Annotated in this window: 59 protein-coding genes (1 of these 59 only partly in view); 26 read left to right on the top strand and 33 right to left on the bottom strand. The window is 72.1% G+C overall.

Annotation, left to right across the window (positions count from 1 at the left end):
* From C4T42_RS21075 to C4T42_RS21125, 11 genes are all read right to left on the bottom strand, one after another.
* The coding region (locus C4T42_RS21075; protein ID WP_280177398.1) for a 1-deoxy-D-xylulose-5-phosphate synthase N-terminal domain-containing protein at positions 1 to 293 on the bottom strand (293 nt) is incomplete at its 3' end.
* 43 nt (positions 294 to 336) lie between these two features.
* Entirely contained in the window at positions 337 to 597 is a 261-nt protein-coding gene (locus tag C4T42_RS21080) for an exodeoxyribonuclease VII small subunit (protein WP_012320922.1), read from the bottom strand.
* 139 nt (positions 598 to 736) lie between these two features.
* Positions 737 to 1,249 (bottom strand): protein-tyrosine phosphatase family protein, encoded by a 513-nt coding sequence (locus C4T42_RS21085; RefSeq protein ID WP_020093937.1) that lies wholly within the window; start codon positions 1,247 to 1,249, stop codon positions 737 to 739.
* 50 nt (positions 1,250 to 1,299) lie between these two features.
* Positions 1,300 to 1,860 (bottom strand): hydrolase, encoded by a 561-nt coding sequence (locus C4T42_RS21090; RefSeq protein WP_020093936.1) that lies wholly within the window; start codon positions 1,858 to 1,860, stop codon positions 1,300 to 1,302.
* A gap of 26 nt (positions 1,861 to 1,886) precedes the next feature.
* Positions 1,887 to 2,501, bottom strand: a complete 615-nt coding sequence (locus tag C4T42_RS21095; protein WP_020093935.1) for a DNA-3-methyladenine glycosylase I — start codon at positions 2,499 to 2,501, stop codon at positions 1,887 to 1,889.
* A 142-nt stretch (positions 2,502 to 2,643) separates the two neighbouring features.
* On the bottom strand, positions 2,644 to 3,495 hold the full coding sequence (locus tag C4T42_RS21100; RefSeq protein WP_103985833.1) for a folate-binding protein YgfZ: 852 nt from the start codon (positions 3,493 to 3,495) through the stop codon (positions 2,644 to 2,646).
* A 101-nt stretch (positions 3,496 to 3,596) separates the two neighbouring features.
* A complete protein-coding gene (locus tag C4T42_RS21105) occupies positions 3,597 to 3,851 on the bottom strand; it encodes a hypothetical protein (RefSeq protein ID WP_012320917.1) in 255 nt (84 codons plus the stop codon).
* A gap of 159 nt (positions 3,852 to 4,010) precedes the next feature.
* Positions 4,011 to 4,469: a TIGR02301 family protein gene (locus C4T42_RS21110; protein ID WP_020093933.1), complete on the bottom strand. Its 459-nt coding sequence runs from the start codon at positions 4,467 to 4,469 to the stop codon at positions 4,011 to 4,013.
* Positions 4,466 to 5,002, bottom strand: a complete 537-nt coding sequence (locus tag C4T42_RS21115) for an NUDIX hydrolase (RefSeq protein WP_020093932.1) — start codon at positions 5,000 to 5,002, stop codon at positions 4,466 to 4,468. Before C4T42_RS21115 ends, C4T42_RS21110 begins: the two co-directional genes overlap by 4 nt.
* On the bottom strand, positions 4,999 to 6,198 hold the full coding sequence (locus tag C4T42_RS21120) for a hypothetical protein (RefSeq protein WP_020093931.1): 1,200 nt from the start codon (positions 6,196 to 6,198) through the stop codon (positions 4,999 to 5,001). The genes C4T42_RS21115 and C4T42_RS21120 overlap by 4 nt, the downstream gene beginning before the upstream one ends.
* On the bottom strand, positions 6,195 to 6,917 hold the full coding sequence (locus tag C4T42_RS21125; protein ID WP_041372745.1) for an SDR family oxidoreductase: 723 nt from the start codon (positions 6,915 to 6,917) through the stop codon (positions 6,195 to 6,197). The genes C4T42_RS21120 and C4T42_RS21125 overlap by 4 nt, the downstream gene beginning before the upstream one ends.
* A gap of 174 nt (positions 6,918 to 7,091) precedes the next feature.
* Here C4T42_RS21125 and C4T42_RS21130 point away from each other — a divergent pair, with 174 nt between their 5' ends.
* From C4T42_RS21130 to thiL, 4 genes are all read left to right on the top strand, one after another.
* Positions 7,092 to 7,679, top strand: coding sequence for a hypothetical protein (locus C4T42_RS21130; RefSeq protein ID WP_020093930.1), 588 nt, complete (start codon positions 7,092 to 7,094; stop codon positions 7,677 to 7,679).
* A 143-nt stretch (positions 7,680 to 7,822) separates the two neighbouring features.
* On the top strand, positions 7,823 to 8,317 hold the full coding sequence (gene ribH / locus C4T42_RS21135; RefSeq protein WP_020093929.1) for a 6,7-dimethyl-8-ribityllumazine synthase: 495 nt from the start codon (positions 7,823 to 7,825) through the stop codon (positions 8,315 to 8,317).
* Between the two features lie 11 nt (positions 8,318 to 8,328).
* Positions 8,329 to 8,934, top strand: coding sequence for a transcription antitermination factor NusB (gene nusB, locus C4T42_RS21140; protein ID WP_170863012.1), 606 nt, complete (start codon positions 8,329 to 8,331; stop codon positions 8,932 to 8,934).
* 3 nt (positions 8,935 to 8,937) lie between these two features.
* Complete coding sequence (gene thiL, locus C4T42_RS21145) at positions 8,938 to 9,933, top strand: thiamine-phosphate kinase (RefSeq protein WP_020093927.1); 996 nt, start codon at positions 8,938 to 8,940, stop codon at positions 9,931 to 9,933.
* Here the strand turns inward: thiL and C4T42_RS21150 are convergent.
* Complete coding sequence (locus tag C4T42_RS21150; RefSeq protein WP_103985864.1) at positions 9,853 to 10,224, bottom strand: hypothetical protein; 372 nt, start codon at positions 10,222 to 10,224, stop codon at positions 9,853 to 9,855. The genes thiL and C4T42_RS21150 overlap by 81 nt on opposite strands.
* A 448-nt stretch (positions 10,225 to 10,672) precedes the next feature.
* Between C4T42_RS21150 and C4T42_RS21155 the strand changes: the two genes are divergently transcribed.
* The 4 genes from C4T42_RS21155 to C4T42_RS21170 all read left to right on the top strand — a co-directional run bounded on the left by C4T42_RS21155 (position 10,673) and on the right by C4T42_RS21170 (position 16,853).
* The gene (locus C4T42_RS21155; RefSeq protein ID WP_020093925.1) at positions 10,673 to 12,817 is read left to right on the top strand and encodes a sodium-translocating pyrophosphatase; all 2,145 of its coding nucleotides are present in this window, start codon (positions 10,673 to 10,675) and stop codon (positions 12,815 to 12,817) included.
* A gap of 194 nt (positions 12,818 to 13,011) precedes the next feature.
* The gene (locus tag C4T42_RS21160; RefSeq protein WP_020093884.1) at positions 13,012 to 14,103 is read left to right on the top strand and encodes an alkene reductase; all 1,092 of its coding nucleotides are present in this window, start codon (positions 13,012 to 13,014) and stop codon (positions 14,101 to 14,103) included.
* A gap of 103 nt (positions 14,104 to 14,206) precedes the next feature.
* On the top strand, positions 14,207 to 16,120 hold the full coding sequence (locus C4T42_RS21165) for a PAS domain S-box protein (protein ID WP_020093883.1): 1,914 nt from the start codon (positions 14,207 to 14,209) through the stop codon (positions 16,118 to 16,120).
* Positions 16,121 to 16,142: 22 nt separating this feature from the next.
* Positions 16,143 to 16,853 (top strand): HAD hydrolase-like protein, encoded by a 711-nt coding sequence (locus tag C4T42_RS21170; protein ID WP_181049199.1) that lies wholly within the window; start codon positions 16,143 to 16,145, stop codon positions 16,851 to 16,853.
* On the opposite strand, the gene bamE is transcribed toward C4T42_RS21170, so the two are convergent.
* On the bottom strand, positions 16,790 to 17,287 hold the full coding sequence (gene bamE, locus C4T42_RS21175) for an outer membrane protein assembly factor BamE (RefSeq protein ID WP_020093881.1): 498 nt from the start codon (positions 17,285 to 17,287) through the stop codon (positions 16,790 to 16,792). The two genes, C4T42_RS21170 and bamE, sit on opposite strands and share 64 nt — an antisense overlap.
* Before the next feature lie 155 nt (positions 17,288 to 17,442).
* Here bamE and C4T42_RS21180 point away from each other — a divergent pair, with 155 nt between their 5' ends.
* The 12 genes from C4T42_RS21180 (at position 17,443) to C4T42_RS21235 (ending at position 28,968) form a co-directional block, all read left to right on the top strand.
* Positions 17,443 to 18,012, top strand: coding sequence for a ubiquinol-cytochrome C chaperone family protein (locus C4T42_RS21180; RefSeq protein ID WP_020093880.1), 570 nt, complete (start codon positions 17,443 to 17,445; stop codon positions 18,010 to 18,012).
* On the top strand, positions 18,009 to 18,539 hold the full coding sequence (locus C4T42_RS21185; protein ID WP_103985834.1) for a DUF177 domain-containing protein: 531 nt from the start codon (positions 18,009 to 18,011) through the stop codon (positions 18,537 to 18,539). The genes C4T42_RS21180 and C4T42_RS21185 overlap by 4 nt, the downstream gene beginning before the upstream one ends.
* Before the next feature lie 144 nt (positions 18,540 to 18,683).
* Positions 18,684 to 19,718: a phosphate acyltransferase PlsX gene (gene plsX / locus C4T42_RS21190; RefSeq protein ID WP_026605038.1), complete on the top strand. Its 1,035-nt coding sequence runs from the start codon at positions 18,684 to 18,686 to the stop codon at positions 19,716 to 19,718.
* Positions 19,719 to 19,817: 99 nt separating this feature from the next.
* Complete coding sequence (locus tag C4T42_RS21195; RefSeq protein ID WP_051123757.1) at positions 19,818 to 20,825, top strand: beta-ketoacyl-ACP synthase III; 1,008 nt, start codon at positions 19,818 to 19,820, stop codon at positions 20,823 to 20,825.
* A 167-nt stretch (positions 20,826 to 20,992) separates the two neighbouring features.
* Complete coding sequence (locus C4T42_RS21200; RefSeq protein ID WP_020093876.1) at positions 20,993 to 21,313, top strand: integration host factor subunit alpha; 321 nt, start codon at positions 20,993 to 20,995, stop codon at positions 21,311 to 21,313.
* Positions 21,314 to 21,427: 114 nt separating this feature from the next.
* Complete coding sequence (locus C4T42_RS21205; RefSeq protein WP_091681863.1) at positions 21,428 to 21,928, top strand: MerR family transcriptional regulator; 501 nt, start codon at positions 21,428 to 21,430, stop codon at positions 21,926 to 21,928.
* Positions 21,929 to 22,017: 89 nt separating this feature from the next.
* The gene (locus C4T42_RS21210; RefSeq protein ID WP_026605037.1) at positions 22,018 to 22,437 is read left to right on the top strand and encodes a hypothetical protein; all 420 of its coding nucleotides are present in this window, start codon (positions 22,018 to 22,020) and stop codon (positions 22,435 to 22,437) included.
* 120 nt (positions 22,438 to 22,557) lie between these two features.
* Entirely contained in the window at positions 22,558 to 23,001 is a 444-nt protein-coding gene (locus C4T42_RS21215; RefSeq protein ID WP_026605036.1) for a hypothetical protein, read from the top strand.
* 218 nt (positions 23,002 to 23,219) lie between these two features.
* Complete coding sequence (locus C4T42_RS21220) at positions 23,220 to 25,172, top strand: PrkA family serine protein kinase (RefSeq protein ID WP_020093872.1); 1,953 nt, start codon at positions 23,220 to 23,222, stop codon at positions 25,170 to 25,172.
* Positions 25,173 to 25,365: 193 nt separating this feature from the next.
* Entirely contained in the window at positions 25,366 to 26,667 is a 1,302-nt protein-coding gene (locus tag C4T42_RS21225) for a YeaH/YhbH family protein (protein WP_020093871.1), read from the top strand.
* Positions 26,668 to 26,701: 34 nt separating this feature from the next.
* Entirely contained in the window at positions 26,702 to 28,273 is a 1,572-nt protein-coding gene (locus tag C4T42_RS21230; RefSeq protein ID WP_103985835.1) for a SpoVR family protein, read from the top strand.
* A gap of 266 nt (positions 28,274 to 28,539) precedes the next feature.
* Complete coding sequence (locus C4T42_RS21235; RefSeq protein ID WP_103985836.1) at positions 28,540 to 28,968, top strand: PaaI family thioesterase; 429 nt, start codon at positions 28,540 to 28,542, stop codon at positions 28,966 to 28,968.
* Positions 28,969 to 29,075: 107 nt separating this feature from the next.
* Here the strand turns inward: C4T42_RS21235 and C4T42_RS21240 are convergent, their stop codons facing one another.
* From C4T42_RS21240 to glyA, 4 genes are all read right to left on the bottom strand, one after another.
* A complete protein-coding gene (locus tag C4T42_RS21240) occupies positions 29,076 to 29,699 on the bottom strand; it encodes a riboflavin synthase (protein ID WP_103985837.1) in 624 nt (207 codons plus the stop codon).
* Positions 29,700 to 29,702: 3 nt separating this feature from the next.
* Positions 29,703 to 30,812 (bottom strand): bifunctional diaminohydroxyphosphoribosylaminopyrimidine deaminase/5-amino-6-(5-phosphoribosylamino)uracil reductase RibD, encoded by a 1,110-nt coding sequence (gene ribD / locus C4T42_RS21245; RefSeq protein WP_103985838.1) that lies wholly within the window; start codon positions 30,810 to 30,812, stop codon positions 29,703 to 29,705.
* Positions 30,809 to 31,342 carry a transcriptional regulator NrdR gene (gene nrdR / locus C4T42_RS21250; protein WP_056523583.1) on the bottom strand — a complete coding sequence of 178 codons (534 nt, stop codon included), beginning with the start codon at positions 31,340 to 31,342 and terminating at the stop codon, positions 30,809 to 30,811. The genes ribD and nrdR overlap by 4 nt, the downstream gene beginning before the upstream one ends.
* Positions 31,343 to 31,457: 115 nt before the next feature.
* Positions 31,458 to 32,762, bottom strand: coding sequence for a serine hydroxymethyltransferase (gene glyA, locus C4T42_RS21255; protein ID WP_103985839.1), 1,305 nt, complete (start codon positions 32,760 to 32,762; stop codon positions 31,458 to 31,460).
* A gap of 586 nt (positions 32,763 to 33,348) precedes the next feature.
* Here glyA and C4T42_RS21260 point away from each other — a divergent pair.
* Positions 33,349 to 33,753: a hypothetical protein gene (locus tag C4T42_RS21260; RefSeq protein WP_244603254.1), complete on the top strand. Its 405-nt coding sequence runs from the start codon at positions 33,349 to 33,351 to the stop codon at positions 33,751 to 33,753.
* Between the two features lie 22 nt (positions 33,754 to 33,775).
* Here C4T42_RS21260 and C4T42_RS21265 read toward each other — a convergent pair whose 3' ends face one another.
* The 5 genes from C4T42_RS21265 to C4T42_RS21285 form a co-directional block, all read right to left on the bottom strand.
* Entirely contained in the window at positions 33,776 to 34,093 is a 318-nt protein-coding gene (locus tag C4T42_RS21265) for a cupin domain-containing protein (RefSeq protein ID WP_103985840.1), read from the bottom strand.
* Between the two features lie 73 nt (positions 34,094 to 34,166).
* On the bottom strand, positions 34,167 to 34,958 hold the full coding sequence (locus tag C4T42_RS21270; RefSeq protein ID WP_020093863.1) for a DUF937 domain-containing protein: 792 nt from the start codon (positions 34,956 to 34,958) through the stop codon (positions 34,167 to 34,169).
* A gap of 110 nt (positions 34,959 to 35,068) precedes the next feature.
* Positions 35,069 to 36,505 (bottom strand): MATE family efflux transporter, encoded by a 1,437-nt coding sequence (locus tag C4T42_RS21275; protein ID WP_103985841.1) that lies wholly within the window; start codon positions 36,503 to 36,505, stop codon positions 35,069 to 35,071.
* Between the two features lie 17 nt (positions 36,506 to 36,522).
* The gene (locus C4T42_RS21280) at positions 36,523 to 38,496 is read right to left on the bottom strand and encodes a monovalent cation:proton antiporter-2 (CPA2) family protein (RefSeq protein ID WP_020093861.1); all 1,974 of its coding nucleotides are present in this window, start codon (positions 38,494 to 38,496) and stop codon (positions 36,523 to 36,525) included.
* A gap of 185 nt (positions 38,497 to 38,681) precedes the next feature.
* A complete protein-coding gene (locus C4T42_RS21285) occupies positions 38,682 to 40,298 on the bottom strand; it encodes a hypothetical protein (protein WP_020093860.1) in 1,617 nt (538 codons plus the stop codon).
* Between the two features lie 343 nt (positions 40,299 to 40,641).
* Between C4T42_RS21285 and C4T42_RS21290 the strand changes: the two genes are divergently transcribed.
* Positions 40,642 to 40,941 (top strand): hypothetical protein, encoded by a 300-nt coding sequence (locus C4T42_RS21290; RefSeq protein ID WP_020093859.1) that lies wholly within the window; start codon positions 40,642 to 40,644, stop codon positions 40,939 to 40,941.
* A 38-nt stretch (positions 40,942 to 40,979) separates the two neighbouring features.
* On the opposite strand, the gene C4T42_RS21295 is transcribed toward C4T42_RS21290, so the two are convergent.
* On the bottom strand, positions 40,980 to 41,480 hold the full coding sequence (locus C4T42_RS21295; protein ID WP_026605034.1) for an RT0821/Lpp0805 family surface protein: 501 nt from the start codon (positions 41,478 to 41,480) through the stop codon (positions 40,980 to 40,982).
* A gap of 92 nt (positions 41,481 to 41,572) precedes the next feature.
* Between C4T42_RS21295 and pdxH the strand changes: the two genes are divergently transcribed.
* On the top strand, positions 41,573 to 42,196 hold the full coding sequence (pdxH, locus tag C4T42_RS21300; protein WP_020093857.1) for a pyridoxamine 5'-phosphate oxidase: 624 nt from the start codon (positions 41,573 to 41,575) through the stop codon (positions 42,194 to 42,196).
* 71 nt (positions 42,197 to 42,267) lie between these two features.
* Here pdxH and C4T42_RS21305 read toward each other — a convergent pair whose 3' ends face one another.
* The 8 genes from C4T42_RS21305 to C4T42_RS21340 all read right to left on the bottom strand — a co-directional run bounded on the left by C4T42_RS21305 (position 42,268) and on the right by C4T42_RS21340 (position 50,753).
* Positions 42,268 to 42,951, bottom strand: a complete 684-nt coding sequence (locus tag C4T42_RS21305) for a 50S ribosomal protein L25/general stress protein Ctc (RefSeq protein ID WP_020093856.1) — start codon at positions 42,949 to 42,951, stop codon at positions 42,268 to 42,270.
* 189 nt (positions 42,952 to 43,140) lie between these two features.
* Entirely contained in the window at positions 43,141 to 44,028 is an 888-nt protein-coding gene (locus C4T42_RS21310) for an ABC transporter permease (protein WP_020093855.1), read from the bottom strand.
* Between the two features lie 2 nt (positions 44,029 to 44,030).
* Positions 44,031 to 44,963, bottom strand: coding sequence for an ABC transporter permease (locus tag C4T42_RS21315; RefSeq protein ID WP_020093854.1), 933 nt, complete (start codon positions 44,961 to 44,963; stop codon positions 44,031 to 44,033).
* Positions 44,964 to 45,150: 187 nt separating this feature from the next.
* Complete coding sequence (locus C4T42_RS21320) at positions 45,151 to 46,413, bottom strand: extracellular solute-binding protein (RefSeq protein WP_103985842.1); 1,263 nt, start codon at positions 46,411 to 46,413, stop codon at positions 45,151 to 45,153.
* Between the two features lie 11 nt (positions 46,414 to 46,424).
* Positions 46,425 to 47,420, bottom strand: coding sequence for an ABC transporter ATP-binding protein (locus C4T42_RS21325; RefSeq protein WP_020093852.1), 996 nt, complete (start codon positions 47,418 to 47,420; stop codon positions 46,425 to 46,427).
* 48 nt (positions 47,421 to 47,468) lie between these two features.
* Positions 47,469 to 48,896: a dihydropyrimidinase gene (hydA, locus tag C4T42_RS21330; RefSeq protein WP_020093851.1), complete on the bottom strand. Its 1,428-nt coding sequence runs from the start codon at positions 48,894 to 48,896 to the stop codon at positions 47,469 to 47,471.
* 229 nt (positions 48,897 to 49,125) lie between these two features.
* Positions 49,126 to 50,196, bottom strand: a complete 1,071-nt coding sequence (locus C4T42_RS21335; RefSeq protein WP_020093850.1) for a helix-turn-helix domain-containing protein — start codon at positions 50,194 to 50,196, stop codon at positions 49,126 to 49,128.
* Positions 50,193 to 50,753, bottom strand: coding sequence for an isochorismatase family protein (locus C4T42_RS21340; RefSeq protein ID WP_020093849.1), 561 nt, complete (start codon positions 50,751 to 50,753; stop codon positions 50,193 to 50,195). The genes C4T42_RS21335 and C4T42_RS21340 overlap by 4 nt, the downstream gene beginning before the upstream one ends.
* 120 nt (positions 50,754 to 50,873) lie before the next feature.
* Between C4T42_RS21340 and C4T42_RS21345 the strand changes: the two genes are divergently transcribed.
* The 3 genes from C4T42_RS21345 to C4T42_RS21355 all read left to right on the top strand — a co-directional run bounded on the left by C4T42_RS21345 (position 50,874) and on the right by C4T42_RS21355 (position 53,202).
* A complete protein-coding gene (locus C4T42_RS21345; RefSeq protein WP_020093848.1) occupies positions 50,874 to 51,587 on the top strand; it encodes an NAD-dependent deacylase in 714 nt (237 codons plus the stop codon).
* 282 nt (positions 51,588 to 51,869) lie between these two features.
* A complete protein-coding gene (locus C4T42_RS21350) occupies positions 51,870 to 52,094 on the top strand; it encodes a hypothetical protein (RefSeq protein ID WP_012320868.1) in 225 nt (74 codons plus the stop codon).
* Positions 52,095 to 52,407: 313 nt separating this feature from the next.
* Positions 52,408 to 53,202 (top strand): DUF1194 domain-containing protein, encoded by a 795-nt coding sequence (locus C4T42_RS21355; RefSeq protein ID WP_042672366.1) that lies wholly within the window; start codon positions 52,408 to 52,410, stop codon positions 53,200 to 53,202.
* A gap of 238 nt (positions 53,203 to 53,440) precedes the next feature.
* On the opposite strand, the gene C4T42_RS21360 is transcribed toward C4T42_RS21355, so the two are convergent.
* Both C4T42_RS21360 and C4T42_RS21365 read right to left on the bottom strand, forming a co-directional pair.
* On the bottom strand, positions 53,441 to 53,824 hold the full coding sequence (locus C4T42_RS21360) for a hypothetical protein (protein ID WP_020093846.1): 384 nt from the start codon (positions 53,822 to 53,824) through the stop codon (positions 53,441 to 53,443).
* Positions 53,825 to 53,898: 74 nt separating this feature from the next.
* Positions 53,899 to 54,444, bottom strand: the end of a protein-coding gene (locus C4T42_RS21365) for a xanthine dehydrogenase family protein molybdopterin-binding subunit (RefSeq protein WP_103985843.1). The gene runs 1,785 nt beyond the window's last position; the window shows 546 of its 2,331 coding nt (coding positions 1,786-2,331); the start codon falls outside the window, past its right edge; the stop codon is at positions 53,899 to 53,901.

Here is a 54,444-nt window from a genome sequence, read left to right on the forward strand (position 1 = left end):
AGCGTCCGGATGCGGTCGCGGCGCTCGGTGAGGATCTTGTGGGGGTAGCACTGGTGTCCGACGTCCCAGACGATGCGGTCGTCGGGGGTGTCGAACACGTGGTGCAGCGCCACGGTCAGCTCGACCACGCCGAGCCCCGAGCCAAGATGGCCGCCGGTGATCGAGACCGCGTCGATCATCTCGGCGCGCACCGCGTCCGCCACCGCCGGAAGCTCCGACTCCGGAAGACGCCGCAGCGCCGAAGGAGACGGAACGCGGTCGAGAAGTGCACTCTGCTCGGGGGTAATCGCCACGGCATCAACCTCTAACGGATGGGATCGGTTCGACCGCCGAGCCTCAGGACATGTCGAGCGGGGCGACGCCCTCGGGCCGCCCGTCGGAGCCCAGCGTGATCCGCTGGATCCGCGCCTCGGCCCGCTTCAGCAGCGCCTCGCAATGCTTCTTCAGCACCTCGCCGCGCTCGTAGATCGCCACCGACTCGTCGAGCGGCACGTCGCCGCGCTCGAGCCGGCGGACGATTTCCTCGAGCTGTTCCAGCGCCTTCTCGAAGGGCAGGTCGCCGGCGGCGGGGGCCACCTCGGGTCTGCTCGCACTCATCCCAGATACTTCCTTTGGGGGTGTTTGTACGGCGCGATCCCCGGTCGCCACAACCCTGGGGGCCAGTCCGCCGGCCGGGTCCGCACCGTTTTGGACGGCCGCGGCGGCGTTTGCGCCACACTTCGCACCGGCGTTCGGTTCACGCCAGCGCGAGGGTGAACGGCGTGCCCTCGAAGGCGTCGGCGCCGCGCCCGATGCGGGCGATCGCCGCGACCATGCGGCCGTCGCGGTCGAGCATCCGGTCGGCGATCGCCACGAACAGGGCGTTGGGCGTCGCCGAGGGCGAGGCGGACCGCAGGGCGTCGGCGATCGCCGCCTCGTCGCGCTCGGGCGCCAGCGCGCAGGCCGCGATGTAGGCGGCGGCCGTCGAGCGGCTGATCCCGGCGTAGCAGTGGATCACCAGCGGCTTCTCCCGCGGCCAGGTCCGGACGAAGTCGAGAAGCCGGGCCACGTGTTCTTCAGCCGGCAAAACGTGCCCGTCCCGGGCCGCCGCGATGTCGCTGACCCAGATGATGGCGTGGTTCGCGGCGTCGATCACGGCCGGCCGCTCCAGCGGCGTGCCGACATTGATCAGCGTGAGCACGTGGCTCGCGCCCGTGGCGGCGACGGTCTCGGGCAGGCGTGAGAGCGGACAGACGTGGAGGGTCGGCATGGTGGGGCGCCAGTGACCTGCGATCGTGACGGATCGAGGGCGAAGATCCGTCAGGGCCGGGACAGGGCGGTGAAGCGCGCGAGGAATCGCGCCTCGGCCTCGGCGGTCGGCCACGGCCCGGCCAGGGCCGACACCGACTCGGGCAGGTCGACCGAGGGGCCGAAATAGCGCTCGGCCTCCTCCGGCGCGAAGCCGGCCAGGCGCACCGCCTCGGCGTGGGCGGCGATCCGGTCGGCCCGCTTCACGAGCTGGGCGAGGGCGGGCGAGGGGGCGGCCAGCTCGAAGCGGCGGCGCACCGCCGCGAGCAGGCGCAGCTCGACGCCGCGATAGGCGTCGCCGATGGCGGCCTTGAGCGGCGAGATGATGTCCCCGACCACGTATTCCGGCGCGTCGTGCAGGAGCAGCTCGAGCCCGTCCCGGTCAGTGCAGCCGGGGGCGAGGTGGCGGCCCACCGCCTCGACCAGCAGGCTGTGCTGGGCCACCGAGAAGACGTGCGGCCCGCGGGTCTGGCCGTTCCAGCGCGCGACCCGGGCGAGGCCGTGGGCGATGTCGGCGATCTCGATGTCCCCGGGCGCCGGGTCGAGGAGGTCGAGGCGGCGGCCAGAGAGCATGCGCTGCCACGCGCGCGGCGGCGTGCTCACCGGGACCCGCCGAGCGCAGCGCAGGGCCCGTGCCGGTGGCAGCCGACGAGGTGATCGTTGACCATGCCCACCGCCTGCATGAACGCGTGCACGATGGTCGGCCCGCAGAAGGAGAAGCCCTCGGCCTTCAGGGCCTTCCCGATCGCCCGGGAGACCGGCGTCTCGGTGGCGATCTCCGCGCGGGTCCGCGCCGTGCCCTGGACCGGCCGGCCGTCGACGAAGTCCCACAGGAAGTGCGCGAAGCCGGGGCCGCGCTCCTCGATCCGCAGCCACGCCCGGGCGCCCGCGACGGTGCCCTGGATCTTGGCGCGGTTGCGGATGATGCGGGTGTCGGCCATCAGCCGCGCGACGTCCGCCTCGGTGAAGCGGGCGATCCGCTCGGGATCGAAATCCGCGAAGGCGTCGCGGAACCCGTCCCGGCGGCGCAGGATGGTGATCCACGACAGCCCGGCCTGGAAGCCGTCGAGGATCAGCTTCTCGTAGAGAGCGCGGCCGTCATGCTCGGGCACGCCCCACTCGGTGTCGTGATAGGCGACGTAGAGCGGGTCGAGCCCAGCCCACCAGCAGCGTGGGCAGCCGTCGGGATGGTCGATGAGGCCGGTCTCGGACATACGGCGATGGTAACGAGAACAGGAGCGGAACGCCACCGCCGCGGCGGGGACCGCACGGCCACCTCGACGGCCGCCCCGACGGTCCCTTCCGCCGGTGCAAGACGAGCCGCGGTCACGCGGCCCGATCCCGCGCGTCGCGATCCTACCCGGCCGCGCTCGCCGCCGCGTCCGGCATGGCGAAGGTCGCGCAGGCGGGGCGCGCCAGCGTCACGGGCTGGTCGCCCGCGCGCGGGGTCTCGCCGGAGGCGAGCGCGTCGCCCAGTCGGTCGAGGCGGACCGTGGCGAGGCCGCGATTCCCCGCGGCGCTGCCCGTGGTGCCGAGCACCTTGCCGCCCGCGGTGATCTCGGTGCCGGGCGGGGGCGCGGCGTCCGCGTAGGCGGCCGCCAGGATGCGGGTCCGGGCCGTGCCGCGGTGCTGCATCCGCGAGACCACCTCCTGGCCGACGTAGCAGCCCTTGCGGAAGTCGACGCCGCCGAGCTGATCCATCAGCGCCTCGTGCGGGAATGCGTCGCCGAAGGCGAAGTCGCGTCCGCCCTCGGGCACGCCGAGGGCGATCCGGTGCGCGTGGTACTCGGCCTCGGCGGCGTCCGCCGAGAAGGCGCCCGCTTCGGCGTAGAGACGGGCGCCGAGATCGGCCGCGCGGGAATCGGCCAGCGCCTCCGCGGCGGGCGGGGCCGCGCCGGCCCAGGCCGCCGCGACCGCGACGGTCGGGTCGGCCGCGATGGTCGCCTGCGCGCGCAGGCGATAGAGCGTCAGGCGCTTGACGAGGTCCGCGGCCCTTTCGACCAGCACGTCGAACCGGAAGCCGTCGGGGATCCGCGAGACCAGGAAATCGAAGAGGATCTTGCCCTGCGGCGTGAGCAGGGCGCCGAGGCGCGCCTCGCCGGGCTGGAGCGTCTCGACGTTGCAGGTCAGGACGCCCTGGAGCAGCGTCGTGGCGTCCGGTCCGGTGACGGTGACCAGGGCGCGGTCCGGCAGCAGGGCGACGGGCATGGGCGGCGATTCCTCGGGGCGCGAACGGTCCGGCTGGCCGGACCGCGGACCCGGGACGTAGTCGCTGACCGCCCGCGCCTCAACCGTCCGCGCTCACCTGCTCAATGCTGGAGCGTCGTGGTGAACGCGCCCCCGCGGATGCGCTCCGGGAATCCCTCCGCGTAACGGGCCGTGGCTTCTTCGCCGTACGTCGTCACGAGTTCCTGAAAAGCCGCGAACAGGGCGGCCTGGGCCATGCAGTCACCGTCGAGACCATCGAGGCAGCCTTCCGCGAACGCTTCCGAGACGTAACTCAGCGCGACGCGTTTCTCCTCGACATCGACCTCGATGGGGGCGGTGTGAGAGCTGTGCTGCATGGCCGGATACTTCCATTGCGCCGGACACGGGGCCCGGCGGACGCAATGGATGATAAGCAGGTCCCGGCGGCTCGGCCAGCCGAGAATTTCGGATCGGTTAACGCGAGCGCTCAAATCCGATGTTTCGCCGGCATCGCCGGTATGTGTGCTGTACCTGCATCACCCCCCGAAACGCCCGGCCAGTGCGTGCGACAGCCGGTCGCCCTCCGCGACGTACCGGGCGGCCGCCTCGTGGGCCGCGGGCGTGCAGACCCGGTAGGTCAGCGCGTAGCCGCGATAGCCGCGGTTGTAGGCGCCGGCCAGCCGGTCGCGGCGGGCCGGGGTCACGCCCTCGGAGTCGATCAGCGCCTTCATGCGGGCCGGCCAGTCGGCCGCGTCCGGGGCCGCGCAGAGGTTCCGCAGGAACGCCAGGGCCCCGATGATCTCGGACATGCGCAGCAGGTCGCGGTCGTAGGGCGCGGGCACGTCCGCGGGGGCGGGCGCCTCCTTGGACGGCTCCTTCGCGGCTTCCTTGGCGGGCGCGCCGCTCCGGCCGGAGCGCTGCTGCGCCAGCGCCGGCGCGGAGACCGGGCCTGCCAGGAGCGCTAGCAGGCACAGGAGGGTCGCGGGGCGCCTCACGCCGTCGGCTCCCCGCCCGGCATTCCCGCGCGGTTCGCGTGCCGATCCGCGCTCCCGTCCGTGGTTCCATCCATGCCCTGGGCCGCCACCCGCGCGAAGGCCTCGCGCAGGGTGTCGACCAGGCCGGGGGTGGTCGGAAGGGTCGCGACCTCCGCGAGCGTCGCCCAGCGGGTGCCCAGGGCTTCGGGCCCGGCCACGGGCTCGCCGCCGCACCACAGGGCGGCGTGCGGGTGGACGACGTAGTGGTGGCGGGCCCGGCCGGCCTCGTCCCGGACGATGATCTCCGTGGGCGAGAGCACGCCGACCACCTCGGCGGGCAGGCCGACCTCCTCGGACAGTTCGCGCAGGGCCGCCTCGGCCAGGGACTCGCCCGCCTCCACGAGGCCGCCCGGCAGGGTCCAGACGCCGCGCATCGGCTCGTTGGCCCGCGCCGCCAGCAGGACCCGCTCGCCGCGGATCACCGCGATCGACGCGCCCACGAAGGGCCGGGCCGGGAACAGTCGGCTGTCGGAATCCGGTGCGCCCGCGGTCACGGCTTGCCCTCGTCCGGTGCCACGACGGCCACCCGGCCGTCGGCGAGGCCGACGAGCAGCCGCGCCGCCGCGCCCTCGCCGAGGACGACGATGCCGGTCTCCGCGGGGGCCGGCAGCGGCATGCGCGCCCGCTCGCGCAGGCCGCCCTTGGCCGCCACGAAGGCGATCTCCGGCCGGCCCGCCACCGGCAGGACGAGCTCGGGGCTGCCGCCGGCCGGAACGGTCACGGCGAGATCCGAATCGCCGTCGCCGGCCGCGTAGCCCGCGGCCTCGCCGGCGGGCTCGATCGCGTCGGGACGCAGCGTCCAGAGCTGGAGCCGGCCCTTGGCGCTGACCGTCGCGGCCTGGGTGGCGCCCGATCCGGAGAAATCCGCGATGCCGGCGATCTTGAGGGGTGGGCCCGGCTGGGCGGGCGTGCGGGCGGCGACGGCCCAGGCCGCGCCCGGATCGCCGGCGGGCCGGTCGATCAGCACGAGGCCACCGGCATCCGCGCCGGACAGCGTCGCCGCCAGCAGCGCCGGGCGGTCCCCGAGGCGCAGCAGGCGCGGCCGCAGCGGCGCGAACACGGCCTCGCCCCCCGCCGGCACTGTCACGGTGGCCACGGGGACGGGCTTCGGATCGGTGCTCACCGCCATCGGCTGGCGCTCGCGGATCGTCAGCACCGCGGCGGCCGCGCCGCCGTCGGGGGCGCGGGTGCGCCCGGTGAGATAGGCGCTCAGGGGGCCCGAGAGGGCCCGGCGCGAGCCCGGCAGAGCCCCGCGCGGCGTCTCGGCGGCGGTCAGCCCCTCGACCGCGTCCCGACCGATCGGCCGCACGGTGACGCCGCCCTCCGCGAGGGCGAGCACGGCGCCGCCGTCGTCGCCCCAGACCACGGCGATCGGCGCGCTCTCCTCGTCGCCGGTCTGCTGGCCACCGCCCTGCGCGCCGGCTTTTGCCCCTGCCATGCCGCCGGTGATCGGCAGGAGCCCGGAGGTCGCCACCGAGACCGCGGCCTCGCTGCGCGAGCCGCGCAGCGCCCGCACCTTGAAGGGCAGGTCGAGGATCCGGATTCCGGGCTCGGCCCGCGCCCCCGCGACGGGCGCGAAGCACGCGAGGAGGCCCAGGACGAGCGAGACCCGCCCGCGGCGCGCCGCCGGGTGCCGGCGCGGTAACGCCGCGCGCGCGGAAGCGCCCCAGGAAGCGACCGATCTGGTCAAACGTGCTGGCCGCCGTTGATGTGGAGCTCGGCGCCGTTCACGTAGGAGGAGGCCTCGGTGCACAGGAAGTAGATCGCCTTGGCGACCTCGTCCGGCGTGCCGAGCCGGCGCTGCGGGATCTGCTCGACGAGCTTCTCGGTGCCGGGCGACAGGATCGACGTGTCGATCTCGCCCGGCGAGATCGCGTTCACCCGCACGCCGAGCGGCCCGAAATCGGCGGCCATCTCGCGGGTCAGGCCCGCCAGCGCCGCCTTGGAGGTGCCGTACGCCGCCCCCGCGAAGGGGTGGACGCGCGAGCCGGCGATCGACGTCACGTTGACGACCGAGCCCTTGGCCCGGGCCAGTTCCTCGCGCAGGCCCCGGGCCAGCAGGATCGTGGCGAAGAGGTTGACCTGGAAGACCCGCTGCCACGTGTCGAACTCGGTGGCCAGCGCGCCGAGGCGCTCGCCCTCCGGCCCCTTCGGCGAGATCCCGGCATTGTTGACCAGCGCGTGCAGCACCCCGCCCTCTGCGGCGAGCCGGCCCCGCACCTCCTCGACGGCGCGGACCGTGTCCTGCGCGTCGGCGAGGTCGACCTGCAGGTGGTCCTCGGGGCCCATCTCCCAGGGGCAGTTCTCCGGGAAGGCGTGGCGCGAGCAGGTGATCACGCGCCAGCCCGCGGCCGAGAAGCGCTTGACGGTGGCGTGGCCGATGCCCCGGCTCGCGCCCGTGAGCAGCATGATGCGCCGGCGTTCGTTGACGGGGAGGGCCAAAGCCGTAAGCCTCGCTGGCGTTCAGGGATCGCCGCCCGGTCGGGCGCGGTGCGTGCCGGTGAGCCCCAATGGTCTAGGCGCACGGGCACCGGAAATCCAGAGCGGGCCGCGCGTCGGCGCCGAAGCACGGAGGGGAAACGCATGGCCAGCGGGCAGACCAGCGCGGAGCGCATGCCGGAGATCCCGGCCGGCGGCCTGTCCCCGGCGCAGGAAGAGGCGGCGGCCGCGTTCCGGGCCGAGCGCGGCGTCCCGGTCTTCGGGCCGTTCGTGCCGCTCCTGCGCAGCCCCGAGCTGATGCTGTGCGCGAGCCGGATGGGCCAGTACCTGCGCTACGGCAGCGTCCTGCCGCTGCGGATCAGCGAGTTCGCGATCCTGGTGGTCGCGCGGGAATGGAGCCAGCCGGTCGAGTGGGCGATCCACCACCCGATCGCCCTCGAGGCCGGGGTCGCCCCCGAGACCGCGCGGGCGCTGGCCGCGGGGCGCCGCCCCGACACGATGAGCGCCGACGAGGCCCTCGCCTACGCGTTCTCGACCGAGCTGATGCGCAACCGCGCGGTGAGCGACGCGACCTACGCGGCCCTGGTCGCGCGCTTCGGCGAGCAGGGGGCGATCGATCTGACCGGCATCAACGGCTACTACGCGCTGCTCGCCATGACGATGAACGTCGCCCGCACGGCCCTGCCGGAGGGCGGCCCCGCGGCCCCGCCGCTGCCGCCGCTGGTCGGGTAGGGCGCGCCGCCGCGGCCGCGGCGCGGGCCGGGGTCGATCCCGCGCGGCTTGTGGCGCCGGCCGCTTCGGTCTAACCGTCCTCCCCCGTGCGGGTGCCCGACGTGCCGCCCGCCCGTTCCCGAAAACCCGGCCGGACGAGAGCCATGGTCGCCCATACCCGCGCCGATTCGGCGCCCAAGCCCACCGACCCGGCGCTCGCCGGCGCCCGGATCCTCGTGGTCGAGGCGCGCTACTACGACGCGATCGCCGACGAACTCCTGGCCGGCGCCCTGGCGGCGATCGCGGCCGCCGACGCGCAGGCCACCGTGGTCACCGTGCCGGGGGCCCTGGAGATCCCCGCCGCCGTGGCGATCCTGCTCGACACGGGCGCCTACGACGCCGTGGTGGCGCTCGGCTGCGTGATCCGCGGCGAGACCGGCCACTACGACATCGTCGCCGGCGAGAGCGCCCGGGCGCTCATGGACCTGTCGGTGCAGCGCCGCGTGCCGCTGGGCAACGGCATCCTCACGGTCGAGACCGAGGCGCAGGCGCTCGCCCGCGCCCGGGTCGCCGAGATGAACAAGGGCGGCGGCGCCGCCGAGGCGGCGCTCGGCGTGCTCGCCCTGAAGCGTGCGGCCGAAGGCGCGCGCCCGCGATGACGGATACACCCATGACCGGGACCCCCGAGACCCAGCCGGAGACCGGCGCGGAGAATGGCACCGGCACCGCCGGCGCCCCCGCCAAGATCAGCCTGCGCAGCGGCGCCCGCCTCGCGGTGGTGCAGGCGCTCTACGAGATGGACGTCTCCGGCAAGGGCGTGCTCGACGCCCTCGCCGAGTTCGAGGCCTTCTGGATCGGCCAGGAGGTCGACGGGATCGCCCATCCCCCGGCCGAGACCGCGTTCTTCCGCGACCTGCTGCGCGGCACGGTCGAGGAGCAGCGCGCCATCGACCCCAAGCTCGACCAGGCCCTCGCGCAGGGCTGGCCGCTGCGGCGCATCGAGATCGTGCTCCGGGCGATCCTGCGGGCGGGCGCCTACGAGCTGATGTTCCGCCGCGACGTGCCGGCGGCCGCGGCGATCTCGGAATACGTCGACGTCGCCCACAGCTTCTACACGGCCGACGAGCCGGGCCTCGTCAACGCCGTCCTCGACCGGGTCGCCCGGGAGGTCCGGCCGGGCGAGGTCGGGGCCCCGAAGGCCTCCGGCAAGCCGGGCTCGTCCAAGCCGCTCCCCGGCAAAGCTGCGGCTGGGAAACCGTCGGCCGGGAAGGCCTGAGTCTTGGTCGGGCCGGCCCGCGCCTCCGAGGAGGGGCTGATCGCCCGCTACTTCGCCCCGCTCGCGGGGCCGGGCGCCGACGGGCTCCGGGACGACGCCGCCGCGCTGACACCGGCGCCGGGCCACGACCTCGTCCTCACCGCCGACGCCGTGGTGGCGGGCGTCCACTACTTCGCGGAGGATCCGCCGGCCTCGATCGCCCGCAAGGCGCTCGGCGTGAACCTCTCCGACATCGCCGCCAAGGGCGCGGTCCCGCGCGGCTTCCTGCTGACCCTGGCGCTGCCCGACGATTGGACGGAGACCTGGCTCGCCGGATTCGCGCAGGGGCTCGGCGCGGCGGCCGAGGCGGCCGGCTGCCCGCTGCTGGGCGGCGACACGGTGCGCTCCGGCGGCCCCGCGCTGATCTCGGTGAGCGTGTTCGGCGAGCTGCCGACCGGCGCCATCGTGCGGCGCGCCACCGCGCGGGTCGGCGACCGGATCTGCGTCACCGGCACGATCGGCGACGCCGCCCTCGGCCTGCGGATGCGCCTGGAGGGCGACGCCCCCTGGGCGGCCGGCCTCGATCCGGCGCTGCGGGCCGAACTCGCCGACCGCTACCTGCACCCGCGCCCGCGGCTCGCCGCCGCGCCGGCCATCCGCCGCCACGCCTCGGCGGCCATGGACGTGTCCGACGGCCTCGCGGGCGATCTCGCCAAGATGCTGGGCGCGGGCCGCACCGCCCGGGTGGCGACGGCGGACGTGCCGCTCTCGGAGGCGGCCCGGTGCGCCTGCGCGGCGGACCCCGCCCTGATCGAGGCGGTCCTGACCGGCGGCGACGATTACGAGATCCTCTGCACCGTCGCGCCGGAGCGCCTGGCGGATTTCCGGGCTGAGGCCGCGGCGGCCGGGATCGCCGTCGCCGCCATCGGCACCGTCACCTCAGGCGACGGCCCGCCGCGCTTCGAAATGCGCGATGGCGCCGAGCGCGTGTTCGCGGCCGGAGCCTTCAGCCACTTCTGACGCCCAGATCGCGTCCGGTCCCGAGATCATCGGGCCGGCGGAATCCCCGGCCGGGTGGCCGATCTGGCGCCGGACCTCGCCGATCATCGCGGCGGCGACCACCGGGATCCAGCGGCCGGCCGGGTCCCCGCCCGCGCCCGGCGCCCGGGACAGGGCGCGCTGCAGCACGCAGAGCAGGTCGTCCTGGACCGTGACCGGCTGCGCCGCGACCCGCTCTGCGATCAGGAAGCCGACCGCGCCGCTCAACACCTCGATGGTCGCCGCCAACCTGGCGGCCTGGTCGCTGCTCATGGCGAGTCCCTCGTCCGAATACAACCAAAAATAGAATATCGGTTGGTCAAGGCGACGTTAACGGCCGCTCGAGCCGCTCGCGTTCGTGATGTTCCGGTTCGGGGGACGGGCATCTCCGCTCGCGGGAGCCGCGCTCGGCCCCCTATCCCGCACGGAAGAGGGGGCTCGCGCCCATGGAACCGTGTGCAGCGGCCGGCGGGAAACCAGATCTGCAACATAATGCAGCATTGCGGGTTCGAGGGCTTTTTAGCCCCCGGGTCGTGAGGCCCGATTACCGGCGTCGCCCGCCGACGCGGCGTTTGCGCTCCCCGGCGAAGTTTGGCAATCAAGGCATTGTTCTGGGAAGGAAAGCCCCGAATCCGAGCGCCGCGTCCCATGGCCGTCGTCCGGCGGCCAAGCTCGACAATCACAAGCCAACGCCAGGCACGATAATAACAAGGACGGTCGAATGATTCCCTTGATCCTGATCATCGCGGGCGGGCTCTGCGCCGTCGCCTACGGCATCGTCACGATCCTCGACGTGATGCGGCGCGACGCCGGCACGCAGCGCATGCAGGAGATCGCCGCCGCCATCGCCGAGGGCGCGCAGGCCTATCTCCGGCGGCAATACACGACGATCGGCCTCGTCGGCGTCGTCCTGTTCGTCCTTCTCGCCGTCTTCCTCGGGATCAAGGTCGCGGTCGGCTTCCTGATCGGCGCCGTTCTGTCGGGCGCGGCCGGCTTCATCGGCATGAACGTCTCGGTCCGGGCCAACGTCCGCACGGCCCAGGCCGCCTCGACCTCGCTGGGCGGCGGCCTCGACGTCGCCTTCAAGTCGGGGGCGGTGACCGGCATGCTGGTGGCGGGCCTCGCGCTGCTGGGCGTGGCCCTCTACTACCTGTTCCTCACCCGCGCCGCCCATCTCGAGCCGTCGAGCCGCGAGGTGATCGACGCCCTCGTGGCGCTCGGCTTCGGCGCCTCGCTGATCTCGATCTTCGCCCGCCTCGGCGGCGGCATCTTCACCAAGGGCGCCGATGTCGGCGGCGACCTCGTCGGCAAGGTCGAGGCCGGCATCCCGGAGGACGATCCGCGCAACCCCGCCACCATCGCCGACAATGTCGGCGACAATGTCGGCGACTGCGCCGGCATGGCGGCCGACCTGTTCGAGACCTACGCGGTCACGGTCGTCGCCACGATGGTGCTGGCCGCGATCTTCTTCTCCGGCGCGGGCGGGAGCAACCGCGACGTCCTCGAGCCGATGATGCTGTACCCGCTCGCCATCGGGTCGGCCTGCATCCTCACCTCCATCGCCGGCACCTACGCGGTGCGGCTCGGCGCGAACCAGTCGATCATGGGGGCGCTCTACAAGGGGCTGATCGCCGCCGGCGTGCTCTCCATCGCGGCGATCGCGGCGGTCAACATGACCCTGCTAGGCGGCTTCTCGACGAGCTTCACCACCTCGACCGGCCTGACCTTCACGTCGGCCGCGCTGTTCGGCTGCGCGGTGATCGGGCTCGCCATCACGGCGCTGATCGTCGTGATCACCGAGTACTACACGGGCACCAACTTCCGCCCGGTGAAGTCGATCGCCGACGCGTCGGTGACCGGCCACGGCACCAACGTGATCCAGGGGCTGGCGATCTCGCTCGAATCGACCGCGCTGCCGGCCATCGTGATCGTGGCAGGCATCATCAGCACCTACGCGCTCGCCGGCCTGTTCGGCATCGCCATCGCGGTCACCGCCATGCTGGCGCTCGCGGGCTTCATCGTGGCGCTGGACGCCTTCGGGCCGGTCACCGACAATGCCGGCGGCATCGCCGAGATGGCGGGCCTGCCCTCGGAGGTGCGCAAGTCGACCGACGCCCTCGACGCGGTCGGCAACACCACCAAGGCGGTGACGAAGGGCTACGCGATCGGCTCGGCGGGTCTCGGCGCGCTGGTGCTGTTTGCCGCCTACACGTCGGACCTGAACTACTTCATCGCCCATGCGAGCCCGACGCAGTACCGCTTCTTCCAGGGCGTCAGCGTCGATTTCTCGCTCTCCAACCCCTACGTCGTGGTCGGGCTGCTGCTCGGCGGCCTGATCCCGTTCCTGTTCGCCGGCATCGCCATGACGGCGGTCGGGCGCGCGGCGGGCGCGGTGGTCGAGGAGGTCCGGCGCCAGTTCCGGGCCAAGCCCGGCATCATGCAGGGCACGGACCGGCCGGATTACGGGCGGGCGGTGGACATGCTCACCCGCGCGGCGATCAAGGAGATGATCATCCCGTCGCTGCTGCCGGTCCTGTCGCCGATAGTGCTGTTCTTCGTGATCCAGTTCATCGCCGGGAAGAGCCAGGCCTTCGCCACCGTGGGCGCGAGCCTGCTCGGCGTGATCCTCACCGGCCTCTACGTGGCGATCTCGATGACCTCGGGCGGCGGTGCCTGGGACAACGCCAAGAAGTACATCGAGGACGGCCACCACGGCGGCAAGGGCTCCGACGCCCACAAGGCGGCGGTGACCGGTGACACGGTCGGCGACCCCTACAAGGACACCGCCGGTCCGGCGGTGAACCCGGCGATCAAGATCACCAACATCATCGCCCTGCTGCTGCTCGCCGTGCTGGCGCACAGCTGAGTTCCGCGAAGACCGGATCGGCCGACGGGGCCGGGCTCTCCGCGAGCCCGGCCCTTCCCGTTTCGCCGTGTGCGCCCCCGCACGCGACGGCCAGTCCCGCGGCGCAGCACCTTGGCATCGCGGCGCCGCAGCGCCACCTCGGCGCCGGATTAAAACCCGGACGCGGCCCCCGCCGCACCAGCACGAGGTAACCCATGCCGTCCCTGCTCGACCCGATCCGCATCGGCGCCATCGAGGCGAAGAACCGGATCTTCATGGCGCCGCTGACCCGCGGCCGCGGCACCCGCGAGCACGTTCCGACCCCGATCATGGCCGAGTACTACGCCCAGCGCGCCGGCGCCGGCCTGATCCTCACCGAAGCCACCGGTATCAGCCAGGAGGGGCTCGGCTGGCCCTACGCGCCCGGCATCTGGTCCGACGCCCAGGTCGACGCGTGGCGGCCGATCGTGAAGGCCGTGCACGACAAGGGCGGCAAGATCGTCTGTCAGATCTGGCACATGGGCCGGATGGTCCATTCGGACTTCCTCGGCGGCGCCAAGCCGGTCTCGTCCTCGGCCACGACGGCGCCCGACCAGGCCCACACCTATTCCGGCAAGAAGCCCTACAGCGAGGCCCGCGCCCTGGAGGTGTCCGAGATCCCGCGCCTGCTCGGCGATTACGAGCGGGCCACCGCCAACGCCCTGGCTGCCGGGTTCGACGGGGTGCAGATCCACGCCGCGAACGGCTACCTGATCGACGAGTTCCTCCGCGACGGCACCAACCACCGCACCGACCAGTACGGCGGGTCCGTCGAGAACCGCGTGCGGCTCCTGCGCGAGGTGACCGAGGCGGTGGCGAAGGTCGCCGGGCCGGAGCGCACCGGCGTGCGCCTCTCGCCGAACGGCGCGATCCAGGGCTGCAACGACTCGAACCCGGAGCCGCTGTTCGTCGCCGCCGCCCAGGCGCTCGCCGATGCCGGGATCGCCTTCCTGGAGATGCGCGAGCCGGGGCCGAACGGCACCTTCGGCAAAGCCGACCACCCGCCGATCGCCCCGGCGATGCGGCGCGTGTTCCGCAACCCGATGATCCTGAACGCCGACTACGACGGGGTCAGCGGCCAGAAGGCGCTGGATGCCGGCGAGGCCGACGCCATCGCGTTCGGCCGGACCTTCATCGCCAACCCGGACCTCGCCGAGCGGATCGCCAGGAAGGCGCCGCTCGCCAAGGACGACGCCGCGACGTGGTACAGCCAGGGCCCCGAGGGCTACGTCGACTACCCGACCCTGACCGAGTCCCGCGCCGCCTGACGCGCCGCCGTCGCGCGCCCTGCCGCGACCCGGAGGGCTGCGGCAGGAAACCGCGGCAATTCCTTGGCAGCGGGCCGTCGCGCGCCTATGTGAGGGCAGGACCATGGATGTGCCTGCACCTCACGCGCTCGCGGAAGCCGGACCGACCGACGGGCGCTGGCGCGCCGCCGACCGGATCGCCGAACTGCGCGACCTCGCGATCCTCGATTCCGAGCCCGAGCCGCTCTACGACGACCTCGTGCGGGTCGCCGCTTACGTCTGCCGGGCGCCGGTCGCGCTCGTCAGCCTCGTCGATGCCGAGCGGCAGTGGTTCAAGTCGGAGGTGGGCCTCGGCAAGCGCGAGCTGCCGATCAATTGCTCGGTCTGTGCCCACACGATTGAGGCCGGCGACCTTCTCGTCATCCCGGACCTGACCACGGACCCCCGGACCACCGAGAATCCCCTCGTGACCGGCGCACCGGCCTTCCGGTTCTACGCGGGTGCGGTGATCCGCGGCAGCCATGGCATCCCGCTCGGCGCGCTGTGCGTGCTGGACCGCGTCCCGCGGCCGGAGGGGCTCGATTCGGAGCAGACCGCGACCCTGCTGGCGCTGGCGCGCCAGATCTCCAGCCTGCTGGAGCACCGCAGGACGCTGGCGCAGGTCGCCGCCCGCGAGGCGGAGATCGCCGCGAGCGAGCGCCGCTTCCGCGTGATGACCTCGGCGATGCCCCAGATGGTCTGGACCACGCGGCCGGACGGGTTCCACGACTACTACAACGACCGCTGGTACGAGTTCACCGGCGTCCCCTACGGCTCCACCGACGGCGAGGGCTGGAACGGTGTGTTCCATGCCGAGGACCAGGACAGGGCCTGGGCGCGGTGGCGCCACTGCCTCGCGACCGGCGAGCCCTACGAGATCGAGTATCGCCTGCGCCACCACAGCGGCGACTACCGCTGGACCCTGGGGCGGGCCATGCCGATCCGGGACGCCGAGGGGCGGATCGAGCGGTGGTTCGGGACCTGCACCGACATCGACGACCTGAAGCGCGCCGAGGCCGAGGCCCGCAAGCTCGCGGCGATTGTCGAGACGTCCAAGGACTTCATCGGACTCAGCACCCTTGAGGGCGCGATCACCCATCTCAACGAGGCGGCGCTGGCCCTGGTCGGCCTGCCCGACCTCGCGGCCGCCCGCGCCAAGAAAGTGCCCGATTTCTTCACCGACGAGAGTCGCCGGATCCTGGCCCAGACGGTGATGCCGGCGGTGCGCCGCGACGGGTTCTGGGAGGGTGAACTCGCCTTCCGGCACTTCGTCACCGGCGAGCCCCTGGCGGTGCTCTACAACATCTTCCCCGTGCGCGACCCGACCGGGGCCGAGATCGGCTACGCCACGGTCACCCGCGACCTGCGCGAGGCGAAGCGCGCCGAGGAGGCCCGCGATCTGCTGATCCGCGAGCTGTCGCACCGGATCAAGAACATCTTCGCGGTGGTGGGCGGCCTCGCCGCCCTGACCGCGCGGACCGACCCCGCGGCCAAGCCCTTCGTGGCCGCGTTCCGCGAGCGGCTCGGCGCCCTGGCCCGGGCCCATGAATACGTCCGCCCGCACTCCCCCGACAGCGCCCCGCCGGTCGCTGGCCAGACGGTGCTCGGGCTGATGCGCCTGATCATGGCCGCCTACGAGGAGAACGGACGCGCCCGCGTGGTGATCTCGGGGGACGATGCCGAGATCGGCGAGCGCACCGCCACGGCCCTCGCGCTGATCATGCACGAGCAGGCGACGAACGCGGTCAAGTACGGCGGCCTGTCGACGCGGGAGGGCGGCGTCTCGCTGAGCGGGACCCGCGAGGCGGGCCGCTACACCCTGACCTGGCGCGAGGAGGGCGGCCCGCAGATCGCCGGCGCGCCGTCCCGGAAGGGATTCGGCACGGTGCTGGCCGAGCGCAGCGTCGCCGGCCAGCTCGACGGCGCGCTGGAGCACGACTGGGCGCCGGGCGGTCTCCTGATGCGGCTCAGCGTCCCGCTCGAGAACCTGCGGACCTGACGTGGCTCGGATGCCGGCCCGGATGCCGGCCGCGCCCGGGCCGGGTCTCGTCGTCCTCGACTTCGACGGCACGCTGGCCGACAGTTTCGGGTGGTTCTGCTCGGTGCTGAACGGCGTCGCCGACCGCTACCGCTTCCGCCGGGTCGAGGCCCACGAGGTGGAGGAGCTCCGGCTCCAGGGCGCCCGGGCGATCGTCGCCCATCTCGGCATCCCGCGCTGGAAGCTGCCGCTCATCGCCCGCCACATGCACGCGCTGGCCGCCCGCGACGCCGCGCAGATTGCCCTGTTTCCCGGCGTCCCGGCGATGCTGGCCGCGATTGCGGCGGCGGGCGTGCCGCTGGCGATCCTGTCGTCGAATCGCGCCGACACGGTGCGGCGGGTGCTCGGACCGGACAATGCCGCCCGCATCGGCAGATACGCCTGCGGGGCGTCGATCTTCGGGAAGGCGCGCCGGCTGCGGGCGTTGCTCGCGCGGACCGGGGTGCCGCCGCACCGGGCCCTCTGTGTCGGCGACGAGATCCGGGACCTCGAGGCGGCGCGGGCGCTGGGCTGCCCGTTCGGCGCCGTGGCCTGGGGCTACACCGACCCGCGGGCCCTCGCGTCCCATGGCCCCGAGCACCTCTTCCCGGAGCCCGGGGCGATCGCCCGCCTCGTGGCGGGCGAGGCCGGTCACATGCCGCGATTCGCGCCCGGCACGACGCTGGTGCCGCTGCCGCTGCCGAACGGCTCGTAGCGGGTCAGGCCGCGGAACAGCTGGCTGAGGAAGGCGCGGTCGGCGCCGCTCGTCGGCGTGGTGCGCTCGATGAAGTCGAAGATCCGGCCGTCCTGCAGGCCGTAGAGCGCCACGCGCTCGACCTTGAAGGCGGGGGTGAAGTACACGGCCGTGACCTTCTGGTCCTCGACCTGCTCGCCCAGGAACATGATTGTCCGGCGGGTGTTCTGCGAGATGTAGTACCAGGACTTGTTGCCGACCGTGGACACGGTCGAGGGCGTGCCCAGGATCTGCAGCACCTGCTCGGGGCCCATGCCGGGCTTGATCGTGGCGAGCGCCGCCTGATCGACCTGGTAGCCGTGGCGCAGCTCCTCGCCGATGCAGCCCGACAGACCGGTTGCCGCGAGGCCGAGCAGGGCGAGGCGCGCGAAGGACTGGACGAAACGGCGCCGCATCGGGCCCCCAGAGAGCGTGTTGACGGACGGGGCGCGACCGTCGCCGCCGGCACGGGGCTCCGACGGCGCTTGCGCCCTGGGCGTGGGTTGCCGTACCGCGGGGTTATGGCTTTGACAAGGCAAGCTTGGCCACAGAGGGCCGGGGTTCGACACCGATGATCGCCGGGCTGTTCCGCCGCGCGGGCGCGCGCCGCCGCGCCGTCGAGGGGCTGCACGTCGCCCTGAGCGAGGCCGCGCGCCGGCCAGGCCTCTACACGGATCTCGGCGTGCCCGACACCGTGGAGGGCCGGTTCGAATCCCTGTGCCTGCACGCGATCCTGGTCCTGCGCCGGCTGAACCGGCTGCCGCCGCCGGCCGCCGAGGTGGCGCAGGATCTGGTGAATTCCGTCTTCACCCAGCTCGACGCCTCCCTGCGCGAACTCGGCGTCGGCGACATGGGCGTGTCCAAGCGGATGAAGAAGCTCGGCGCCGCCTTCTACGGCCGGGCCGAGGGCTACGACGCGGCCCTGGAGGCCGGCGACGCCGCGGCCCTGGCGGCCGCCCTCGTCCGCAACGTGCTTGGCGGCGAGGGGGACGGGCGCGGTCTCGCCGCCTACGTGCGGGCGGCCGACGCCGCCCTCGCCGGGGCCGATCTCGACGGGCTGCTCGCGGCCGGGCCGCCCTTCCCGGAGCCCGACGGCTTCGCGCCGGTACCGGCCGGCCCTGACCATGGAGGACGCGCATGAGCCGCGATGCCAGCAGCCGCGATGCCGGCCAGGACGCTTTCCCGCTCGCGCGCTGGGTCAATGTCGAACGCCTGCCCCAGGGGCGCGGCGCCGTCACCGTGGAGGCGAGCCCGGCCGAGTGCGCGGCGCTGGCCGCCGATTTCGGCATCCCGGGGATCCGCGACCTCGTCGGGCGCTTCGCCATCGAGGGGGCGACCAGCCGCCTCACCGTGACCGGCACCGTGGAGGCCCTGGTGACCCAGGTCTGCACCGTCAGCCTCGAACCCTTCGAGGCGCCGGTCCGGGAGCCGGTCGAGGTGGTGTTCACCGACACCGACCGGCTCGTCGGCACCGATGCCGAGGACGCCGACATCCCCGACCCCCTGGTCGGCGGCCGCATCGATTTCGGCGCGCTCACCGCCGAGTTCCTGGCGCTGGGCCTCGACCCGTACCCGCGCAAGCCCGGCATCGCCTTCGAGCCGGTCGTGGCGGGCGACGAGGCCGGACCCCTCGACGGTCTGCGCAAGCTCCGCGACCGCGACGGCTGAGGCCGCCGCGTCCGGCCGGAACCGCCGGCCGCCCGATTTCATTTGCCCGCCGGGCCGGTATCGCTATGGTCCGCCGCGCCCGGCGGGCCCCGTCCCGCCGCCGTCCGACCCCTTTCCCGCCGAGACCCGCGACCCGCTACCGACATGTCCCAACGCGTGTGCATCTCGCTCGACGCCATGGGTGGCGACCACGGGCCCACCACGGTCGTGCCCGGCGCGGCGCTGGCCCGGGAGCGCCATCCCGGCACCACCTTCCTGATGTTCGGCGACGAGGCGGTGATCGCGCCGCTGGTCGCCAAGGAGCCCCGGCTCAAGGACTGCGTGGAGATCCGCCACACCAGCGTGGCCGTGGCCATGGACGACAAGCCGAGCCAGGCGGTGCGCCAGGGCCGGGGCAAGTCGTCCATGTGGCAGGCGATCCAGGCGGTCCGCGACGGGCAGGCCGATGCCTGCGTGTCGGCCGGCAACACCGGCGCGCTGATGGCGATGTCGAAGATCTGCCTGAAGACCATGTCGGGCATCGAGCGCCCGGCCATCGCCTGCCTGTGGCCGACCGTGCGCGGCGAGAGCGTCGTGCTCGACGTCGGCGCCACGATCGGCACGGATGCCGAGCACCTCGTCGAGATGGCCGTGATGGGCTCGGCCATGGCGCGCATCGTGTTCGACCTCGAGCGCCCCACCGTCGGCCTGCTCAACGTCGGCACCGAGGAGATGAAGGGCAACGAGGCGGTCAAGGAGGCTGCCCGGATCCTGCGCGAGATGGAGAGCCCCGGCCTGACCTATCACGGCTTCGTCGAGGGCACGGATCTCGGGCGCGGCACGGTCGACGTGGTGGTGACCGAGGGGTTCACCGGCAACATCGCCCTCAAGACCGCCGAGGGCACCGCCAAGCAGATCGGCACCTATCTCCGCTCCGCCATGACCCGGACGCTGGCCGCCAAGATCGGCGCCCTGTTCGCGCGGCAGGCCTTCAAGGCCCTCAAGGACAAGATGAACCCGAGCCGGGCCAACGGCGGGGTGTTCCTCGGCCTCGAGGGCATCGTCATCAAGAGCCACGGCTCGGAGAACGCGCAGGGCTTCGCCGCGGCGATCGATCTGGCGCACGACATGGCGCGCCACGACATGATCCGCACGATCCGCGAGATGCTCGACCAGACGGCGGCGCTGGCGCCGGCCTGACGCCGGCACCGGGCCTCCGTCGACGGACGGGATGGAAATCGGACGCCCGCGGCTTCACAACCGGCGATTGTGAAGCTGGATCGTCCGGGAAGGACAATGATGGCAACCCTCCGCACTGACCCCGAGCAGCACCGGCGCGTCCCCCCTCTGCGCTCGGTGGTGGTCGGGACCGGCTCGAGCCTGCCCGCGCGGGTGGTGACGAACGCCGACCTCGCCGAGCGGGTGGACACGTCCGACGAGTGGATCGTCCAGCGGACCGGGATCCGCCAGCGCCACCTCGCGGGACCCGACGAGACCACCTCGGTCCTCGGTACGCGCGCCGCCAGGGCGGCCCTCGACGATGCCGGGCTGAGCGCGGACGACATCGACCTCGTCATCTGCGCCACCTCGACGCCGGATCACACCTTCCCGGCGACCGCGACCCAGATCCAGGCGGCACTGGGCATCCATCAGGGCGCGGCCTTCGACCTGCAGGCGGTGTGCGCCGGCTTCGTCTTCGCGGTCTCGACCGCCGACAAGTTCCTGACCACGGGGGCCGCCCGCCGGGCCCTCGTGATCGGCGCCGAGACCTTCTCGCGGATCGTCGACTGGGAGGACCGCACCACCTGCGTGCTGTTCGGCGACGGGGCCGGCGCCGTCGTGCTGGAGGCGCAGGAGGGGGCCGGGGACCGCGGCGTCCTCAGCGCGAGCCTGCGGTCGGACGGACGCCACCGGGAGAAGCTCTACGTCGACGGCGGCCCCGGCTCCACCGGTACAACCGGCCACCTGCGCATGGAGGGCCGCGACGTGTTCCGATTCGCCGTCGGGCAGGTCACCGACGTGATCGTGGAAGCCTTCGCGCAGGCGGGCATCACCGCGGAGGAACTCGATTGGTTCGTGCCGCATCAGGCCAACCGCCGGATCATCGAGGCCTCGGCCGACAAGCTCGGTGTCGCTCGGGACAAGATCGTCCTGACGGTGGACCGCCACGGCAACACCTCGGCGGCCTCGATACCCCTGGCCCTCGACGTGGCGCGGCGGGACGGCCGCATCCGGGCGGGCGACCTCGTGATGATCGAGGCGATCGGCGGCGGGTTCAGCTGGGGCGCCGCGCTGATCCGCTGGTAGCGTTTCGGGCGGCGCGCCCGAAACGATTCGCTGTCCCGGCGCGGTTGACCGGGGGCGGAGCGCCGATTAGCGTGCCGGATCATAGGGATACGCCTTCAGCGTTCGGCGCGGCCAAGGGTGCCGCGCCGTGCGTCATGGGGCGAGCGACGCGGGCGAGGGGACACGGCATGGCAGGCAAGACGGTGACGCGCGCCGACTTGAGCGAGGCCGTCTACCACCAGGTGGGCCTGTCGCGGACCGAGTCGGCCGCCCTCGTCGAGACCGTGCTGTCCGAGATCTGCAGCTGCCTCGCGAGCGGCGAGACGGTGAAGCTGTCCTCGTTCGGCTCCTTCGTGGTCCGCAGCAAGGGCAAGCGCGTCGGCCGCAATCCCAAGACCGGGGTCGAGGTCGCGATCGAGCCGCGGCAGGTGATGGTGTTCAAGCCCTCCAACGTGCTCAAGGCCAAGATCAACGGCCTGAACGGCGCGGGCGACCACGACGACGAGTGAGCGCGCCGCGAATGCGGCCGCGTCGGCGAGCGCTTCGGGCGGGCTCTTCAGGCTTGAGTGCGGCCCCGCGAGCCGGCAAGATCGGGCCGCTTCGCCCCGCTCCGTAAGACGCCCATGCCGCCAGCCCTCGCCGCCTCGACCGACGAACCGCCGACCGGGATCGGCGAGAAGAGCGCCCACGCGTTCCGGACGATCAGCGAGGTGGCCGAAGAGCTCGACGTGCCCCAGCACGTCCTGCGGTTCTGGGAAACCCGCTTCGGCCAGATCCGCCCCGTGAAGCGGGCGGGGGGGCGCCGCTACTACCGGCCCCAGGACATCGAGCTCGTCGCCGGCATCCGCCATCTCCTGCACGTGCAGCGCTACACCATCGCGGGGGCGCAGCGGGTCCTCAAGGAGAACGGCGTCCGCTTCGTGCAGGCCGTCGGCCGCGGCGAGGCCGTGGCGGCCGAGCCGCTGCTTCAGGAGGTCGAGACCGAGGCGGGAGCCCGGAGCGGGACCGGGGGCGCGACATTCGGCGCGTCGGACCGGGCGGCCCTGGCCGAGGCGCTGGACGAGTTGCGCGCCTGCCGCGCCCTGCTCGACGGGCTGCGCGACCTGCCCGACATGGAGGCCTGAGCGGGCCTGAGCGGGCCTGCCGGGCTCGACGACCCCGGCACCGCGCGCGGCGGGCGAACTTTCCGGCAACACGTCGCGTTGTCGCCCGCATGGCCGCGCCCAAACCCAAGTTGACGCCCAGCCAGGAACTGATGGCCCGCATCATGCGGATCGTCCGCTCCTGCCCGGAGGCGGCGTCCGAAGTCCTGGAGCTGATGTTCCTCGTCAGCCAGATCGAGGCGGCCACCGGGGTCGACCGGGACTATCGCGACGCCAAGCGGGTGATCAGCCGCTTGCGCAACCCGCTCTGGGAGATGGGTCCCACCGACCGGGAGAAACTCCTGGCGGCCGCCGAGACGATTCGCCGGGTCTGCCGGCTGGCCGAGGACGAGATTCCCCCCGTGCCGGTGGCCGATGCCGGGGAGCGGGCGCGGGTCGAGGGGCGGCTCGCCGCCGCCCTGGCCGGCGAGTTCGACGCGGCGCAGATCGCCCGCATCACCGGGATCGTCGCGGCGGCCCTCCAGAATTAACCCGCCGCCCGAGCCCTCGACGCCCGTGCGCGGCGTCCCCACATGGTCTCCACCGATGAACGGGACATCCGGACGCGTGTCCGGGGAGAGGTCCCGGGTCGGCACTGGAGAGACGCTGCCATGATTGCCCTACGTCCGCTCGCCGCGCTGCTCGCAGGGAGCATGGCACTGGCCGGGCCCGCCCTGGCCCAGACGCCGTCCAGCCGAACCAAGACGGTGGCGCCCGGCAAGACGGTCCGCATCGAGATCGCGCCCAACCTCAAGAAGGATTGTTCTCCTGGGCCGATGCCGGAGTTCAAGGTCTCGGGCCCGCCGAAGAACGGGTCGGTGATCACCAAGGTTGGCAAGCTGAAGACGCCGGCGAGCTACCGCTGTCCCAACAAGGAAGCGGCCGTCCAGGCGCTGTTCTACCAGCCCAACAACGGATTCACCGGCACCGACGAAGTGACGTTCGAGGTCAAGAGCTCCGACGGCCAAGTCCAGACGCAGACCGTCAAGATCACGGTCGGGGGCGCGGGGACCAAATCAGGAGACGACGGCAAGAAAGAGGGCACGGATTTGTGAGCAGGCTCCGGCCGAAACGGTATCTGGCCAGTCCTGCCGCTCGGTCAGCCGTCCGGGGGCGTCACGGAGTCTCGTCCGTGACGCCTTCAGCGCTCCGGAGTGTTGCATGCAATCGACATGCCGGGCGCCATGCTCGCCGCACTGCGACAAAAGCGGGCCTGTCGGTTGCATCCGAGCCGAGACAGGATGAAGCTGTCACGGTCTGAGAGGGTTATCGAATGCCGATGCATGCGACGAACGACCTTTTCCAGAGCTTCGCCCGAGGGTACGAGGCCCGCCGCGACACGGAGATGACGCTCTCCGAGTACCTGGAGGCCTGTCGCGACGAGCCCCTGATGTACGCCTCGGCCGCCGAGCGCATCCTCGCGGCGATCGGCGAGCCGGAATTCGTGGACACCGCCAGGGATTCGCGCCTCGGCCGGATCTTCATGAACCGGACGATCCGGACCTACCCGGCCTTCCGCGAATTCTACGGCATGGAGGAGACGATCGAGCGGATCGTCTCGTTCTTCCGCCACGCCGCGCAGGGCTTGGAAGAGCGCAAGCAGATCCTCTACCTGCTCGGGCCGGTGGGCGGCGGTAAGTCGTCGCTGGCCGAGCGGCTGAAGCTCCTGATGGAGGTTCACCCCGTCTACGTACTCAAGGCTGGGGACGAAGTGTCGCCGGTCTTCGAGAGCCCGCTGGGCCTGTTCGACCCCGAGACCATGGGCGAGGAGATCCAGCGCCGCTACGGCATCCCGCGCCGGCGGCTGACCGGCCTGATGAGCCCCTGGGCGCTGAAGCGCCTCGACGAGTTCAACGGCGACATCTCGCGCTTCAAGGTGATCAAGGTCCGGCCGTCGCGCCTGCGCCAGATCGCCATCGCCAAGACCGAGCCGGGCGACGAGAACAACCAGGACATCTCCTCGCTCGTCGGCAAGGTCGACATCCGGCGGCTGGAGACGCTGTCGCAGGCCGATCCCGACGCCTACTCGTACTCGGGCGGCCTGAACCGGGCGAACCAAGGCATCCTCGAGTTCGTCGAGATGTTCAAGGCGCCGATCAAGATGCTGCACCCGCTGCTCACCGCGACGCAGGAGGGCAACTACGTCGGCACCGAGAATATCGGCGCGATCCCGTTCACCGGCGTGATCCTCGCCCACTCGAACGAAGCCGAGTGGCAGACCTTCAAGACCAACAAGAACAACGAGGCCTTCATCGACCGGATCTACGTGATCAAGGTCCCGTACTGCCTGCGTGTCACCGAGGAGCAGCGGATCTACGAGAAGCTGATCTCCGGCTCGGAGCTGTCGGACGCGGCCTGCGCCCCCGGCACGCTGGAGATGCTGGCGCGGTTCTCGGTGCTGTCGCGGCTCCGCGAGCACGCCAATTCCAACGTCTTCTCGAAGATGCGGGTCTACGACGGCGAGTCCCTGCGCGAGGTCGATCCCCGCGCCCGCTCGATGCAGGAGTACAAGGACACGGCCGGCGTCGACGAGGGCATGGACGGGATCTCGACCCGCTTCGCCTTCAAGGTGCTGGCCGCGACCTTCAACCACGACACCACCGAGGTCTCGGCCGACCCGGTGCACCTGATGTACGTGCTGGAGCAGTCGCTGCGCCGCGAGCAGCTCCCGCCCGAGACCGAGAAGAAGTACCTGGAATTCATCAAGACCGAACTGGCCCCGCGCTACGCGGAGTTCATCGGCCACGAGATCCAGAAGGCCTACCTCGAATCGTACCACGATTACGGGCAGAACCTGTTCGACCGGTACATCGACTACGCCGACGCCTGGATCGAGGACCAGGACTTCAAGGACGCCGAGACCGGCCAGCTCATGAACCGGGAGCTCCTGAACCAGGAGTTGACCAAGATCGAGAAGCCCGCCGGGATCGCCAACCCGAAGGACTTCCGCAACGAGGTGGTGAAGTTCGCCCTGCGCTCCCGGGCGCAGCACGGCGGCCGGAATCCCAGCTGGACCAGCTACGAGAAGCTGCGCGAGGTGATCGAGCGGCGGATGTTCTCCCAGGTGGAGGAGCTGCTGCCGGTGATCTCCTTCGGCTCGAAGAAGGACGGCGAGACCGAGAAGAAGCACGGCGAGTTCGTCGAGCGCATGGTCGCGCGCGGCTACACCGAGCGGCAGGTCCGCCGCCTGGTGGAGTGGTACATGCGGGTGAAGCAGGCCGGCTGAGGGACGACGGGGCTCGACCGGCCCGCTCGGTCGGCCGGGCCCCGTTCCGACCCTCCGCCGCCACAGTTTCGGACGACCGGCCGGCGAAGATCGCGGCCCTGCTGCCAAAGAGGGATCCTTCCCTCCGGTGACAGCATGGTACGACAAGGGTCCGGACCCGGCCGGAGCACGCGGACGAGGGTTTTCGCAGCGGATGCACATCGTCGACCGACGTTTGAACCCGGGCGGCAAGAGCCTCCCGAACCGCCAGCGCTTCCTGCGGCGCGTGAAGGACGTGGCCCAGCGCGCGGTGCGGGAATCCGCCCGCGAGAAGGACATCAAGGATCTCGGCAAGGACGGCCGCGTCACCGTGCCGGCGGACGGCGTCCGGGAGCCCCGCTTCTCGCGCCAGCCCGGCACCGGCCTGCAGGACCACATCCTGCCCGGCAACAAGACCTACGTGGAGGGCGACACGATCGAGCGCCCGCCGGGCAGCGGCGGCGGTCGCGGCTCCGGCGAGGGCGGGGAGGGCGGCGAGAACAGCGAGGACGCGTTCCGCTTCGTGCTCACCCGCGAGGAGTTCCTGGAACTCTTCCTCGAGGATCTGGAATTGCCGGACCTCGCCAAGCGTCGCCTCGCCATCGTCGAGACGGAAGGGTTGCGCCGGGCGGGCTACACGGTCACCGGCTCGCCGGCGAACCTCGCGCTCACCCGCACCCTGCGGAACTCGATGTCGCGGCGGATCGCCCTCAAGCGCCCGAAGCCCGACGAGGTCGCGGCCCTGGAGGCCCGGCTCGACGCCCTCGCCGAGGGGCACCCGGAGCGGCCGGACCTGGAGCAGGCCCTGTTCCGGCTGCGCGAGCGCGCGAAGCGCATCCCCTACGTCGACCCGATCGACCTGCGCTTCCGCCGGTTCGAGCCCTATCCGCGGCCGATCGCGCAGGCTGTGATGTTCTGCCTGATGGACGTGTCCGGCTCGATGACCGAGCACATGAAGGACCTCGCCAAGCGATTCTACATCCTGCTGCACATCTTCCTGACGCGCCGCTACCGGCACGTCGAGATCGTGTTCATCCGCCACACCGACCGGGCGACCGAGGTGGACGAGGAGACCTTCTTCGGCTCCCGCGAGACCGGCGGCACCCTGGTCTCGTCGGCGCTCGTGGAGATGAAGCGCGTCATCGCCGAGCGCTACGACCCGAACGACTGGAACATCTACGCGGCCCAGGCCTCGGACGGCGACAACGTCTCGTCCGACGGGCCGACCTCCACGGAGCTGCTGCGGTCGCACATCCTGCCCGCCTGCCAGCACTTCGCCTATCTGGAGGTGGGCGACGAGAACGGTCCCCGCGCCGGCTTCGTCGAGCACCGCACCACCCTGTGGCGAACCTACGAGGCCATCGCCAAGGCCGGCGGCCCGATCGCCATGCGCAAGGTCAACCACCGCCGGGAGATCTACCCGGTCTTCCGCGAGCTGTTCGGCCGCAAGGAAGGCCGCGCCGAGGCGGAGGCGTGATGCCGTCGCACGCATCGACCGATCGGGAGGCCGCATGACGCTCGTCAAGGCACGCACGCCCCAGATCATCGCGGGCAACCAGAAGCCGCTGTTCACCGGCAACGACTGGGATTTCGACACGATCCGGCGGATCCACGACGCCTGCGAGGCGGTGGCCGGGCCGCAGCTCGGCCTGTCGTGGTACCCGAACCAGATCGAGATCATCACGGCCGAGCAGATGCTCGACGCCTACGCGTCGATCGGCATGCCGCTGTTCTACAAGCACTGGTCGTTCGGCAAGCACTTCGCCCAGCACGAGGCCGGCTACCGCCGCGGCCTGATGGGGCTCGCCTACGAGATCGTCATCAACTCGGACCCGTGCATCTCCTACGTCATGGAGGAGAACACGGCGACGATGCAGACGCTGGTCATCGCGCACGCCGCCTTCGGCCACAACCACTTCTTCAAGAACAACTACCTGTTTCGGCAGTGGACCGACGCCGAGGGCATCCTCGACTACCTCGACTTCGCCAAGGGCTTCATCGCCCGCTGCGAGGAGCGCTACGGCCACCAGGCGGTGGAGCAGGTGCTCGACGCCGCCCACGCGCTGATGAGCCAGGGCGTCCACCGCTACCCGCGCAAGAAGCGGCCGGACCTCGCCTCCGAGCAGCGGCGCGAGCGCGAGCGGATCGAGCACGGCGAGCAGATCTACAACGATCTCTGGCGCACCCTGCCGCAAAAGATCGGCACAGCGCGTCCGGACGCGGCCGCCGAGCGGCGCAAGGCGCTGCTCGAACTGCCGCAGGAGAACATCCTGTATTTCCTGGAGAAGGCCGCGCCCCGTCTGCGCCCCTGGCAGCGCGAGATCCTGCGCATCGTCCGCCTGGTGGCCCAGTACTTCTATCCGCAGCGCCAGACCAAGGTGATGAACGAGGGCTGCGCCACCTACTGCCACTACCGGATCATGAACGCCCTGTCGGAATCCGGGCAGATCACCGAGGCGGCCTATCTCGAGTTCCTGCAGTCGCACACCAACGTCATCCGGCAGCCGAACTACGACGACCGCTCCTACGGCGGCCACAATCCTTACGCGATCGGTTTCGCGATGATGCAGGACATCGCCCGCATCGCCGAGCAGCCGACCGAGGAGGACCGGGCGTGGTTCCCCGACATCGCGGGGGTCGGCGACGCCATGGCGGTCCTGCGCGATTGCTGGGAGAATTACCGGGACGAGAGCTTCATCCAGCAGTTCCTGTCGCCCAAGCTGATGCGCGATCTGCGCCTGTTCCACGTGGTCGACGATCCGGAGGAGCCGGAGCTGCGGGTGGAGGCGATCCACGACGAGCGCGGCTATCGCAAGCTGCGCCGCTCCTTCGCGCGGCAGTACGACGTGGCGTGGCTCGACCCCGACATCGAGGTGGTGGACGTGGATCTGGAGGGCGACCGGCGCCTGATCCTGCACCACAAGGCGATCAACAAGATCACCCTGCAGAAGGACGACGCCAAGCGGGTGCTGCAGCACCTCGCCGACCTCTGGGGCTACGACGTGGTGCTCAAGGAGGTCGAGCCGGCCAGCGGCACGGTGCTCGGCGAGATCACCGCCAGCGCGCGGCCGATCTTCTTCTGAGCAGGACGGCGGGAGGGCGCCTCCCGCCCGATTCCTCGTCCTGATGTGGCGTCCGGCCGAAACCCTCGATGGTGGCAGCCCTCCGTCATCACGAGCGCAGCGAAGTGACCCAGGGTCGCGCGACATCGGTGAATGTAGCGCCGACTGGATCGCTTCGCGCCGCTCGCCAAGACGGCACCGGCCGATCGACCGGGACCTTCCGATCAGGACGGCGGTTCCGAAGGCCTCGTGATTGCCTCGGCAGTACCGCCGTGCTGCATGGAGCGATGACCGCCACGATCCTCACCCTCGCCGAGACCGGCGACTTCCTCGACCGCGAATTCCCGCAGATGCAGGCGGGCGGGCGCGCCTACCACCTCGAGGCCGTGGGACCGCTCTCGGCGCGGATGCGGCTCGAAGCCCACGAGCGCTTCCTGCGTCCCGGCGCGACCGTGTCGGGGCCGGCCATGATGGCGCTCGCCGACTACGTCCTCTACGCGGCGATCCTGGCCAATATCGGTCCGGTGGCGCTCGCGGTGACGACGAGCCTCACCTTCAACTTCCTGCGCAAGCCCGCCACCGGGGATCTCGTGGCCGAATGCCGGCTGCTCAAGCTCGGCCGGCGCCTCGCCGTCGGCGAGGTGTCGATCACCGCCGCGGGCAACCCCGACCTCGTCTGCCACGCCACCGGCACCTACTCGATCCCGCCGCGCTGACGCGCCGTCTTCGCGAGCGCAGCGAAGCAACCCAGGGCAGCGCGCGATTGCCAGACGGGGCGTGTCGCTGGGTTGCTTCGCCGCGCTCGCAAGGACGGGAGGCTTGCTCAGCCGACACGCGCCTCGGCGAGCCGGGCGGCGTAGCGGGCGATCAGGTCGACCTCGAGGTTGAGCCGGTCCCCCTGCCGCCGCTCTCCCCAGGTGGTGACCTGGAGCGTGTGCGGGATCAGCAGCACCGAGAACAGGTCGTCCGCGACCGCATTCACGGTGAGCGAGGTGCCGTCGAGGCAGACCGAGCCCTTCTCGGCGATGAACTTCTTCACGGCGGCCGGGGCCCGCAGGGTGAAGCGCTCGCTGGCGCCCCAGGCATCGGCCGTCACGCTCACGCGCTCCACGATCTCGGCGATGCCGTCAACGTGGCCGGTGACGAGATGGCCGCCGAGCTCGTCGCCGATCTTCAGGGAGCGTTCGAGGTTGATCCGCGTGCCCGCCGCCCAGGTGCCGACGGTGGTGCGCGCCAGCGTCTCGGCGGCGGCGTCGACCGCGAAGACGCAGCCGCCCGTGGCGGGCTCCACCGACACGGCGGTGAGGCACGGTCCGGCGCAGGCGATCGAGGCGCCGAGCGCGATCGTCGCCGGATCGTAGGCGGCGCGGATCGCGATCCGGCGCAGGTCACCGTCGCCCGAGACCGAGACGACCGTGCCGATAGCGCTGACCAAGCCCGTGAACATCGCTTACGTCCTGTTGCGTTCGTAGGTCACGGCCGTGTCGGGCCCGAGCTGCAGCCGCTCGGCCTCCCGGAACCGCTCGCCCGCTAGGGCTTCCGCCAGGGCCGGGCCCAGGGCCGGCAGGCCGCCCGCTGCGCCCAGCTCCGCCGGCCCGGTGACCAGCGTGCAGGCATCGATCAGATCGGCCCGGGCCAGCGCCTCCGCAAGGCGGGGGCCGCCCTCGCTGCACAGGCGGGTCAGGCCGCGCTCGCCGAGACGCGCCAGGGCCGCCGGAAGGTCGATCCCGCCGGCCGCGTCCGCCGCTACGGTGGCGACCTCGACGCCGAGGGCCTCCAGGGCCCGCCGCGCGTGGGCCGGGGCCGAGCGGGTCGTGAGCACCAAAGTCGGTGTGTCGCGGGCGGTGCGGGCGAGGACGCTCGCCGGGGAGAGCCGCAGATGCGTGTCGAGCACGACCCGCAGGGGCGAGCGCGTGCCGAGGCCCGGCAGCCGCACGGTCAGCGACGGGTCGTCGGCCCGGGCGGTGCCGATGCCGATCAGGATCGCGTCGGCGTGGGCCCGCCACAGGTGGACCGCCCCGTCCGCCACCGGCCCGGTGATCCGCAGGCGCTCCGGCCCGGCGGAAGCGCAGAAGCCGTCGCGGGTGCGGGCGAGCTTGAGGTGCAGGGCCGGGCGGCCGCGGGTCACCCGGGTGACGTGGCCGACATGGTCGCGCGCCGCCTCGTCCCGCATCAGCCCGGTCTCGACCGCGACGCCGCCCCGCCGCAGGAGGTCGTGGCCGCGCCCGGCCACCCGCGGGTCGGGATCCTCCAGGGCGCTGACCATCCGGGCTATCCCGGCGGCCAGGATGGCGTCGGTGCAGGGCGGCGTGCGGCCGTGATGGGAGCAGGGCTCCAGGGTGACGTAGAGGGTCGCGCCGCGGGCGGCCTCGCCGGCGGCGGCGAGCGCCACGGGCTCCCCGTGCGGGCGCCCGCCCGGCGCCGTGGCCGCCGTCCCGAGGATGCGGCCGGTTTCGGGCTCGACCACGACGGCGCCGACCGACGGGTTCGGCCAGGTGGTGCCGAGCCCGCGTCGGCCCAGCGCCAGGGCGAGGCGCATGAAGTTCGGGTCGCCGCTCATGGACGCCCGGCGCGGCGCCGCCCCGACGCCTCGGGCTCCGGGTCGCCCTCCGGACCCGGCGCGGCCGCCGGTACCGGCGTGCCGTCGCTCAGCGTGCCGAGCAGCTCCTCGAAGTCCCGGGCCTCGCGGAAGTTCTTGTAGACGGAGGCGAAGCGCACGTAGGCGACGTCGTCGAGGCCCTTCAGCCCCGCCATCACCAGCTCGCCGATTGCCTCGGAGGTCACCTCGGGCTCGCCCGCGCTCTCGAGCTGCCGGGTGATGCCGCTGACCAGCCGCTCGATCCGCTCCGGATCGACGGCGCGCTTGCGCAGCGCCACGTCGATGGAGCGCTGGAGCTTGTCGCGGTCGAACGGCACGCGCTTGCCCGAGCGCTTGAGCACCACGACCTCGCGGAGCTGCACGCGCTCGAAGGTGGTGAAGCGGCCGGCGCAGTCCGGGCAGACCCGGCGGCGCCGGATCGCGGCGCCGTCCTCGGAGGGCCGCGAGTCCTTCACCTGGGTCTCGGAGCCGCCGCAGTAGGGACAGCGCATGGATCTCGCTACTCGGGCATGGAAACGGCCGCGGACCGGTCGGATCCGCGGCCGTTTCCTAATCCACCGCGGGCCGGCCCGGAAGACCGGCCCCGGCTCAAGCGGCCCTCTTGCCTCAGCCGTAGATCGGGAACCGGTCCGTCAGTGCGTGGACGCGGGTCTTGACGTCGGCCTCGACCGCGCTGTCGCCGGCCTCACCCTTGGCGGCGAGCCCGTCCAGCACCTCGACGATGAAGCCGCCGATCTGCTTGAACTCGGCGACGCCGAAGCCGCGCGAGGTGCCGGCCGGGGTGCCGAGCCGGATGCCCGAGGTGATGGTCGGCTTCTGCGTGTCGAAGGGGACGCCGTTCTTGTTGCAAGTGATGTGCGCCCGCGACAGGGCCGCCTCGGCGGCCTTGCCGGTGAGGCCCTTCCGCTGGAGGTCGACCAGCATCAGGTGGTTGTCGGTGCCGCCCGAGGTGATGTCGTAGCCGCCCGAGATCAGCGTGTCTGCGAGCGCCCGGGCGTTCTCCACCACCTGGCGGGCGTAGATCTTGAACTCGGGCTTCAGCGCCTCGCCGAAGGCCACCGCCTTGCCGGCGATGACGTGCATCAGCGGGCCGCCCTGGAGACCGGGGAAGATCGCCGAGTTGAACTTCTTGGCGAGCGCCTCGTCGTTCGTCAGGATCATGCCGCCGCGCGGGCCGCGGAGGGTCTTGTGGGTCGTCGTGGTGGCGACGTGGGCGTGCGGGAACGGCGACGGGTGGACGCCGGCCGCCACGAGGCCCGCGAAGTGGGCCATGTCGACCATGAAGTAGGCGCCGACCGAGTCGGCGATCTCGCGGAACTTGGCGAAGTCCCAGTGGCGCGGGTAGCCCGAGCCGCCGGCGATGATCACCTTCGGCTTGTGCTCCTGGGCGAGCTGGGCGACCTGCTCCATGTCGATCCGCTGGTCCTCGCGGCGCACCGTGTAGGAGACCGGCTTGAACCACTTGCCCGAGACGTTCGGCGGCGCGCCGTGCGTCAGGTGGCCGCCGGCGGCGAGGTCGAGGCCCAGGAAGGTGTCGCCGGGCTGCATCAGCGCCAGGAACACGCCCTGATTGGCCTGCGACCCGGAATTCGGCTGCACGTTGGCGAAGCCGCAATCGAACAGGCGCTTGGCGCGCTCGATGGCGAGACCCTCGGCGATGTCCACGAACTGGCAGCCGCCGTAGTAGCGCCGGCCCGGATAGCCCTCGGCGTACTTGTTGGTGAGCACCGAGCCCTGAGCCTCCAGCACGGCGCGGGAGACGATGTTCTCCGAGGCGATCAGCTCGATCTCGTGCTGCTGGCGGCCGAGCTCCTTGGCCACCGCCTCGGCGATCTCGGGGTCGGCTTCCGTCAGCGGGGCGGCGAAGAAGCTGTTGGAGAAGTGCTTGTCGGCGGCGGTACCGGCGCTCATGGTCTGCCTCTGTTCTGGTAGGGGCGATGCCCGGCCTTTCGTCGGCGTGCACGGGCGGGCGTTGAAGGTGGGATTCCTACACGCGCCGAGGGCTCAGGCCAAGCACAGGCATTTTGCTCGCGCGCCAAGAATAATTTGTCGCAGCCTGCCGCGGCGACCTCGAGAGTGCTGCCGGCATATTTTCCTTCTCTGCCACCAACGGCTCGATAAAAGGAAAAAAGTCATGGAATAAATCATGAACGTTTCGAGGATCAGAGACGCGATGCGGTACTGTGATCTGCCGGATGTCCTGGATTATTCCATCACTGAGCTTCGGCTCGGCCTGGCCTTCATCGCGCGACAGCAGGACCAGCGCTGCCCCGGTTCGAGCGATCTGGGATATCAAGACCGGCAAGGCGCAGTAGACGCCAGCTCGCGCGCGCGAACTGCGCAGAGATGTCGGCGTGGATGACAGTTTTCTCCTCATGGAGGTTCACTTGAGACGAGGAAACTCGGTCAAGGGACTGTCAATATCCGCGATCCTGCTCGGAGAGAGGTTGCCATGAGCATGGAAGCCTAGGCGCTCTGCGCGGGCGCGATGCCTGGCGTGGCGGAATGGCAGGCGGCCATCCACGAAAACGGGTTCGATCTGAAACTCGACGCCGCGCGCATACCGCCGGCCACGCAAGGGCATCTGCCCGCGACCTGGCGGCGCCGCGAGGCCGGCTTCGAATGCCAGATCATTCCGCTGTCGGATCTGACGGACACCTATACCGACATCGACTTCGGCGGGCCGTGGACGTGCGTCTATGCCTTCTACTTCGCCACGCTCCCGGCTTGCGTCGGGGCGTGGATGGCTGTCGCGGCCTGCGCGGCCCAGTCGGACGGTATCGTCTTCGATCCGCAAGAGGGGCAGCTGCTCACCGCCGAGGGCGCGATCCGCTACGCTCGCGACACGGTGGCGCGCATCGTCAGTCTGGAGGCGCAGTTCGACGCCTCGGCGGGCGGCTGAGGCCGGACGGCGTGTCGCGCCGTCAGGCCCGCGGGGCGAGGTTCGTCTCGATCAGGACCGTCTCGGTCTCGAACGCGGCCGCGTGCCACGCACCGGCCGGGAAGTGGAACACGCTGCCGGCCGAGAACGGCTCGCGGCCTCGCTCGGTCTCCAGGATCCCCGAGCCCGAGAGCACCTGAACGAACTGCTCGTGATCGTGGCTGTGCGCCGGCGCCGAGACGCCGGCCGGGACGACCACGCGCACGAGGCTGGCGCCCGAGCCCGGGATCGTGCGCTTGGCGACGCCGTTCCCGCCGAGACTCTCGGCGTGGTCGTCCCAGGCGGTCAGGTAATCGCTCATCGACGGGTCTCCTCGCCGGCAGGGTGGCGCTCCGATCGGTCGGGTCAACGCTCGACCGGACCCCGCCCCCGCGTCAACCGGTCCCGCCGGGCTGGCGGCCGCGCCGGCCCTTGCCGGCCGCGGGGTCGGCCGGCGCCGGATCCGGTCGGGCCGGGTTGGTCGACGGCGCCGGAGGCACGGCGCTCGCGGACGGCGTGCCGGAGGTGGGCCAGAAGGTCTCGAACAGCTCCCGCATCGCCCGGATGTTGTTGCCCTGAACCTCAGCCCCGGTGCGCAGCATCTGCTGGAACATGTCGGAGCCGGCCTCGCCCGCGCTCGCCTGCGGATTGGCGGCGGGCCTGACGGTGGGCTTGGCGGTAGGCTTCGGCGGCGGAGCCGGCGGCTCGACCGCCGGCATCATCGCCCTGGCCATCTCGGCCCAGGCCGGGCCGAACGGGAACGGCACGGGCGGCGGCGGCGCGCTCGGTCGCGCCGGCTCGGCCTGCGGCTGGTTCAGCATGACGTGGACGATGCTCGCCACCACGGCGCCCGCCATCATCGGCAGCATCTGGCGCAGGACCTGCGCGCCGACGCCGCTCGTCGCCGAGGCCTGCCGCAGCACCGCCTGCATCAGCTGCGCCGAGCCGAACATCTGGCCGAGGGCCTCGAACCCCTGCGCCGGCGCCGGCTTGGCGGCCTCCAGACCGAACATCCGCGCGAAGCCGGTCGGGTCCAGGCCGACGCTGCGCTGGAGGCCGAGCGTCAGGGCCGGCATCAGCGCCTCGAAGGCGCGGGCCGTCTGCTCGGTCGTCAGGCCGAACGGCTGGCCCATGGCCTGAAGCCCGGCCTCGCCCTGGGCCTGGAACATCTCGAGCGGGTTGAACATGACGCCTCGATCCTGTCCCGGCCGGGACCGCCCGGGACAGGGCATCGTGACCCTTTGCGCGGGGAAATACCAGTTCCCACCCGCGGAACTTGTGCCTCCGCGCCGCCGTCTCAGCTCAGCGGCTCGGGATGAGCGTGCCCCGGCGGCAGCGGCGCCGCCCGGTGGGGCGCCTCGGCGGCGACGTCCGGCTCCGGCCGGCGCGGGCCGACCCCCTCCAGCCGGTCGACCGTGCGGCGGGCGAGCAGGATGCCGAGCGCGCCGAAGACCAGGGAGCCGACCCCCATCCCGGCCACCACGCCGCGGGGGCCGTAGAGCGACGCCCCGAGCATGGCCGGCGGGATCGTCCCGAGCGTCGCCCGGCCCCAGTTCAGCAGCGTCGAGCGCAGCGGGAAGCCGAGATTGTTGAAGGCGGCGTTGCCGAGGAACAGGAGCCCGTTGAAGAACCAGATCGCGCCGCCGACGAGGCAGAAGAAGCCGAACAGCTCGGCCGCGACCCCCTGCAGGCCGAACAGGCCGGCGAGCCATCCCCGAGCCAGCGTCAGGAGGAGCCAGACCGCGGCGCAGTAGGCCAGAGTCACCCGGATCGCCGCGCCGAGCACGCCGCGCATCCGTTCGAACAGGCCCGCGCCCCAGTTCTGCGCCAGGATCGGGCCGATCGCCCCCGACAGCGCGAACAGGCCGCCGAAGGCCACCGGCGTCAGCCGGTCGATCACCGACGCGGCCGCGACCGCGTCCGCTCCGTAGCCGGCGAACAGACGCGCCAGGAAGGCGCTCGCCACCGAGGGGGCGAGGTTCGTCAGCACGGCCGGGCCCGCGACACCTGCCAGGGCTGCCGCGTCGGCCGGCAGATCGGACAGGCGCGGCCGGCCCAGGAGGCCGTGCCGGGCGACGCCGCGGACGCCCACCGCCACGAAGGTCGCGCGCGCCGCGCAGACCGTGATCGCCGCGCCCGTGACGCCGAGGCCGGCCCCGAAGATCAGCAGCGGATCGAGGAGCGCGGTGATCACGGCGCCGGCCAGGGTGACCGACATCGCCTGCCGCGCCTCGCCGACCGCGCGCAGCAGCCCGGTGAACAGCATGCCGGCGGCGAGCAGAAGGTTCGACGGCAGGGTGATGTAGAGGAACAGGACGGCCACCCGCAGCGCCTCGCCCTGCGCGCCGATCAGGGCCAGGAGCGGGCCGGCCAGCAGCGCGATCAGCCCCGCGATGAGGGCGGCCACGAGGCTGCCGAGGACCAGCGCCGAGGTCGCGAGGCGCCGCGCCGCCGCGCGGTCGCGCGCGCCGACGGCCTTCCCGACCAGGGCGCCGGCGGCGATCATCAGGCCGATATTCACCGCCGTGGCGAAGAACTGGACGATGCCGGCGAAGCCGACCGCCGCCGTGAGGTTCGGGTCGCCCAGCGTCGAGACGTAGAGCAGCGACAGGAGATCGACGACGAAGATCGCCATCAGGCCCACCGAGCCGGTGGCCGCCATCACCACGACGTGGCGGAGGATCGAGCCGGTGACGAAGCGGCCCGCCTCCGCCGGGGGCGGCCCGTCGGACATGTCAGACATCCCGCCCGTCACGCATCCCGGGCGCTGCCTTCCGCCTCGAGCTCGGCCTCCGGATCGGGATCCTCGGCGGCTTCCGTCTCCTGCGGGGCCAGGGCGGGCTTCTCCAGGAGCCGCTCGGCGGCCTCGCGCCGGTCGCTGCCCACGAGGTCGCGGGTCTCGGTGCTGAGCGCCCGGGCCGGCCGGACCGGGGCGGTCAGCGGCTCGGGCTTCAGCCCGGCCGCGGCGCCGCGCATCCAGCTGGACCCGTCCGGCAGGGCGCCCGCCTGCTGCAGGACCAGCCGCGCGATGTCCCGCTTGCGCACGTCGTCGGTCCGGGCCGTGGCGGCCTCCGGCGACAGGCCGAGCCCCTCCAGAGCCGCCCGCCCGAAGGCGAGGGCGGATTCGGCGGTCTCGCGGATCTGGTAGTCGACGTCCCGGTTCATCAGCTCCACCGCGTGCAGGCGGTCGTAGGCCCGCACGAAGGTCCGCACGCTCGAGAATTCCTCGTGGACGATGTCGACGATCTTGAGGGCGCCCTCCCGGTCGTCGACGCAGATGCAGACCAGCTCGACCCGGCCGATCCCGGCGGCGCGGAGCACGTCGAGGCGCGTGCCGTCGCCGTAGTAGATGCGGAAGCCGAAGCGCGAGGCCGCGCGCAACTGCTCCACGTCCTTGTCGATCACCGTGACCGGGATGCCCTCGGCCATCAGCACGTGCGTCAGCACCTGCCCGAACCGGCCGAAGCCGATCACCAGCACCCGCGCGTCGCCGCTCTCGGACAGCTCGGTGGAGGGCTCCTCCAGCGCGAAGGTGCTGCGCGCGTTGCGCCGCTCGATCAGCTTGTCGAGACCCTTGGCGGCGATGGGGCCGATCAGCATGGTCAGCGCGGCGAGCGCCACCGCGAAGCGCGTCGCCGTGACGCCGGTGAGGCCGAGATCCTGGGCCTGCGGCAGCAGCACGAAGGCGAACTCGCCCGCGGGCGCCAGGACCGCGGCCCCCCGCAGGGCCCCGAGGGTATCCGAGCCGAACAGCCGGAACAGGCCGGCCACGATGGCGACCTTGACCAGGATCGCCGCCAGGGTCGCGCCGAACAGGGCCGGCCAGACCTCGCGCACGAGGGTACCGTCGATCGACATGCCGACGCTCATGAAGAACAGGCCGAGCAGCATGCCGCGGAACGGCTCGATGTCGGCCTCCAGCTGGTGGCGGAAGTTCGACTCGGCGAGCAGGATGCCGGCGAGGAACGCGCCCATCGCCATCGACAGGCCGACCTGCTCCATGAGCAGCGCGGTGCCGAGCACCACCAGGAGCGCCGCGGCGGTCATCACCTCCCGGGCGCCGCTCGCCGCGAGCAGCCGGAAGAACGGGTTCAGGCCGTAGCGGCCGACCAGCACCACCGCGAGGATCGCCGCGAGCGCCTTGCCGGTGGAGACCGCGGCCTCCCCGAGCCAGGAGACGTCGGTCGCCTCGCCGGCCGAGGCCAGCAGCGGCATCAGCGCCAGGATGCCGACCACCGACAGGTCCTGGAACAGCAGGACCGCGAAGGCGCGCGCGCCGTAGGCGCTGCCGAGATCGCCCCGCTCCTCCAGGAGCTGCAGGGCCACCGCGGTGGCCGAGAGGGCGAGCGCGAGGCCGATCACCGCGGCGGCGCCGAAGCTGAGGCCCGCCACGAGGCCGGCGCCGCCGAGCACGAGCGCGCAGACGACGAGTTGCGCGGCGCCGAGGCCGAAGATGTCGCGGCGCATCGAGACGAGCTGCGACAGGTGAAGCTCCAGCCCGACGATGAAGAGCAGGAGCACCACGCCGATCTCGGCGACGCTCGCGGCCGTGTCGGGCTCGGCGATCAGCGACAGGCCGGAGGGCCCGATCAGCACGCCGGCCACGAGGTAGCCGAGCACGGCGCTCTGCCCGATCAGCCGGAAGATCGGCACGCCGATCACGGCCGCCGTGAGGAAGGTCAGGACCGGCGGCAGGAAGCTCGCATGTTCGACGGGGCTCGCCATGGTGATCGTCCCGGCGGTTCTGCTGGATCGGCGCAGGTGGAGCCCCCGCTTAGCGCGCACGGGGCCGGGATGCGAGCCGTAAGCGGGTGCCGTTCGGCACCGACGGGCCCGCGCGGGGCGGTTCGGCCCCGGCTCGGCCCGAGAGGCGCGCTCAGCCCAGAGACGCGCTCAGCCCAGAGACGCGCTCAGCCCAAGAGGCGGGGGCGCGCCCGGTGCGATCCGTCGATGAACTCGAAGCCACCGGCGGCGCTCAGCATGTGCAGGCGCGTACCCGGCCAGGCCGCGCCCGGGCACAGGCGCGTCTCGACCTGCTGCGCGTAGGCCTCCTCGTCGAGGCGGAGGATCCGGGCGAGGCCGAGCGCCGCGCCGTAACCCTGGCGGCAATCCTGGACGGGCCGGATCAGGCCGCCGTCGCGCGCCACGATCGGGCCCGCGGCCCGGGCGGAGCCGATATCGATCAGCACCGGGTTGTGCCGGTGCGGCGTCCAGGGCCCGCGGAAATGCGGCGCGTGCCAGAGATGGAGCGTGTCGGAGTAGCTGCCGCCGCCGGCCCGGACCGTGGCGAACATCCACCAGTGGCCCCCGTGCTGCAGCAGGGTCGCGTCCCCGGCCACGACCCCGTCGAGGAGCACCGCCTCGTGGACCCAACCGCGCGGGAAGTCGGTGGCCCGGTAGAGGTCGATCGTCCCGGAGGCGTGGGATTCCGGGATCATCCAGACCTGCCCGTCCGCCTCGAACACGAACGGATAGGAGAGGTGGGTCTCGAGCTCGAGCACCGGCTCCGGGCGGCCGCGGGGGCCGTTCGCCCCGAAATCCACCGCGGCGATCACGCCCTTGCCGCGGCGGTAGTCGAACTCCTCCACGAACAGGGTCACGGCGCCGTCCCGAGCGATCGCGAAGGGGTCGGCGTAGAAGCGGCGCCCGTCGTCGGGAAGGACCTGCCAGCCACCCTCGGGATGCCGGCGCAGGTCGATCAGGTCGGGGCCGACGATCCGCCGCCAGCCCACCCGCCAGTGCGGGCCGTGGAAGCAGAGGGCGTAGAGCCGGCGGGCGATCTGCCGGGCGAGCCCCCCGGCGGCCCGGCGGCGGGCGCCCAGGCCGCCGAGGTCGTAGGCGGTCGCGGGCTGGAGGGGCGCCCCGGCTCCGTCGGGGAGCGCCGTCGAGGCGGCGCCGTCGAGGGCGGCGAGGATCAGCGTGATGGTCCGCGCGAGGTAACCCTCGAAGGCCGTGAGCATCACCGTGTGCGATTCCGTGCCGAGGCGGCCGATCGCCACCGGCGCACCGTCCGGACCGCGCAGGGCCGCCACCGGCGCCCCGTGGGCGAACAGGGCGGCGAGGAGGCCGGCCTCGCCCGGCATCCCGTCGTAATCGAGCCGCCAGGCCGGCGCCGGGCCCGGATCCGCGGGGCTGTCCGAGAGGTCGAGGACGAGGTCGGCGGCGCTCCCGCCGGGCTCCGCGCCGTCGGGGCTCGCCTCGTAGGGGGCGAGGGCCACCGGCTCCGCCGCGGTCGCCAGGCCCGGCCGCGGCAGGCCGTGGATGGCGGCCTCCAGGCGGAACAGGAGCTCCGCGTTCGGCGGCAGGCCCTCCGCGTGCTCGACCCAGGCGACGCGGATCCGATGGTCGGGCCGCTGCCCGAGCTGGTCGAGGAGCCGGATGTGCCAGCCGCGCAGGGACCGGCGGTCGAGCCGCACGACGATGGTCCGGGTGCGGGCGCGCGTCCCGGAGGGCGACGGCTCCGTCCGGGCGGGAGCCCGGCTACCGGTCGCCGACGGCCGGTCCGTGCCTCCGATCACCCGCTCCATCAGCCGGTCGGCCCCGCGCCCCGCGTGCCGGATTTCGTATCGACGCTCACGGCGGCCAGACCCAAGATGCGCCCGGCCTCGACCCTCGATACGGTCGAGCCAGGCTCGAATGCTGTTACGCCGCGCCACGATCAAGCACGGCCGCGTGGCTGTCTACAGGTTCAAGCTTAACGTGCGGGACGATTTCTGGACGATGAACCGGAAAAATCGAAACGCCGTCCTTCAAATAAACGCGTGTTGGCGGGTCGTGATACAATGTCGCGAGGCGGTGGCGGTTCGCCGAGGGGAACTCCACCTCCAGCTGGACCGTTCGCCAGTCAAGGACGTGGTGCGGAGACAGGACATGACGCGCAAGACGCTGACGATGCCCCTCGCGGCGATGCTCCTCGCCGCCATTCCGGGAACGGCCTTCGCCTGGGGCGGTGGCGGCGGTGGCGGCGGCGACAGCGGGAGCGGCCTCTCCCCCTACGCGGCGCTGAGCGGCAACGACCGCTCGGCCGGGGTCAACAACGGCAATTATCGCGACCCGGCCCTCGACCCCTACATCCGGACCTACGATCCGGAGGCCGCGGCCCGCTACGCGGCGCCGCCGGCCGCGCAGCCGCGCCTGCGCGTGCGGCCGTACTACGGCTACCCTTACTGAGGCGATCCGCGGAGGCCGTCGCGCGACGGCCTCGTCGTTCAGGAGCGTCCGAGGCCGCTCGCGGCCCGGACGCGCTTGAGCGTCCACGGTCCGCCCGAGAGCTTGCAGCCGGTGCCGCGGACGAAGCGGCTGCGGGTCGGCGCGATCACCGATGCCAGGAAGTTGCGGCAGATCAGCTCGTCCGAGACGTACGGGAGCCCGGTCGGATTGACCGACCCGTGGAGCCCGGTCTCCGGGTTGTCCCACTTGACCGGCCGCCCGTTGCCCTGCGGATCCAGGGCGACGCTCAGGGCGGCCCGCGCCCGGCGCCAATCCTCCTCGGCGAGGTCGTCCCCGAAGCTCACAGGCCGCTTCTCGATGCTGCCGGTGACGGTCGGCTCCTCGACGACGCGCGGCGGCGCCGCCGGCGGATCGCCCCGGAAGACCAGCAGGGGCTGGCTGCAGCCGCACAGGGCCATCGCCATCGCCATCGACACCACCGACACGGACGCGCAGATGCGCGACCGCCGGCTTGGCCCTTTACACGCGCATCCCCGCATTACACCTGACTCACGACGGGCTATTCGCTCGACCGAACATGCCGATGTCGGTGCCCCCTCAGGCCCTGGACGCGGCTGGCAGGAGTCTTGGCGTGGATCAGTTAAGGACCGATGACCCGAAGAGCGCGGACTTCACGCTGAGCGAGGACCCCGTCGGGCTGTTCGCGGCCTGGATGAAGGAGGCCGAGGCCTCCGAGCCCGAGGACGCGAACGCGATGGCGCTCGCCACCGCCGGATCGGACGGGCTGCCGGACGTGCGAATGGTCCTGCTGAAGGACTTCGACGCCCGAGGCTTCGTCTTCTACACCAACACGCAGTCCACCAAGGGGGAGGAGCTGGCGCAGAACCCCCAGGCGGCCCTGGTGCTGCACTGGAAGAGCCTGCGCCGGCAGGTGCGGGCCCGCGGGCCGATCACGCCGGTCACGGCCGCGGAGGCCGACGCGTATTTCCAGAGCCGCCGCCGCGAGAGCCGGCTCGGGGCGATCGCCAGCCAGCAATCCCGCCCGCTGGCCGACCGCGCCACGCTGATGAACGCGGTGGCGGAGCTGTCCGAGCGGTACGGCGACGGGCCGATCCCCCGGCCGGAGCACTGGACCGGATTCCGGATCGCGCCGGTGAGCGTCGAGTTCTGGCAGAACGGCGATTTCCGCCTGCACGACCGGGTCCGCTTCACCCGGACGGGCGCGGGCTGGAGCCGGGCGCGGCTCTATCCCTGACATCAAGCCGAAACGCAGAGAGCCCCGGCAGGGCCGGGGCTCTCGCGTCGCGTGACGGGTGGCGCTGAGGCTCAGGCCTCCTCGCCGTCCTTCTTCTCGTCCTCGGCGGACTCCTCGGCCTTCTCCTCGGCGGCCTCGGCCGACTGCGCCTCGGCGATGGCGGCCTCCTCGGCCTCCACCTCGGCACCCAGCACGGTCGGCGGCACGATGTTGGCCACCGGGTCGGTCTGCTCGCCGGTGTAGGTGCCGGCCGGGATCTTGATGTCGGAGACGTGGATGACGTCGCCGATCGCGCGGCCGGTCAGGTCGACCTCGATCGCGTCCGGGATCTGGTCGGGGGCGACGTCGAGGCTCAGCGTGTGGGCCACGATGTTGAGGGTGCCGCCGAGCTTCTTGATGCCGGGGGCCGCGTCCTCGTTGACGAAGTGCACCGGCACCTCGACCGTGACGGTCTGGCCCGAGACGACGCGCAGGAAGTCGACGTGCAGCGGCACGCCGGTCACCGGGTCCAGCTGGAAGTCGCGCGGGATCGCGCGGACCTTCTTGCCGCCGGCGTTGATCTCGAACAGCGTGGTCTTGAAGCCGCCGGCGTAGATCAGGGTGCGGGTGCGGATGAGGTCGACCGCGATGGATTGCGGCGGCTGGCCACCCCCGTAGATGACGGCGGGAACTTGGCCCTGGCGACGAACGGCCCGGGCGGCCCCCTTGCCGACCCGGTCGCGTGCCACGGCCTCAAGCGTCTTCACAGCGCTCATGGCGTGATCCTTTACGATTGCTGGAGCCGGAAAACGAAAAGGCCGCCCCTGGCGGACGGCCACATCCTTCCCGGCGCGCCCCTGCCTCCAAGGGTGTCTCGGGGGCGCGCCGTGCGCATACACGGGCGGGGGCGGATTGGCAATGCGGCGGCGCCGCCGACCCGCGGCGGCCCGGCCGTCCGGCATCGATCACAGGCCCGCCAGCGCCCGCCGCGCCCGGCGCTTCTGCAGCCACAGGGTCAGGCCGAGCGCGGTCCCGATCACCAGCGCCGAGACGGCCGTGGTGACCGTGCCGAGGGCGTAGATCTCCGGCGTCGTCACCGTCGTGGTCAGGCCCTGCAGCTCCAGCGGCAGGGTGTTGCGGCCGCCGATCGCCTGGCTGGTGCGGGCAAGCTCGTCGAACGACAGGGTGAAGCCGAACAGCGCGACGCCGACGAGCGCGGGCGCGAGGATCGGCACCACCACGTGCCGGAGCGTCTGCGGGCCGCTGGCGCCCAGGTCGCGGGCGGCCTCCTCGTAGGCCGGGTCGAACCGGTTGAACACCGCGAACATGATCAGCAGGCCGAAGGGCAGGGTCCAGGTGAGATGCGCGCCCAGCGCCGAGCTGTAGAGGCCCATCAGCGTGCCGTGATCCTGCAGGAAACCCCAGCCGGTGGCGGCGGCGAACGCCTTCACGGCGTCGTCGAGGAGCCGGAATTCCAGGCCGATGCCCAGCGAGACCACGATCGAAGGCACGATCAGGCTCGAGACCGCCAGGGCGAAGACGAGGCCGGCCCCGCGAAACCCCTTCCGGAAGGCGAGGCCCGCGTAGAATGCGATTCCCACGGTGAGCGCCATGACCACGAGACCGAGGGCCAGCGAGCGCCGCAGCGCCGCCCAGATGTCGATCACGCCGACGCCTTCCCACAGCTTGGCGAACCAGTGGGTCGAGACGCCGTTCATCGGGAAGGTCAGGCCGCCGGACGGGCCCTGGAAGCTCAGCGCCAGGATCGTCAGCGTCGGCCCGTAGAGGAACAGGACGTAGAGAGCGAAGACCGCCGCCAGCAGGTAGAAGGCGCGGCCGCGGGGCTGGTCCATCGCTACAATTCCCGCCGGAGGTCGATCATCCGGGTGAGCCCGAGGATCATCAGCAGCACGGCGGCGAGCAGCACCACGGCGTTGGCGGCGGCGGCCGGGAACTGCAGGTAGGACATCTGCACCTGGATCACCTTGCCGACGCTGGCGATCTGCTGGCCGCCCATCACGCCCACGGTGACGAAGTCGCCCATCACCAGGGTCGTCACGAAGATCGTCCCGATGGCGATGCCGGGCTTGGCGAGCGGCAGGATCACGTTCCAGAGGATCTGCGCGCCCGACGCGCCGCCGTCGCGCGCCGCCTCGATCAGCCGCCGGTCGATGCGCGCGAGGCTGTTGAAGATCGGCACGATCATGAACACCGTGTCGAGGTGCACGAAGGCCAGGACCACCGCGAAGTCGGAGTAGAGCAGGCCCTCGATTGGCTCGCGGATCAGCCCGAGGGTGCGCAGCGTGTCGTTGACGAGGCCGTTGCGGCCGAGCAGCGGGATCCACGAGATCATGCGGATCACGTTCGAGGTCCAGAACGGGATCGTGCAGAGCAGGAACAGGCCCATCCGCACCGTGCCGGAGCGGATGTGGAAGGCCAGGAAGTACGCGATGGCGAAGCCCAGCGGCAGCGTGATCGCCAGCGTCAGCGCGACGAACTTCACCGTCGACAGGTAGGTGCGCACGGTCGTGCAGAGGTCGGCCGACAGGCAGCCGTCGAACACGTCGGCGTAGTTCTGCAGGGTGAGCGCCGGGATGATCTCGTACTCGTTGTACTCCCAGAGCGAGACGATCCCGGTGAGCACCAGCGGCACCACCAGGAAGACGAGGAAGACGAGGGCCAGTGGCGCGGCCTGGAGATAGGCGAGGGCGCGGCCGCGCGGGCGCGCCGCGACGGTGGGCGCTGCGGTGTTCGCAGCGGCCGCGGCGGGCAGGGCGAGATCGCTCATCGGGCTCGCCCCACGCGTGCTGATGCGTCCCATCTCCTCAGTGGGGTGCGATGCGCACGCATCGGTTCCCGCAAGGCGCGACGCGCCCCCTCTCCCGTGCGGGAGAGGGGACCCGCGTTCCATCCAGCCGCCGCGTGGCCGCGCAGGATGGGACTCTTCGGTCGCTTGCAGCGGGCGCCCACCGCCCTCACGCCGCGATGAACTCGTTCCACTTGCGCACCATGTAGGTGTTCTCGTCCATCACGGCGTTCCAGCAGGCGACCGCGCCCATCCGCGCGTCGAAGGAGCCGCCGTCGCGGGTGGCGCCGCCCTTCTCGATCAGGGTGCCGTCGGGGCCGAGGATGTCCTTCTCGGCGGGCCTCCCCTCCATCCAGAAGGCCCACTCGTAGGGCTGCATGTTCGCCTGGGCGGTCTCCAGCACGGCGGAGTAGTAGCCTTGCCGGTTGAGGTACGCCCCGGCCCAGCCGGACAGGAACCAGTTGATGAAGTCGTAGGCCGCGTCGAGCTTCCGGCCGCTCAGCGTCTTGGGGATGCCGAAGCCCGAGGCCCAGGCCCGGTAGCCCTCCTTCAGCGGCTGGTAGGTGCAGGGCACGCCCTGCGCCCGCACCTTGGTGACGGCGGGCGACCACATCGACTGGATCACCGTCTCGCCCGAGGCCATCAGGTTCACGGATTCGTTGAAGTCCTGCCAGAAGGCGCGGAACTGGCCGGCGCGCTTGGCCTCGATCAGCACCTTGATGGTGCGGTCGATCTCGGGCTTCGTCATGTTGCCCTTGTCGCCGTAGGTGTAGTCGCCGGTCGCCTCCACCACCATGGCGGCGTCCATGATGCCGATCGACGGGATGTTGAGGATCGAGGCCTTGCCCCTGAAGGCCGGGTTCAGGAGCTCCTTCCAGCTCGTGACGGGCATCTTGATCAGGTCCGGCCGGATGCCCAGCGTGTCGGCGTTGTAGACGGTGGGGATCAGCGAGATCCACTGAGTCTGTTCGCCGGCAAATTTTTTGGAGTCGATGCCCTCCAGGTAGAAGACCTTCTTGGGCGCCGTGCCCTGGTCGCCGATCTTCTTGCCCGCGACCTCGCCCTTGGTGAAGACCGAAGAGATCTTGTCGGCGAGCTTGATCCGCTTGGCGTCCATGCCCTGCAGGTTGCCAGAGGGCAGGATCTTCTTGAGGCTGAAATACTCGGTGTCGATCAGGTCGAAGGAGTTCGGCTGGGTGACCGCCCGCTTGGTCACCTCGTCGGTCACCACCGGAATGTATTCGAGGGTGATGCCCAGATCCTCCTTCACCTTCTTGGCGATGTCGGCGGACTGGTTCACGGCGGTGCCGAGATAGCGAAGGGTCACGGGCTCGGCGGCGTGCACCGCCGGGAAGCCGGTCACCGGCGTCGCGGCGAGCGCGGCGGCCCCCTTCAGGAGCGTGCGCCGGCTCGGCTTCTGGGGCAGGTCCATGGTGGTCTCCGTTAGGCGTCGAGGCGGTGGGCGGCTGAAGCGTCCCAGCCGACCGGGATCATGTCGCCGGGGCGGAGCGGGCGGGCCGCGAACTCCGCGTCGCTGAGGATCGCCGTGAGGGCGGCGGGGCTCTCGGGCGCGCGCTCCAGCCCCTCGGCGTCGAGGCCGACATGGACGCTGGTGCCCTGGTACTCGACGGCCACCACCCGGGCCGGCCGCGCGGCGGGGCCGGCCTCGGCGCCGAGCCGCATCCGGTCCGCCCGAACGGCGACGAGCCCCTCCGGCAGCCGGATCACGTTGTGGCCGCCGATGAACCGGGCCACAAAGGCGGTGACCGGGCGCTCGAACACGGTGCGCGGGTCGGCAGCCTGCTCGATCCGGCCGGCATTCATCACCACCACGAGGTCGGAGAGCGCCATCGCCTCCTCCTGGCTGTGGGTGACGTGGATGAAGGTGAGCCCGAGCTCGGTCTGGATCCGCTTCAGCTCGACCCGCATCCGCACCCGCAGGAACGGGTCGAGGGCGGAGAGCGGCTCGTCGAGGAGCAGCACCTTCGGGCCGGTGACGAGGGCGCGGGCGAGGGCCACGCGCTGCTGCTGGCCGCCCGAGAGCTGGGCCGGCAGGCGCCCGGCGAGGTGGCCCATCTGCACGAGGTCGAGCATGGCCATCGCCTTGGTCCGGCGCTCCGCCTTGCCGATCCCGCGCATCTTGAGGCTGAAGGCGACGTTGTCGCGCGCGTCGAGATGCGGGAACAGCGCGTAGCTCTGGAACATCATGGCGGTGCCGCGCTCGGCCGGGGCGGCGTCGCCCACCGCCTTCGGGCCGATCACCACGTCGCCCGCGCTGGCGCGCTCGTGCCCGCCGATCATCCGGAGCGTCGTGGTCTTGCCGCAGCCGGAGGGGCCGAGCAGGCAGCAATAGGCGCCGGACGGCACCTTCAGGTCGATGCGGTCGACCGCAATGGCCGCGCCGTAGCGCTTGGTCAGGCCGATCAGCTCGACGTCCATGCGGTTCTCCCCCGGGAGCTGCAGGCAAGCGGCGGGCCAGCGCGGCCGTCAGGCGTCCCGCCGCTCGGCCGGATCGACGGCCCGGTCGAGCACCCGCCCGCGCCCCGGCTCGGACAGGACCCGGCCGTCCTCGGCGATGACCTGCCCGCCCGCGATGGTCATGACCGGCCAGCCGGTGACGTCGAAGCCTTCCCAGGGCGTGTAGTCGGAGCCGTGGTGCAGGTTCGCTTGGCGGATGGTCTCGCGCCGGTTCGGGTCCCACAGGGTCAGGTCGGCGTCGAAGCCCGGGGCGATCGAGCCTTTGCGCGGGTAGAGCCCGTAGAGCTTCGCGTGGTTCGTGGCGGTGAGCGCGACGAACTGGTTGAGGCTGATCCGCCCCTTCGAGACCCCCTCCGAGAAGAACACCGGCAGCCGCGTCTCGATGCCGGGAATGCCGTTCGGGATCCAGCGGAAGGAGGTCTTCCCCCGCGGGTTCAGCTTGCCCTGCGGGTCGTCGTAGCGGAACGGGCAATGGTCGGACGAGACCACGTCGAAGATCCCGCGGCGGATCCCCGACCACACCGCCTCCTGGCTCTCGACGTCCCGCGTCGGCGGCGAGCAGACGTACTTCGCCCCCGCCATGAGATCCTCCTGGCCGAGACCCTTCATGTCCTCGGCCGTGAGGGTGAGGTATTGCGGGCAGGTCTCGGCCCGGATCTTCAGGCCGCGCGCCTGCGCCCAGGCGATCTGCTCGGTGGCCTCGCGGCCCGAGACGTGGACGATGACGATCGGCAGGTCGATCAGCTCGGCGTGGCTGATCGCCCGGTGGGCCGCCTCCCGCTCGACGATCTCCGGGCGCGACAGGGCGTGGCCGTAGGGCCGGGTCTCGCCCGCCCGCTCCAGCCGCTCGCTCAGGTAGCGGATCGCGTCGTAGCCCTCGGCGTGGACCATGACCCGGGCGCCCTGCCGCCGCGCGACGTGGAACACGTCGAGGAGCTGGCGGTCGTTCAGCACGAGGTCGTCGTAGGTCATGAAGACCTTGAACGAGGTGTAGCCGTCGGCGACCAGGGCCGGCAGCTCCTGGCCGAGCACCGCCTCGGTCGGGTCCGAGATGATCATGTGGATCGCCACGTCGACGTGGCACTGGCCCTCGGCGCTGGCCCGGTAGGCGTCGACGGCGCCGCGCAGCGAGGCACCCCGGGGCTGGAGCGCGAAGGGCATCACGCAGGTGGTGCCGCCGGCCGCCGCCGCCCGGGTGGCGCTGGCGAAATCGTCGGCCATGACGATGCCGGGGCCAGAATCCTGGGCGATGTGGACGTGGCTGTCGATGCCGCCCGGCAGGACCAGCAGGCCGGAGGCGTCGATCACCCGGGCGGCGTCGGCGATACCCTCGGCCACCGCGACGATCCGCCCGCCGCGCACGCCGATATCGGCCCGGACCGTGTCGCTCGCCGTGACCACCGTGCCGCCCCGGATGGCAAGGTCGAATTCAGGCATGCCGCTCACTCCTCCGCGCCAGCGGGCGCGCCGGGCCGATGCACGGTCCGCGCCGATTCGGGCGGACGCGGTCGGCACCGCAGGAGGTCACAGGCGGCCGTTCGGGTCCAGCGGGCAGCGCCATACGCGGAACCACGGTTCCGGCCGAGATCTTCGGCCGTCGTCGCTCTCCCGTCATCACGAGCGCAGCGACGTGACCCAGGGGCGCGCGACGCCGGAAAGCGGAGCGCTACCCTGGATTGCTTCGCTCCGCTCGCAAGGACAGGTGTCTCGCGGGGTGCCTCGGGCGGACCGGCGCGGACGCCCCGTCCGCGGGTCCGGCACGCAGGCGCGATGGCGCCGCTGCGTGGAACTGCCGCCAGACGCGGCGCATGTGCCGGGCGGAGCCGAAGCCGGCGCGCTCGGCGACCTGCTCCAGGCCGAGGTCGCTCTGCGCGATCAGCTCCCGGGCTAGCGCGACGCGGGACCGGTTGACCGCGTCCGTCACGGTCATGCCGGCGTGGAGCCGGAACAGCCGCGCGAGGTTGCGCGGGCTCGCGCCCGCGACCTGGCCGAGCAGCGCCGGCGACCAGTCCCGGGCCGGGTCGGCGGCGATCGCGTCCTGGGCCCGGTGGACCGCCGGGTGCAGATGGCTGCGCCCCTCGAGCCAGGGCGAGAGCTGGGGATCGTCGGGCCCGCGCCGCATGTACACGACGAGCGTCCGCGCGACGGCGACCGCCGTCGCCGGGCCCGCCCACTCCGCCACGAGGTGCAGCATCAGGTCGATGCCGGCCGTGACGCCGGCGCTGCTGAACCGGTCGCGGTCCTGCACGAACAGGCGGTTGTCCACGACTCGGGCCTCGGGGGCCGCCGCCCTCAGCCGGTCGCAGCTGGCATGGTGGGTGGTGCAGGCGTAGCCGTCGAGGAGCCCGGCCCGCGCCGCGAGCAGCGCGCCCTCGCAGACGGTCGCCACGGTGTGGCCCGGCCGGATGACGCCGCGCAGCCACGCGACGATCTCGGCCTCCGCGTCGGCGTCGGCCGCCGGGTCCGGCGCGTCGCCGAGCACCTGCGTCGCGGAGCCCGGCAGGAGCACGACCGTCCCGTCCGCCACCGTCTCCGGCAGCGGTCCGGCACCGCCCAGGTCGAGCCCGATCGAGCAGCGGGTGAGCGCCCGCGGTGCCGCGTACGCCACCGCGAAGCCGATCCGGTCCTGGACGGTGCCGGCGATCCGCAGCACCTCCAGCGGGCCGGCGAGGTCGAGCAGCAGCGCGCGCGGCGGCAGGACCACGAGGACCGGGATGTGCCGCGCCGCCCCGCTCACGCGGCGACCGGCAGGTCCGGGCCGGCCAGCGCCTGGTCCACGGTGGCGATCCGGGCGAACCGGTCGGTCAGCACCAGCTCGGTGCGGGCCTTGATCTCGTCCGCGCCGAAGCGGCGGCCGTCCGGGTGGGTCATGGCGAAGGTCAGGGTGGCCTCGGTCACGTAGTCGACCTGCCAGCCGCTGTCGGAGGCGTGGCGGGCCGTGGTCTCGCAGCACTGCTCGGTCCGGATGCCCGACACGATCAGCCGGCGGATGCCGTGCTGCGTCAGCCAGCCCGACAGGCCGCTATCGACCAGGGCGCTGTGCCGGCGCTTGTGGAAGGTGGCCGTCGGCGCGATCACGACCGGCGCGAGGGTACGGACGTGGCCGGAGGCGATGGCGAACGGGCCGCTCTCGGCCACGTGGAACACCTGCAGGACCGGGATCCGCCGCGCGGCGGCGCCGTCGATGAGCGCCTGCAGGCGCGCGGTGAAGGGCGGGACATCGGCGTCGTTCCAGAAGGGCCTGTGCCGGAAGGATTCCTGGACATCGATGACCAGCAGCGCAACATCGGACATTTCGTGTCTCCCGCTCAGTGAAGCGAGCCGCAGCATTCACCGGTGGGACGCAGCGGGAAAGAAACCGCACCGCCAACCAGTGGACATATCCGGCCATTCTCAGGCGAACAGGAGCCGCGCGTGAGCGACCATCCCAAGACGATCTTCGTGCTGACCGGGGCCGGCGTCTCGGCCGAGAGCGGGCTCGGCACGTTCCGCGACCGCGGCGGGATCTGGGCGCGGTTCGACCCGATGAAGCTCGCCACACCGGAGGCCTACGCGGCCGATCCCGACACGGTGCTCGACTTCTACGACCATCGCCGCCGCGGCGTGGTCGCGGCCGAGCCGAACGCCGCGCACTTCGCTCTGGCGCGGGCCGAGGCGCGGATCGCCGACCGGGGCGGGCGGCTGTTCCTGTGCACCCAGAACGTCGACGACCTGCACGAGCGGGCCGGCTCGCGGGCGGTCACCCACATGCACGGCGAGCTGCTCAAGGCGCGCTGCTGCGCCTGCGGCGCGGTCACCCCGTGGCGCGCCGATCTGAGCCGGGCGGACAGCTGCCCCACCTGCAGCACTCCGGGCCGGATGCGGCCGGACGTGGTCTGGTTCGGCGAGATGCCGATGCACCGCGACGCGATCGAGGCGGCGCTCTCCGAGGCCGACCTGTTCGTGGCCGTGGGCACGTCGGGGGCCGTCTACCCGGCGGCCGGCTACGTGCGGCAGGCCCAGGCCCTCGGCATCCCGACCTGCGAGGTCAACCTGGAGCCGTCCGACAACGCCGACGCCTTCGACGCGACCCGCTACGGGCCGGCGAGCGTCGCGCTGCCGTGCTACCTCGACGAACTCGGCCTCTAGCGGGGCGACCGGCCGACGGCGGGGATTCGGGACCGGCCGCAGACGGGGCCCACCACGCGGCGTTCGCCGTCGGGCTCGCCAACCTGTTGTGCGAACGGGGTTTCTCGGCCCGTGATCTGCCGGACCGGGCCAGGATCAAAATCTTAAATGACGCGAATCACATCGGCGCGAGCTGTCAAGAACTGGTCGGGCAGTTGCCCACGGGTTACAACAGTCAAGCTCGGGATCGGCGTCGCGGCCTACCCGAGCGTTCGTTGAAGCCACAAGGGGAAGCAACTACCCATGCAGCACTTCACCGTAACCGACCGCGAGCGTGACACCGTCCTGGCGGCACTGCGCTATTACCAGTTCTACCGGATGCAGGGTCATCCGTTCGACCCCCGTCAGGATCACCTGATCGACACCATCGCCGGCCGGGCCGGCGAGGCGTTGGACCTCGCAGAGATCGACGATCTCTGCGCCGGCCTGAACGGCAACCCGCACGCCCTCGCCGCCGCGGCGGCCTGAGGCAGCTTCCGGGGCGGCCGAGGCCGCCCTCGACGACCCCGCGGCCGGCCCAGGGACGGGGCCGGAGGACGGGCAACCTCCGAGATGAGCGGGCCACCGCCGCCGGAGCGAACCTTCCTCACCGGGGCCGGGCTTCGCGCCCGAACCACACCCTGCCGACGCGCATCCGGGCCTGCCCCGCGGCGCGTCGGTCCGACGGGTGGGTCCGCGCGGCGGGCCCCCCGAAAGGCCGGTTTCGCGCGACGCCGAAACGTGGCCTAACGGATGCGCGACGGCCGCAGGGCCGCGCCTTCCGGTAGCGCCGAGGTCGATGATGCGGACGGGTTCGCGACGGATCCGCCGCGGCGTCCTGCGGGGCGCCGTCCTGCTGCTCCTCGGGCTCGCGCCCGCCACACCCGAGCCCGTTCAGGCCGCGCCCGAGAGCGTCGCCACCGCGCTGGTCGTCTCCGTGGACGTGTCGCAATCCGTCGACGAGGCGCGCTTCCGGCTGCAGATGGAGGGCATCGCCGAGGCCCTGGAGGACCCGTCGGTCCTCGGCGCGATCACCGGCAACCCGGGCGGGATCCTGTTCGCGATGGTGACCTGGGCCGACCGGGCGACCCTCGCGGTCGGCTGGCGGCGGATCGCCGGCCAGGCCGACGCCGCGGCGGCCGCGGCCCTGGTGCGGGCGACGCCGCGCCAGGCGGGCGAGTTCACCTGCCTCGGCCAGATGTTCCGCACCGTGACCGCCGCCGTGCTCCCGGCGCTCCCGGTCCCGGCCGAGCGCGTGGTGGTCGACGTCTCCGGCGACGGGATCGACAACTGCACCGACGCCGCCAGTCTCGCGGAGGCGCACCGGTCACTGCTCGACACCGGCGCGACGATCAACGGCCTGCCGATCCTGGTGCCGGGCGAGAACGACGTGGTCGGGGCCGGGGCCTACCGGGCGCCCGGCTACGGCCTGCTCCCGACGCCGCTGCCGCAGGAGCGCACGGGCCTGGAGCAGTGGTACCGCGCGCACGTCATCGGAGGCCCGGGCGCCTTCCTGCTGGCGGCTGCCGGCTACAGCGATTTCTCCAGGGCGCTGCGGCGGAAATTCGTGATCGAGATCAGCGCGCTGGGGCGGTGACGGGGCTCTCCCCGGACGTACGTCACGCGGATCGAATTGCGCTCGCGGCCGGCCCTGAGCCAACCGTGACGGGCCGGCTCGGACCTGACGGAGGCTGGGGTATTACGCGCTCCGTCATCATGAGCGAAGCGACGCAGGGCAGCGCGACCTCGGAAGGCTTGGCGTGACCCTGGGTTGCTTCGCTCCCCTCGCAAAGCCGGTGGGGCAGAAACGGATAACCGGGAAGCGTTTCAGCCCCTCAGGGTGCCTTCTTCAGCTGCTGCTCAGCGCGGGTGAGCGCCGCCTCGCACGCCTGCGCGTCGCCCTTCTGATCCGCCGTGCGCGCCTCTTCCAGGGCGACCTTCGCCTGCTGGGCGGCGTCCGCGCCCTGGCCGGCCTGGGCCGACTTCTCCGGCGGCGCCTGCGGCGACTCGTTTGCCCGCTGGCCCTCCGTCCCGGTGACACCCTCGCCGCCGCGCTTGGCGGCGTTACCCTGGCCGCTGGTCGAGGCGGAGATCGACTGGGTCAGCTCGGACTGGACCCGCTTGGAGACGCCCTCGATCCGGTCGCCGCAGGGCGAGGCGAGGGCGGGGGCCGCCGTCAGGATCAGGGTCAGGCAGGCCGTCAGGGCGGGACGCATCATCGGGTCGAGTACTTTCCAAGAGAATGGGGCCGCGGGTTTCCCCACGGCCCCAACGCCTCGCGACGGGTGACGGTTCAGGCGCTCAGCTGATCGCGGATCGGCAATTGCCGGACCCGCCGGCCGGTGGCCGCGAAGATCGCGTTGGCGATGGCCGGCGCCACCGGCGGCACGCCGGGCTCGCCGACGCCGCCGAGCGGACCGTCCCAGCGGCCGGTCGGCACCAAGTGCACGCGGACCGCCTTCGGGGCGGCGTCGATCCGGAGGACCTCGTAGCCGTCGAAGTTGTTCTGGACCGCCCGGCCCTGCTTGAAGGTGATCTCGGAGGTGAGGGCGAGCCCCATCCCCATGACCACGGCGCCCTCCATCTGCGAGCGGATGCGCTCCGGGTTCACCTGCGGGCCGCAATCGACCGCGATGTCGATCGCCTTCACCTGGACCTGGCCCTTGTCGTCGACCTCCACCTCGGCCGCCACCGCCGTGTAGGTGACGAAGCTGTAGTGGCCGGCGATGCCGAGGCCGGTGCCCTTCGGCATCTGGCGACCCCAGCCCGCGCCCTTGGCGGCCGCCTCGATCACGCCGCGCAGGCGGCCGGTCTCGATCGGGTAGCGCTTCGGGTCCTC

The sequence above is a fragment of the Methylobacterium sp. 190mf genome (genome assembly GCF_900107945.1).
GTDB lineage: Bacteria > Pseudomonadota > Alphaproteobacteria > Rhizobiales > Beijerinckiaceae > Methylobacterium.

Bases quoted from the DNA above. Each gene is read 5' to 3' on its own strand.
- C4T42_RS21080 (WP_012320922.1), bottom strand. From the start codon at position 597: ATGAGTGCGAGCAGACCCGAGGTGGCCCCCGCCGCCGGCGACCTGCCC.
- C4T42_RS21085 (WP_020093937.1), bottom strand. From the start codon at position 1,249: ATGCCGACCCTCCACGTCTGTCCGCTCTCACGCCTGCCCGAGACCGTC.
- C4T42_RS21090 (WP_020093936.1), bottom strand. From the start codon at position 1,860: ATGCTCTCTGGCCGCCGCCTCGACCTCCTCGACCCGGCGCCCGGGGAC.
- C4T42_RS21095 (WP_020093935.1), bottom strand. From the start codon at position 2,501: ATGTCCGAGACCGGCCTCATCGACCATCCCGACGGCTGCCCACGCTGC.
- C4T42_RS21100 (WP_103985833.1), bottom strand. From the start codon at position 3,495: ATGCCCGTCGCCCTGCTGCCGGACCGCGCCCTGGTCACCGTCACCGGA.
- C4T42_RS21105 (WP_012320917.1), bottom strand. From the start codon at position 3,851: ATGCAGCACAGCTCTCACACCGCCCCCATCGAGGTCGATGTCGAGGAG.
- C4T42_RS21125 (WP_041372745.1), bottom strand. From the start codon at position 6,917: ATGCTGCTCACGGGCGCGAGCCGGGGCATCGGCCACGCCACCGTCAAG.
- C4T42_RS21130 (WP_020093930.1), top strand. From the start codon at position 7,092: ATGGCCAGCGGGCAGACCAGCGCGGAGCGCATGCCGGAGATCCCGGCC.
- ribH (WP_020093929.1), top strand. From the start codon at position 7,823: ATGGTCGCCCATACCCGCGCCGATTCGGCGCCCAAGCCCACCGACCCG.
- nusB (WP_170863012.1), top strand. From the start codon at position 8,329: ATGACCGGGACCCCCGAGACCCAGCCGGAGACCGGCGCGGAGAATGGC.
- C4T42_RS21150 (WP_103985864.1), bottom strand. From the start codon at position 10,224: ATGAGCAGCGACCAGGCCGCCAGGTTGGCGGCGACCATCGAGGTGTTG.
- C4T42_RS21155 (WP_020093925.1), top strand. From the start codon at position 10,673: ATGATTCCCTTGATCCTGATCATCGCGGGCGGGCTCTGCGCCGTCGCC.
- C4T42_RS21160 (WP_020093884.1), top strand. From the start codon at position 13,012: ATGCCGTCCCTGCTCGACCCGATCCGCATCGGCGCCATCGAGGCGAAG.
- C4T42_RS21165 (WP_020093883.1), top strand. From the start codon at position 14,207: ATGGATGTGCCTGCACCTCACGCGCTCGCGGAAGCCGGACCGACCGAC.
- C4T42_RS21170 (WP_181049199.1), top strand. From the start codon at position 16,143: ATGCCGGCCGCGCCCGGGCCGGGTCTCGTCGTCCTCGACTTCGACGGC.
- bamE (WP_020093881.1), bottom strand. From the start codon at position 17,287: ATGCGGCGCCGTTTCGTCCAGTCCTTCGCGCGCCTCGCCCTGCTCGGC.
- C4T42_RS21180 (WP_020093880.1), top strand. From the start codon at position 17,443: ATGATCGCCGGGCTGTTCCGCCGCGCGGGCGCGCGCCGCCGCGCCGTC.
- C4T42_RS21185 (WP_103985834.1), top strand. From the start codon at position 18,009: ATGAGCCGCGATGCCAGCAGCCGCGATGCCGGCCAGGACGCTTTCCCG.
- plsX (WP_026605038.1), top strand. From the start codon at position 18,684: ATGTCCCAACGCGTGTGCATCTCGCTCGACGCCATGGGTGGCGACCAC.
- C4T42_RS21195 (WP_051123757.1), top strand. From the start codon at position 19,818: ATGGCAACCCTCCGCACTGACCCCGAGCAGCACCGGCGCGTCCCCCCT.
- C4T42_RS21200 (WP_020093876.1), top strand. From the start codon at position 20,993: ATGGCAGGCAAGACGGTGACGCGCGCCGACTTGAGCGAGGCCGTCTAC.
- C4T42_RS21205 (WP_091681863.1), top strand. From the start codon at position 21,428: ATGCCGCCAGCCCTCGCCGCCTCGACCGACGAACCGCCGACCGGGATC.
- C4T42_RS21210 (WP_026605037.1), top strand. From the start codon at position 22,018: ATGGCCGCGCCCAAACCCAAGTTGACGCCCAGCCAGGAACTGATGGCC.
- C4T42_RS21215 (WP_026605036.1), top strand. From the start codon at position 22,558: ATGATTGCCCTACGTCCGCTCGCCGCGCTGCTCGCAGGGAGCATGGCA.
- C4T42_RS21220 (WP_020093872.1), top strand. From the start codon at position 23,220: ATGCCGATGCATGCGACGAACGACCTTTTCCAGAGCTTCGCCCGAGGG.
- C4T42_RS21225 (WP_020093871.1), top strand. From the start codon at position 25,366: ATGCACATCGTCGACCGACGTTTGAACCCGGGCGGCAAGAGCCTCCCG.
- C4T42_RS21230 (WP_103985835.1), top strand. From the start codon at position 26,702: ATGACGCTCGTCAAGGCACGCACGCCCCAGATCATCGCGGGCAACCAG.
- C4T42_RS21235 (WP_103985836.1), top strand. From the start codon at position 28,540: ATGACCGCCACGATCCTCACCCTCGCCGAGACCGGCGACTTCCTCGAC.
- C4T42_RS21240 (WP_103985837.1), bottom strand. From the start codon at position 29,699: ATGTTCACGGGCTTGGTCAGCGCTATCGGCACGGTCGTCTCGGTCTCG.
- ribD (WP_103985838.1), bottom strand. From the start codon at position 30,812: ATGAGCGGCGACCCGAACTTCATGCGCCTCGCCCTGGCGCTGGGCCGA.
- nrdR (WP_056523583.1), bottom strand. From the start codon at position 31,342: ATGCGCTGTCCCTACTGCGGCGGCTCCGAGACCCAGGTGAAGGACTCG.
- glyA (WP_103985839.1), bottom strand. From the start codon at position 32,762: ATGAGCGCCGGTACCGCCGCCGACAAGCACTTCTCCAACAGCTTCTTC.
- C4T42_RS21265 (WP_103985840.1), bottom strand. From the start codon at position 34,093: ATGAGCGATTACCTGACCGCCTGGGACGACCACGCCGAGAGTCTCGGC.
- C4T42_RS21270 (WP_020093863.1), bottom strand. From the start codon at position 34,958: ATGTTCAACCCGCTCGAGATGTTCCAGGCCCAGGGCGAGGCCGGGCTT.
- C4T42_RS21275 (WP_103985841.1), bottom strand. From the start codon at position 36,505: ATGTCCGACGGGCCGCCCCCGGCGGAGGCGGGCCGCTTCGTCACCGGC.
- C4T42_RS21280 (WP_020093861.1), bottom strand. From the start codon at position 38,496: ATGGCGAGCCCCGTCGAACATGCGAGCTTCCTGCCGCCGGTCCTGACC.
- C4T42_RS21285 (WP_020093860.1), bottom strand. From the start codon at position 40,298: ATGGAGCGGGTGATCGGAGGCACGGACCGGCCGTCGGCGACCGGTAGC.
- C4T42_RS21290 (WP_020093859.1), top strand. From the start codon at position 40,642: ATGACGCGCAAGACGCTGACGATGCCCCTCGCGGCGATGCTCCTCGCC.
- C4T42_RS21295 (WP_026605034.1), bottom strand. From the start codon at position 41,480: ATGCGGGGATGCGCGTGTAAAGGGCCAAGCCGGCGGTCGCGCATCTGC.
- C4T42_RS21305 (WP_020093856.1), bottom strand. From the start codon at position 42,951: ATGAGCGCTGTGAAGACGCTTGAGGCCGTGGCACGCGACCGGGTCGGC.
- C4T42_RS21310 (WP_020093855.1), bottom strand. From the start codon at position 44,028: ATGGACCAGCCCCGCGGCCGCGCCTTCTACCTGCTGGCGGCGGTCTTC.
- C4T42_RS21315 (WP_020093854.1), bottom strand. From the start codon at position 44,963: ATGAGCGATCTCGCCCTGCCCGCCGCGGCCGCTGCGAACACCGCAGCG.
- C4T42_RS21320 (WP_103985842.1), bottom strand. From the start codon at position 46,413: ATGGACCTGCCCCAGAAGCCGAGCCGGCGCACGCTCCTGAAGGGGGCC.
- C4T42_RS21325 (WP_020093852.1), bottom strand. From the start codon at position 47,420: ATGGACGTCGAGCTGATCGGCCTGACCAAGCGCTACGGCGCGGCCATT.
- hydA (WP_020093851.1), bottom strand. From the start codon at position 48,896: ATGCCTGAATTCGACCTTGCCATCCGGGGCGGCACGGTGGTCACGGCG.
- C4T42_RS21340 (WP_020093849.1), bottom strand. From the start codon at position 50,753: ATGTCCGATGTTGCGCTGCTGGTCATCGATGTCCAGGAATCCTTCCGG.
- C4T42_RS21350 (WP_012320868.1), top strand. From the start codon at position 51,870: ATGCAGCACTTCACCGTAACCGACCGCGAGCGTGACACCGTCCTGGCG.
- C4T42_RS21355 (WP_042672366.1), top strand. From the start codon at position 52,408: ATGCGGACGGGTTCGCGACGGATCCGCCGCGGCGTCCTGCGGGGCGCC.
- C4T42_RS21360 (WP_020093846.1), bottom strand. From the start codon at position 53,824: ATGATGCGTCCCGCCCTGACGGCCTGCCTGACCCTGATCCTGACGGCG.